Source organism: Paenibacillus sp. JNUCC 35, assembly GCF_058269095.1.
Genome location: NZ_CM177771.1, coordinates 5,057,438 through 5,115,108 on the forward strand (window position 1 = coordinate 5,057,438; position 57,671 = coordinate 5,115,108).

The following is a 57,671-nucleotide window of genomic DNA, read 5'->3' on the forward strand; positions in this document are numbered from 1 at the left end:
GCTTCCTCCTAATAAAATGAGCCGCGCCTGTATGATTCCCTCTCGGGAATCATACCAACCGCAGCAAACCGATATCCTCATGTTACCATAGCGTAAACCCGGTTAGCGAAGTTCTTGTGCGGACAACAGAAACCGCCTACCTCGTCAATTCACGATGGTTAGGCGGTATTCTTCGGTTATCTTGGTTTAAGAAAAAAATTACCGGTTCAAGAGGCTGCCGACATACCGCAGCAGCTCGTTCGCGCAAACCGGGCAGTAGCCGTGCCCGTCAATCAACTGCCGGGTCACTTCGTTGATTTTCTTCAGCTGTCTTTCGTCCGGCGTCTTGGTGGAAGTCGTAATTTTGACGATATCCTTCAGATCGGCGAACAGCTTCTTCTCAATCGCTTCGCGCAGCCGTTCATGCGTGCTGTAATCAAACTTCTTCCCTTTGCGGGAGTAAGACGAAATCCGGATCTGAATTTCTTCGCGGAACGCCTTCTTCGCATTTTCGGAAATGCCGATCTGCTCCTCGATCGAACGCATGAGACGCTCGTCGGGGTCCATCTCCTCCCCGGTCAGAGGGTCTTTGATTTTGCCCCAGTTGGAGTACGCCTCGATATTGTCGAGATAGTTATCGAACAGGGTTTTGGCCGACTCGTCGAACGAGTACACGAACGCTTTCTGCACTTCCTTCTTCGCGATATCGTCGTATTCTTTGCGGGCAACCGAAATAAAGTTGAGGTACCGCTCCCGTTCGTCCCGGGTGATGGACGGATGCTGGTCCAGTCCTTCTTTCAGCGCCCGCAGCACATCGAGTCCGTTGATGCACTGAAGATCGTGGCGGATGAGCGCGCTGGAAATCCGGTTGATGACATAGCGGGGATCAATGCCGCTCATTCCTTCTTCCAGATACTCGTTCTGCATCTCTTTCAGGTCCGCATCCTTGTAGCCTTCCACGGTTTCGCCGTCGTACATCCGCATTTTTTTCACGAGATCCATGCCCTGTTTCTTCGTTTCCTTAAGCCTTGTCAGAATGGAGAAAATAGCGGCGGCCCGCAGCGCGTGCGGCGCAATATGGATATGCGACATGTCGCTCTGCTTGATAAGCTTCGTGTAAATTTTCTCTTCGTCCGTTACCTTCAAATTATAAGGAATCGGCATGACAATCATCCGCGACTGGAGAGCCTCGTTCTTTTTGTTCGCGATAAACGCCTTGTACTCGGATTCGTTCGTATGCGCCACAATCAGCTCATCCGCCGAGATAAGCGCAAAGCGGCCCGCTTTGAAATTGCCCTCCTGCGTCAGGGACAGCAGATTCCAGAGAAATTTCTCGTCGCACTTCAGCATTTCCTGAAACTCCATTAGTCCGCGGTTCGCCTTGTTCAGTTCCCCGTCGAAACGGTAGGCGCGCGGGTCCGATTCGGAGCCGTACTCCGTGATCGTGGAAAAATCGATGCTCCCGGTCAAGTCCGCAATATCCTGGGACTTCGGATCGGACGGACTGAACGTGCCTATCCCCACCCGGTCGTCCTCGGAGATCAGCACCCGCTCGACCAGCACGTTCTCGATGTTGCCGCCGTATTCGGTTTTCAGCCTGAGCTGGCAGGACGGGCATAGGTTCCCTTCGATGCGGATACCCAGCTCAGCCTCTATTTCCGGCCTCAATTCACTTGGAATGAGGTGAAACGGATCTTCGTGCATCGGGCAGCCTTTAATCGCATAGACGGCTCCCCGGTCTGTCTTGGAGAACTGCTCCAAACCCCTTTTCAGCAGCGTTACGATCGTCGACTTGCCTCCACTTACCGGCCCCATCAGCAGCAAAATCCGTTTGCGGACATCCAGACGCCGTGCGGCGGAGTGGAAATATTCCTCCACCAGCTTTTCGACTGCGCGGTCGAGCCCAAAGATCTCCTGGTCGAAGAAGTTGTACCGGGCGTGCCCGTCGTTCTGTTCAATGCCGTGAGAAGCGATCATCTCATATACACGCGCATGGGCTGTCATCGCTAGACCCGGATTTTGCCGCACGAGCTCGAGATACTCCCGGAGCGTGCCCGACCATGCAAGCTGTTCCTTCTCGGTCCGGTGCTCCGTGATGCGTTTGAAAATATCCATGGGTACCTCCTCTCACTGCCATTGCCTCAAAAGAGCGGATAGCTCGTGATAGTGATTTTAGGGTACTACAATCCTATGCGGTCCAAGGACAATTCTTGCCACTAAATTTGTACAGGAACAAAGGAAAAACAAGCCTCACAACCGGTGGGAGATCGGTGGAAGTCTTTGCCGCCGGTACCCGTCCCGCACGTCTTTTTCATGCTATAATCAAGAAACCGGAAAAACCGTTTAAGAAGGAAGGGGGCGCATAAAACAGTGGCGATTCGGAGCGAAACGGAGCTGTACGGCCCGGTTAAAGCCTACTGGGAGAAGCTCGGCTACGACGTCCGGGGAGAAGTGCGGCACTGCGATCTCGTCGCCGTCCTGGAAGGCGAGCCGCCCGTCGTCGTCGAGCTCAAACGCAGCCTGACCGTCCCCCTGCTGATTCAGGGACTCCGGCGGCAGGACGTGACGCACCGCGTCTATATCGCGATCGAGCTTCCCGCCAAAGGACGTGTCCCCCACCGGATGACCTGGGCGGACATCCGCAAGCTGTGCGGCCGGCTCGGTCTCGGACTCATCACGGTGCAGTTCTACAAAACGAAGAAGCCCGCCGTCGAGGTGGTGTGCGAGCCGCCGGGCTTCGGCGACGCCGCTCCCGCGCGGAAGACGTCCGTGCGCAAACGCGCTGCGGAGCGCGTGCTCGGCGAGTTCCGCGAGCGCAGCGCCGACTACAACGTCGGCGGCAGCCGCGGGCTCAAGCTCGTCACGGCTTACCGCGAGAAGGCGCTGCACTGCGCCCTGCTGCTCCGCGAGCAGGGGCCGCTCTCTCCCCGCCGCCTGCGCGAGCTTACGGGCAACGCCAAGACGGCGGCCCTGCTCCAGCGCAACGTGTACGGCTGGTTCACGCGCGTCAGGCGCGGGCTGTACGGGCTGACGCGCTCGGGCGAAGAAGCGCTGGACACGTTCGCCCACGTGGCGGCGCACTTCGTGCCCCGCGAGGCGGAAGCCGGCAGCCTTGGCGGGCCGGAGGCGGGTGCGGGCGCTGCGGACGAGCGGGAAGCGGCTGCCGGGGCAGGACCGGCCACGCGCGTCCGACTGCCGGAGCCGCCCGAGCTGAACGAGCGGCCGGAGGCGGGAGTGGCCGCTACGGCAGAGCTTCAGGGCGTGCCGCGATCTGCGGACGTGCGTGACGCACAGGGCGTGTCGGTGCCTTCGGACCCGCTGGGCCTGCGGAACGAAGCGGGTCCGCGCGGCGCTGCCGGTCAGGCTGGCAAACCCGATCGGACGGACATATCCGGCTTGCAGGAAGTACCCGATCGGAGAAGGAAAAAGGCCCAAACAAAGAAAGGAGGCTCGACGTGAGCCTCCTTTCTTGTTGAATCCGTTTCTATGTCATCTTACTCGGGCTGGTACCCGGATTTCGTATCGATCGTTAAAGCGTTTGAGGCAGCATCCCACGAAACGTTAAAATCAAGCGCTTGAGCAAGATCCCGAAGTTTGAAATAATTGTTGCCATCGAGCGTGTAGGCTGTGAAGCGAGCCTCCTCCGAGTTTACAAGCAGTTTTGCCGTAGCCCGGGTCGCCTGCTTGACAGAATGTTGGCCGGTTGCGGCAAGTTCTCCACCCACTTCGGTGTAAGCTTTTGACGTAGTAAGGCGAATAACCTTGGCATCTTGATCCCAGCCGACTTCAAACCCTTTGTTCGTCCCGTTCAACAGCATGGCCAAATCGCGCAGCTTGAAAAAATTGTTCCCGCCGATGTTATAAGCCTCTGGGGAAACTTCCCGACCGTTTATAATTACTTTGGACGCGGAAGGCAAAGCGGATTGAGTTTGCGGCTCCTGAGTTTGGACATTCAGCGGATTCGGCATAAAATAAAAGCTTCCTTGTCCGCCGTCCGCTACGGTAGCAAAACCACCGCTAAAAGAGGAGCCCATCAAATCGTAGCTATGGGGCACAACGGCTTTTCCCGTTTGATCAATGTAGCCTAACATTTCATTTTCATCTTCGTTTTCGATGGACACCAAGGCAAGTCCCTCAGAAAAAACAGTATATACATCAATGAATTGCGGCCGGATGATCATCGTATCCTCTTTATTTACATACCCCCATTTGCCGTCGACTTGAACGGGCGCCAGATCACCTTCTTGGAAGGGGCGGGCTTCATCATAATGTGCTTGGATGACTTCTCTACCCGACAAATCGATGTATCCCCACTTTCCTTCATGTTTGACAGCTGCCAGGCCGCGGCTGTACGGAAAAGCTTCCTCAAACTTTGGCTTTTCGATTTCTATGCCGTTTTGGTCGATAACGCCCCACTTGTCCTTGATCTTGACCATAGCCCTTCCCTCACTAAAAACTGAAGCGGCTTCATATTGGAACGGAAATACCTCTTTGCCCGCTTTATTTATATAACCGTATTTTCCGTTTTTTTTCACGGGAGCAAGCCCGTTATGAAACGGGTTGGTATCCTCATAATCAAACGCGAACAATTCTTTCCCCGTATTATCCACATACCCCCATTTATCGTCTTTTACAACCTGTGCAACCCCCTCTTCAAATACTCTTCCCACGTCTGTATAGACTGGTTGCACAGCAAATTTACCGGTTTTATCCACATACCCCCATAATCCATTGGTTCGGACGGGAGCGAGCCCGTCATGAAATATTCCTGCATCCTCAAACTGGGCCTTGATCACGATTTTCCCGGACGTATCGATAAATCCGAAGGAATCGGTCTCTTCCCCGGCTTCCATATACCAGGCTAGTCCTTCCGATAGAACGCCTACCTCTGCATATGGCAGATAGTCAGGTTGTGGAACACTCCCGCTGCCTGAAGCTTCGTTTGCATTTGTAACGGCCATCATACTGAAAACTAAGGTAAAAACAAGTAAAAAACCGACAAGCTTTCTCATTCGAAAAATTCCCCCATAAACGTTTTACAAGCAGCAAATTTTACGACCGCTCTAGCAATTGGGTAAAATTTACTATCCCAGCATATACGAATCTACATTTTTTGAATAGAGGAGAAATTCATTGCATAAAAAAGGGCCTCTCTCCGAGAAGCCTTCCTATCCTTTTACGTTCATTCCATAAATACCTACAAACCATAAGCCTACAAAAACGACTATGCCAGCTATGGCCAATATCAGCAAAATATTGAGCAGCCGGATCGTCAGACCCCACGGGTTTTTCTCAGGACTCGGATTCGAATTCGGGCGGTCAATCACAACACTCACCTCATTAAATAAGTATTTATAGAAATATCATACAATTTTTCTAAATATTACGCACGATATATTTCAAAATTTGCCCGAATCATAGCGCTGACAAGGCTTCCGCATATTTCCATGCAGCCTGTCCCGCCATGCCAGCTGCAAAAAGAGCCTTCGCCCGGCTAGACGACCGGGGAAGGCTCTTATTCGTTTTACCGCTTGAGCGAAGCGATGATTACAATCGGCCTCATCCTAAAATTTATTAGTCTAAAGACTGCCTAATGGATTAGAGTAAGAACAGAAAAAGCAGCTCACAGAAGGAAAATTGCCTTTTGTGCTGTTCATTTACAGATTTATAGTAACTCCACAAAAATTTCCTAACGAATACGTAAGTACTTTACTTCTAAATGATATAAGTACACCTATGAAAGTTTATTTTTTATTTGATTTCTTTATTAAATATAAAACTGCAATTATTATTATAACAATAATCAATAAAAATATAATTCCGACTGGCGTTATCAAATACATCATAAAGTAACACCTTCTCTCCAATTTTCATTGTACATTTATATATTACCATATCAACCATATTCTTTCTACTCAAGACTTAAACATTTGTTTATTTCCATTATAAAATATATATACTAATATATGTAAATGATGTATAATAAATTAGAAAGAAAAATATATCATTTGGAGGGAATTGTTATGAAAAAAATTGGTTTTTTATCTTTAGCCTTTGTTATTGCTCTGTCTATTATGGTCACTGGTTCTGCTTTTGCTGAAGAAACAATCAATAACAAAGAAAAGGTTAAGGGCTTAGAAGTAATTCAAAGTTCTGAAAACATATTTAATAGAAATGGCGTTGAGGTTACAGTCACAAGAAAAGAATTGAAAGGAGGAAAAAAAGAACTAGAAAAATTAATAGAAGAAGCAAAAAGAGAGGGGCAATTTATAGTTTCGACTGATGAAATGCAGAACTCTTCTTTAATAACACCAATGGCACTTGGAAGTAGCGTAAAATATGGAGGAAACAACTGTGAAAACAATAGCTTTATCGGAGCTTGTGCATATGGAAATGCAACACTTAGCGTTAATTGGGCAGGATTTGCAGGATTCCAATCATCGGGTACAGTGATTCAACAAATCGTTGGGAAAGATGGTTATAATGTTACAGAAGCAGCAGGTCAGCCAAGGGTAAAAGCAGTAGCATATGGTCTCGTAGGCGGCAGTTCTATTGTTTATAATACATACAATTATAAAGCAACAGATTGGGGTTCCCTTAGTACATTCAATTTTAATGAATCAGAACCCGGCGTCATTGTTAGCGTTGGAATTAGTTTAGGCGCAGATTTTAAATATAAACTTAATGGTAATTGGAACAATACCACTGTTTGGTGTAATTTAACCCAACAATAAAATGTTTTTAGCCAAAACCAGTAGCACACGCTACTGGTTTTTTTCTATGATCTCGACCCGAATTTCCTCAAAAAAATTAAGGCCAGGGAGTTAATGACAACGCAGTACGTCATATCCCCTGGAACTCATGCGTGCAGCGCCTCCTAGCTCAAGCGGCAGAATGAATGCTTCTTTTGCGGGATCAACGCAGCAGCCCTGCGCTTGCCAGTAGACGCAAAGCATCTCTGCAGCACAACGTGCCGGTCCCTAGCGGTGGGACTTTGGCGTTTGAAGATGTTCTTTCAAAATCCGAAAGGCACACTGCTTATATGCTAAACGCTTATTTTTAAGCAAAGAAGCCGACTCCCCTATATGTTTAACCCATAAATACCAACAAACCATAAGCCTACAAAAACGACTATGCCAGCTATGGCCAATATCAGCAAAATATTGAGCAGCCGGATCGTCAGACCCCACGGGTTTTTCTCAGGATTCGGATTCGAATTCGGGCGGTCAATCACAACACTCACCTCATTAAATAAGTATTTATAGAAATATCATACATTTTTTTAAATATTACGCACGATAGATTTCAAAATTTGCCCGAATCATAGCGCTGACAAGGCTTCCCGCTTATTTCCACGCAGCCTGTCCCGCCATGCCAGCTGCAAAAAGAGCCTTCGCCCGGCTTAGACGACCGGGGAAGGCTCTTATTCGTTTTACCGCTTGAGCGAAGCGATCAGTTGGCCGGTGGACACGACCTTGGTGTAATCCGGCGGTGTTCCCGTATGGGTGTAGCCGTCCGGCCAGAACGTGGTCGAAGAAGGCGGCGTCGAGTTCGCGGAGGAAAGCACCGTCCACACACCCGCGCTGTTTCGGAAGCTGATGCCGCTGCACACCACCTGGTTATGGAGCGTATTCCAGTTCGGCAGAGGATTCGGAATCGTCGTAAACGACCGGTCGCAGGCCGCGACTACCAGCCGCGCACTCGTAAGCGAACCGAAAGAGCCCGTCGCGCCGGAAAAAGTTTTCACTACGGTGCCGTTTACTTTGAAGTCCAGCTTGTTCGAACTGTTGACGGACAGCTCGATGGGCACGGTGCTTCCGGCCGCAAGATTGAAGGCCCCGCCGTCGTTGGCGGCTCCCGTGTTCCAGAACCAGTGCCACTTGCCGTTTTGCGCTTCCGTATAGTTCGTGGACAGGCCGCACTCGTAATTCGTATTGGACCCGTAAACCCCCAGGTAAAAATTAATAAAACCGCCGGTCGTTCCGACCGATGCGCTGGAAGGCAGCTGGATATTCGTTTTCAGCCCGTAAACCGCATCGCTCTTGGTCCACCGTAAAATTTTCGCATACTCCGCCATAGATTGGTTCCTCCTCAGGTTCATTCTAAAGGTAGGAGCTAATCCGGGCGTCTCCCGCCGGACAGCCAGGCCTTGAAAAAAGGCACGGCTTTGCTCCTTCACTTAATAAGGCGAACGGAGTCCGGCTTTTACAACCTTCTTCTGAAATTTTTTTATCTAAAAAAAGAAATCGGCCGGATTGTCACACCGCGCCGCGCCGCGCCACGTCACGTCACGCCGAGCCCTCGCGTAATCCAAGTCGTCCAACGCCGCGGGCACTAAAAAAGACGAAGGGACCGGCCTCCTGTCCGACAGGTGCCGTCCTCCGCCTTTATCGTGCGGTCAGTTATTCTTCTTGCGGATCGCTTTGTTCATCCAGATAGCCGCCATGGCGCCTTCGCCCATCGCAACGGTAAGCTGCTCGGCGTGCACACCGATATCTCCGGCAACGTAGACGCCGGGGATATTCGTTTCTTTGCTGCGCGGATCGGCCAGCAGATGGCCGTTCTCCATCCGTTCCACGCCGAGCTGCGCGGCCAGACCGGAGTGGACGGCATTGCCGCCGAAGCCGAGAAATCCTCTCTCGGTGGACAGCGTCTCGCCGCCGGCCAGCTCCACGCCGCCGATCTTGCCGCCATCCTCCAGGATGGCGACAATCGGCCCGGCGACGGTGTCGATGCCGGCGCGCTCCAGCTTCTCCTGCAGGTCCGCGTTAACGGGGCTCCGTTCGTGATTCACGAACGTGAGCTTGTCCGTCCGCGGACGCAGGGTCAAGGCCATGCCGGCGCCGGGGTTGCCCGCGCCCAGCACAAGCGTGCGGCGGCCCGCCACCTCGTGGCCGTCGCAGTCCGGACATACGTACACCGTATGTCCGAGGCATTCCCGCAGCCCCGACAGCTCCGGGAAGCGATCCATCACACCGGTAGCCAGCAGCAGCGCGGCACCGGTGTATTCGGAGTCCGGCCCGGCCCCGGACTCATCGGGCAGCCCCTGCCCGCCGGGATCGTGTGCCGCCAGTGGATGCCGGCCGCCACGCTCGTCCGGCAGGAGCTTCCGCACACCGACGCGGAAGCCGGACTCCAGCGAGCCCGCAAGCCGGACGGCCAGTCCTTCGACAAACGCGACGCCCAGCGCCTCGGCCTGGCCCCGGCCCGTGCGTCGCAGCTCTTCGCCGGATATCCCGTCGGGGTAGCCGAGCACGTTATGGTAGTTGGCGCACAGAGTGGAGCGGCCGTATCCCGCGTCAATAACCAGGACGCGATGACCGTAGCGTCCAAGCTGGATGGCCGCCTGCAGGCCTGCAATTCCTCCGCCGACAATAATCGAATCGTAGGTCATAAGTCACCTTCTTTTATAGTAGAGAGACAAGTGAAACGACGTCAAACCTTCTCTTTACTATACCCTTCGCTTACAAAAAGCAATCGGTTCGATTACGCTCTCATCGGGTTCAAGTGATTTTTTTCCGACACCACACCGCCCGCATGAAGAGTACCGGGTGCCGTGCGTCGAACACCGCGCGCCCTTGATACGTCATGGTTTCTTTCCAGCCGGTCAGCGAAGCAAGGTTAGCACCGTCTTTACCGTGTTATCGGCGAACTGCCTATCCGGACGGGACTTCAGCATGACGGTAAGCCCGATCAGCGAAACCAGCAGAGCCTGGGCTGTTCCTCTTGCTTCCAGTGCCGCATCCAGCTCCCCCGCGCGCATGCCCCTTTCAATCGTTTCCTGGAAAATTACCGATAGGTACAGTTGATGCTCCCTGGTAAGAATCTCGAATTTCTCATCGTGGGGCGCCAGCTCCACCATCGTGTTAATACTGAAGCATCCCCGGTTCAGACTTCCCTCATATTCATCCCCTACGATCCCTTCGAACAAAGCTCGAAAGGCGTCTTTCACGGAAGTGCGGCTTTGCAGTTTGGCCCGGACGCGGGCGGCGTGAGCCTGTGTATAGCTGCGCAGAGCGGCCTCGAACAGCTCTTTCTTACTGCCGAAAGCGGCGTACATGCTCGGCCGCTGGATGCCCATTCTGGCCGTCAATTCGGTTAGCGAAGCGGCCTCGTATCCTTTTTCCCAAAACAACCGCATGGCCGCATCCAAGGCAGCATCCTCATCGAATTCTCTTTGCCGGACCATAGGAACACTCCTTAATATATCGTTCAGTATGTTATCATTTTAGTTTCCCTTCTGCTTCTTGTCAATAAATCAAGGGCTTCTGTTGTATACACTCCTAACATAGGTTGAAAATAGGGTTTCACTGCTCTGTTAAATTTGAGCTGCGTCTTCAAACGTCCCTTGACAGATGTGTTTTTTACTGGTAATTTAACAATCATTATGTACCATTCAGTATATTATAAACTTTGAAATTCACCCAAAGGAGTGAAATGAACATGGTTACCCCCTGCAAAATCGGCTCTCCCGCCGGACAAACGGATGGCGCATCCGATCCGAAAGCAGCGTCAGACGTTGCCGTTGTAGAAGCTTCAGTCCCGATGCCGGCTGCGGCTCACCATCAAAATCAGACGTCGGCATCGGCTTTGAAACCGGCATCGACCTCGGTATTTGCTTCGGCATCGTCACCAAAGTCGCCACCGAAATCGCAATCCCATTCCGCATCGCCTTCGGCTCCAGCCTCACTCCCCGTTCCGGCTTCGGCCCCGTCTTCCTTGTCCGCTTCGAAGGCGCTGCTTTTCTCCGCCGCATGTGGGCTTGCCGTGGCCAACATTTACTACGCGCAGCCTCTGCTCGACGCTCTTGCGTCCGAATTCGGGGTAGCTCCCGCTGCCGTGGGCCTTGTCGTTACCGTAACTCAGATTTGTTACGCTCTGGGCTTGCTGCTGCTCGTCCCCCTCGGAGATCTGCTGAACCGGCGGCGGCTAATCGTCGTACAAATGCTGCTCTCGGCGGGCGCTCTCCTGATCGTCGGCACCGCCCCGTCCGCTCCGGTACTGCTGGCCGGAATGGCCGCTGTCGGGCTTCTCGCCGTCGTGACTCAAGTGCTTGTCGCCTATGCCTCCACCCTTGTCTCCTCCGCTGAACGGGGGCGCGTCGTAGGCGTGGTGCAGAGCGGCATCGTAATTGGCATCCTGCTGGCGCGAACCTTCGCCGGCACCCTGACGGACCTGGCCGGCTGGAGATCGGTTTATCTCACCTCGGCACTGCTGATGTTCGTGACGGGCGCCGCCCTGTACCGGATTTTGCCGGATGTTCTTCACAAAAAGACGGAACTTTCTTATCCGCAGCTGCTCCGGTCGGTTTTCGCTTTGTTTATAGAAGAACGCCTGCTGCGGATACGCGCTGTCCTGGCTTTCCTGATCTTTACCGCGTTCAGCACCTTGTGGACCGCCCTTGTCCTCCCTCTCAGCGCGCCTCCGCTGTCGCTTTCCCATACGGCTGTCGGCGCATTCGGCCTTGCCGGAGCAGCCGGGGCTTTAGCCGCCGCCAGAGCGGGCAGGCTGGCCGACCGGGGTTTGGGACAGCGAACCACCGGATTGGCGCTGGTTCTGCTGCTAGCGTCCTGGGGCTTTATCGGATTCACGCCCCATTCACTGGCAGCCGCGGTCATCGGTGTCATCCTGCTCGATCTTGCCGTCCAGGCCGTCCATGTGACGAACCAGAGCCTGATCTTCACCGTACGCCCCGAGGCACGCAGCCGGTTAACTGCCGGTTATATGATCTTCTACTCGCTCGGCAGCGCTACCGGGGCGATTGCATCGACAAGTTTGTACGCCAGTGTCGGCTGGAGCGGAGTATGCCTTTTCGGCGCTGCCGTTAGCGGTCTGGCCCTTCTTTTTTGGGCCCTTACACGAGGTGCGTGATCCGGAATAAACAAAAGCGGTTCCTTTCCAAGTAGGGGAACCGCCTTTCTTCCGTTTCCTGGTTCTTCCTTTGTACCACACACAAAAAAACGCCTGCGATTCACATCGCAAGCGTTTCTTAAGCTTTTTCCTTACTGCGCGGTTTTCCCCTTAAGGTTGTCCCACGTTTTCTGGAAGTCGTCGAACATTTGATCTTTCGTTTTCTTGCCGGCTACATAAGCCTGCATCGTGGCTCCGAATTCCTGCATGGCGCCTTCCGGATACTTGGAGGAGTTCCAGCCCAGAACTTTGTTCTCTTTGCTGTACGTCATAATATCCGCGGCCAGGTCGCCGAGATCTTCGGCTTTGGCTTCGATGTTCGTGAAGGCCGGAATGAATTTGAAGTCATGGGTGATAAACGTTTTGCCGGCATCGGAAGAGACGAGCCAGTTCAAAAATTCTTTGGCTTCGGCTTTGACCTTGGAGTTCTTGTTGATGACCCAGTTGTTCGGAACGCCCACATAAAGCTTGTCCGTTTGAGCCGCGTCGTCGCTGATCGGCATCGGCAGAATGCCGATGTTCAGATCTTTGTTAATGCCGTCGATCTGAACTTGCGTCCAGTTGCCCTGCTGCATCATAGCGGCCTGGCCGTTCGCGAACATCGTGACCTGCGTGTTGTAGTCGGTCGTCAGCGGATTTTTGTTGCTGTATTTCAGGGTCAGATCCACCATTCTGGTCCACTGCTCGAAGACCGGGTTGCCCTTGAATTTCTCGGTTCCGGCGTTCAGGCCGGCGATAAATTTGTTGGAATCCGGCTGGTTGGCGAACGCGACGTTAAGCGTATGGTTGCCCAGCACCCACCATTCCTGGTAGCCGTTCGCGAACGGCGTGATGCCCGCCGCCTGAAGTTTCTTCGAGGCTTCGTCGAGCTGAGTCAGCGTTTTCGGCAGCTCGGTAATGCCGGCTTTCTTGAACAGGTCTTTGTTGTAAATGAAGCCGTAGCCTTCCAGTCCCATCGGCTGTCCGTAGATTTTGCCGTCCTTGGTCATCGGTTCTTTCGCAACCGGAACAAGGTCTTTTACCCAGGGCTGGTCGGAGAGATCTTCGAGATGCTCCATCCACGTGTTCATTTCTTGGAATCCGCCGTTATTGAAAATGTCCGGCGTATCGCCGCCAGCAAACTTCGCCTTAAGCGCCGCGCCGTAATCCGCGCCTCCGCCTACGGTCTGGATGTCCAGCTTCACGCCGGGATGCGTTTTTTCGTATTCGGCTTTGACTTTGTTCAGTGCTTCCGCGATTTCAACTTTAAATTGAAAGATTTTAATCGTTTTCGTTCCGCCTTCGGCCGCATTGCCGCCTTCCGCGGTTTTACCAGAATCGCCGCTTCCGCAGCCTGCGAGCACGGTGGACATCGCGAATACGGAAACGAGTGCGAGTGTAGAAAGCTTTTTCATGGTGAAACCTCCCTTTATGGTCTTGCTTCTTTCTCGATGACTTCTTCTTTATTATAGAGACCGGAAAAAGCCGTTAACACGTAGGCTGTTGATCTGTTGAGTGGAACAAATTGACCTCACACGCTTTGTCAGATCCGTATGTCAGCCTTTAACCGATCCGGCCGTAATGCCTTCGATAATATAGCGCTGCATGGCCAGGAAGAAAATGATAATCGGCGTAATGCCGAGCACGAGCGCCGGCAGAGCCAGATCCCACTGCTTCATATATTGGCCGAAGAACGAGAACGTGGCCAGCGGAATGGTCCGCAGGGATTGATTTTGCAGGACGAGCGACGGCAGCAGATAATCGTTCCACGTCCAGAGAGCGTTGAGAATGATGACGGTTACGAACATCGGCTTAAGCAGCGGCAGCACGATGCGCCAGAACACGCCGTAAGGGGACGTTCCGTCCACGACAGCCGACTCTTCGATCTCCAAAGGAATCGATTTCACGAATCCGTGGAAGAGGAAGATCGCCATCGGCGCCCCGAATCCCAGGTAGCAGATGATCAGGCCCCACAGGCTGTCCATCAAGCCTACGCCGGAGAGGACCTTCACGAGAGGAATCATGATCGACTGGAACGGGATGACCATCGCGGCCACGAACATGCCGAACAGGACTTGGTTGAGGCGGCTTTTATACCGCACCAGCCGGTACGACGCCATGGCGCTGATGAGCGCGATGCCGATGTTACTGATCACGGTAACGATCAGAGAGTTCCAGAAGACGGTCGGGAATTTGGTGATGCTCCAGGCCCGCTTGTAATTCTCGAAGTGAAACGATTCCGGCCAGCTGGCGGCATTGGAAAGCAGGTCGCCGAAGCTTTTCACGGAGTTCACGAGAAGGAAGTAAAACGGGACAAGGAACAGAAGAGCGATGACAAACGTTACGATTTCGGCGATAAACACACGCCCGGAGTAACGGTTTTGTGCTTCCATTTACGCTTCGACCTCCTTGCTTTTCGTGAATCGGACCTGCAGCCACGTGATGACCGCGACGACGATGAAGAACACCAGCGCCTTGGCTGTTCCGAGACCGTACCGGTTGTTCTGGAACGCTTCGCTGTAAATATTCATCGCGACGGATTCGGTCGAGCGGAAAGGCCCGCCTTTCGTCAGCGACAAATTGAGATCGAACATTTTGAACGTCCACGAGATGGCGAGGAACAGGCAGACGGTAACGGCCGACATGATGAGCGGAATCATAATGGAGCGCAGAACTTGTCCCTGCGTAGCTCCGTCGATCTGCGCCGCTTCGATCACATCTTTAGGCACGTTGCTGAAAGCCGCGATGTAAATGACCATCAAATACCCGGCTGTCTGCCAGACGAACACGATGACAATGCCCCAGAAGGCGGTGGTCGAATCTCCGAGCCACGGTAGGTTGAAGAAACCGATTCCCGTCATTTCACCGATAGCGGAGAACCCTTTTACGAAAATAAACTGCCAGATAAATCCGAGTAGAAGCCCGCCGATTACGTTCGGCATAAAGAAGATGGTTCTCAGGAAATTCCGGGTCTTAAGCGGTCTCGTCAGCAGATACGCCAGAACGAATCCGACCAGATTGGACAGTACGACGCCCACGATCGTAAACCGGACGGTAAACCAGAACGCACTCCAGAAATCTTGATCCTGGGTAAAGATTCTTTTAAAATTATCAAAGCCCACCCAACTGACTTCGCCGGATACCCCGTTCCAGTTTGTGAACGAGTAGTACATGCCGAGCAGGAAAGGGATGATAATGATCAGGGTAAAGAACAGGACCGCAGGTCCGAGAAAAAATAATTGCTGACCCCATTGCGATGAACGCTTATGCATCTGTCTTCCTCCTTTTTCTACGGAAGGTTGTGTATTTAGTATAGGGCGCTCCACCCGCTCCCCACTACCGCACGAGGTGAACCGTTAGGTGGAATATATTGATCTGAGGAGTCTGCCCGATGAACAAAAGCAGCATTCGTACACGCCTCATCCTGCTCATGCTGGCCGCAACCGTCATTCCGATCGTCATCTCCATGATCGTCACGTATTTCTACACCACCCGTTCGGTCGGAACGAAGCTGATTCAGGAGAACGCGAACCTGATTTACCAGGGCAAAACGAATGTACAGGCGTACATGGACACGCTGAACCGCAACTCGCTGTCGCTCTATACCGATCCGGGCATTCTTCTGATGCTCCGGCGGAATGTGCATGATTACACGAACGAAGCCCAGACCTATACCCTGCTGCAAAATATGACTCACTCCGCGGACGGCATTTACCAGATCTATTTCTATATGGCAAAAGCCCGCAGGTCTACGCTGCTCATCGGGGATATTCCGAAGCGCGGCTACGATACGGATAATTTCAGCGAGCCGTATACGACCGGCAACCCGTCTTCCGTCGTGGAGCCCACGCATATGAGTTCCATTTACGGCCTGGGGCAGAGTCCACCTTATTATGACCCCCGCCCCGTCATTACATTACACCGGGCCATCTTCAACGTCCCGACGACGGAATGGCTGGGGACTTTGTCGATCGATATCAAGCTGGAGGCGATTCAGGACATTGCCGATCAGCTTTTTAACAAGCAGCACGAACGTCTTTACCTGCTCGACCAGTCGGGCATGGTTGTTTATTCCGGGGACAGCGCTCTGATCGGCAAGCCCCTCTCCGATGCCTGGACGGCCCCGATTCTGGAGTCGAAGGAAACGCGCGGACAGCTGGAACTGAACAAGTCGGTTTATTTGTACGAAAAAATGGACACCCCTTACATGAAGTGGACGCTCGTAAAGGAAATCCCGCACAGCTATCTGTATGAAGGGGCGCGGAGCCTGACCCAGATCAATATCATCATCGCGGCGGTCTCCCTGCTGCTCGTCATTGCGGCCACTCTGTTCGTGACGATCCGCATTACCGCCCCGATCAAAAAACTGATCGGAACGATCAACCAGATCCAGGCCGGTAATCTGACGGCCCGCGTAGACGGCGAAGGGCAGGATGAAATCGGCATTCTGGTCCGCCGGTTCCGTACGATGATGGAGACGATCAACAACCTGATTCTGCGGGAGTACAGGCTGAACATCGCCAATAAAACGAATCAGTTGAAGGCGCTGCAGGCCCAGATCAACCCGCATTTCATGAACAATGCGCTGCAGTCCATCGGTACGTTGGCTCTCCAGCATAACGTCCCGCGCATCTACTCGCTGATCAACTCGCTGGGGAAAATGATGCGCTACAGCATGAACACGAACCAGGAAGCCGTCCCGCTCTCCATGGAAATCGGCCATGTGAAAGCGTATCTGGAACTCCAGAAGGAGCGGTTCGAGGGTAAATTCCGCACGGACTTCGAACTGGACGAAGCCGCTCTCGGCATCATGGTTCCGAAGATGATCGTTCAGCCGCTGGTTGAAAACTATTTCAAACACGGCTTCGATCCGAAGCTCGGCCCCGGCCACCTGACTGTGCGGGTCCGGCTCGAACCCGGCGGTGAGACGGGACCCGATGAGGTCCCGCTCAAACCGGACGGAGAAGCGGGGCCAGGCGGGATCGGCGCGGAGAGCGGACCCGCAGCCGACGACGCCGCTCTGAGAAACGCGCCGGCATCCCGGCCGGACGAAGATTCCGCTGCGGCCGACGCGTCGCCCGCTTCCGGCGGGCCCCGCGCAAGGCCCATCCTCTTCGTGGAAGTCGAGGACAACGGACGCGGCATCCCGGAGGACAAGCTGACGGAGCTGCAAGCCGGACTTGCCGTTATGCGCGAGGAGACCGGGATGGACGAAGAAGGCGGAATCGGGATCGGCAACGTGAGGACGAGACTGCGCCTTTACTTCGATCCGCAAGCTTCGCTGACACTTGAAAATACGGACCCGCATGGCGTCCGGATTACGATGCGCATTCCGCTCGGGGAGGATACCACAACATGATCGCATTACTCGTAGACGATGAGAAACATGTCCGCAATGCCTTGCGGATGCTGATCAAATGGGAAGAACACGGCATTTCGCAAATATTCGAGGCGGAGAACGGAGAAGAAGCCATTGAGGTGATCGGACGCGAAAAGCCCCAGATCATCATCACGGATATGATGATGCCGGTCAGGGGCGGCGTGGAGCTGCTCCAATGGCTGCAGGCCAACGACCCTTCCGCCAAATCAATCGTAATCAGCGGCCACGACGATTTCGCTCTCGTCCGCCATACGATCCAATACGGCGGAACCGACTATATCCTGAAGCCGATCGATCCGGATCAGGTCAACGAGGCGCTGGCCAAAGCGGTCGCCAGTTGGAACAAAGAAGAGAGTGAACGGTCCCGAAGCCTGGAGCGGAACATCGAGATGAACCGCATCAAGCCGGTCTACTGGGACCGGCAGTTGTCCGGGCTGCTCGACGAGCCCGCACAGAATCCGGGCGCCGTCCGGGATCTGCAGGCCGACTGGGGCCTTCCGGCGGGAACGGGCTCGTGCCGCATCGCCATTCTCAGCATGGTCACGATGGAGACGAAGCTGAAGAACAAATTCGGCCGCAACACGGACCTGCTCTTCTTCTCGCTGATCAACATCTGCAACGAGTTTCTGCATCGCCGCAGCCGCGGAGCCGCCTTCCGCTACTGGAGCTCCAACGAGATCGTGCTCCTGGTGTGGGGCGAGCCGGACAAGGTCCCCGCCCTTCTCGGAGACATCAACGAAGGCATCCTGACCGCCCTGCACAGCCGGCTCGATTTCGGGCTCAGCGGAGCGCACGCCTTCCCGGACGGCCTTCCGGCGGCTTACCGCGAAGCCCGCGACGCGCTGCGCCAGCGCAATCTGCTCAGCCGCGGCGGCTGGATTCACGAGGCTGTCCGGCCCGAAGGCCTCCAGCCCCGGCGGCTGCGCTTCAGCGATTTCGAGGAGGTGATCCGCACGGCGATCCGCAGCGGCAGCGCCGAAGAGATCTCCTCCGCCGTGCAGGCGTGGTTCGACGGCGTGCGGAGCCTGAGCGCCATTACGCTCGAGCAGATCGAGCAGTGGCGCCGCGAAGCGGACACCATGCGGGGCCGATGGATCGAGGACTTCTTCCCGGACGGTCCCGAAGAGCTGCTCGCGGAGCTGCGCTCGGAAACCGGGAACGGGGAGACCACCGTCCCGCTGAACGAACAGGGCACGCTCTCGCTTGCCGACTGGCAGCAGGAGCTGACGCATTCGTTCGTCCAGCTTTCGAAGCAACTGCTCAAAAGGCAGCACCGCGAGAAGAACGTCATCTACGACATCGCGAAATATTTGCAGACGCATTATCACGAGGAAATTTCCCTGCAGGATATCGCCGGCCGTTTTTTCCTCTCCCGTGAATATATTTCGCGCAAGTTCAAGCAGGAGTTCGGCACGAATCTGTCCGACTATCTGGGCGCCATCCGCATCGACAAAGCAAAGCTGCTCATGATGAATCCCAACCTGCGGATTTCCCAGGTCAGCGAAATGGTCGGGTACAGCGATGAGAAATATTTCAGCAAAGTGTTCAAAAAAGTGACCGGCTGCTCGCCGAATGAATACCGGAAAGCCAACCAGCCGATGATGTAATAACCTTGTTCACATTTTTGTCATTTTCTTTTGAACGGTGATTGGGTATAATTAGGCTAACGTATGTTTACTTGGAGGTGCGCTTGGATGTCTCATGCTTTCTGGATCATTATTGCAGTGCTTACCATGTTTATCGTGGCCATCTTCACATCTTCGTACAACGAGGATAAAACCAAAGGCCTGTAAGTTTCGCCCGTTATGCGGAAATAAACGAAAGCCCTGGATATGAAATGATCCCCACCCTAGCAAGCAGAATGAATTTCTTGTTCTGTCCGGCTGCGGTGGGGATTTTTTTATGGGAGCAGGGAGACATGGGAACGATATCGTTTCATGTACAAAGAGCGGAGGAAAGCGACATGAAAGAAATCATCACCGAGTCCATGAAAAGCCTTAAAGAGGCAATCGGATTTTCCGGTACAGCCCTTGCAAAAAACAAGGACGAGATCCTCGCTGCCTTCAGCAACGGCTATGCCAACCGTTCCGAAGGGATTCGTAACCGGGCAGATACCCGTTTTGGAATAGCATCCGGGTGCAAGTTGTTTACAGCCGTAGCAATCTGCCAACTAGTGGAGAAAGGTCAACTCTCTTACGATTCCAGGCTGCAGGACTGTCTCCCTTTAGAGTTCAAAAATTTTGATCGAAAAATTACGATTCATCATTTGTTAACTCATACTTCTGGAATAGCCGACTATTTCGATGAAGAGACTATGGATAATTTCGAAGACTTATGGACCCATTATCCCATGTACCGCGTCAGACGGCCTCAAGATTTCCTCCCCTTGTTTGCGGATAAGAAGATGAAGCATGAGGTCGGCCGTGTGTTCCATTACAACAACGGAGGCTATATTGTTTTGGGATTGGTTGTTGAACACCTCAGCGGACTCGCATTCAGCGACTATGTAGAGAAATTTATTTTTGCCAAAGCGGGCATGATGGATTCCGGATACTTCGAAGCGGATTGTTTGCCTGAACGTGCGGCAGCCGGCTATATCGATCACGAAGACGGAAGCTGGAAAACTAATGTATTTTCGCTTCCCGCCAAAGGCGGCTCGGACGGCGGCGCTTATGTAACGGCACCGGATATGACGAGATTCTGGGAGAGTTTAATGAATTATGAATTAATAAACGAGGAAACGACCGCTGCGCTGTTGCAGCCCCATGTGCATATAACCAACGATATTTACTATGGATACGGACTTCGAATGAAGCTTCGGCAGCAGGACGTAGAGAAGTATATTTTAATGGGGTATGATCCGGGCGTGAACTTCAGGTCTGTTTATTATCCCGAAGAGGCACGTTCTATCGTGGTTTGTTCCAACAAATCGGGCGGAGCTTTCGAAATCATTTCCGGCATTGAACAAGAATGTACCGGGCAAAAAAGGGGCTGATTTCTCAGCCCCTTTAGTCGATTCGGCCTGCATCAGAATCCGATCGCCAAGGCTTACGGATAACTGACCACCCGGTGCCGCGCAAAACCGAGATAACGGGTGCCCTGAAAATTCAGCTTCCCCATATCCCCCTCCACAAGTTGGCCGTATTCGGACCCGCTTACCCGAAACTCGATCCGGTCGCCGCTCTCTACCTCGAACGTGACGAAATAGGTCGTGTCCGTGGAATGGCTGTGCATGGATTCGTTCGAAGCCGAATGGTGGTGGGATACCTCCGTGCGCTTCGTGGCGACCCGCGCTTCTACCGTCAGTATCGGCTGCTTGTTGTTATGGTTCCACTGCAAAATACTCCTCACTAAGGTAAATCCGATAAAAGCCAGAATGGCGATGAAAAAGATAGGGAACAACACCGACATGAGACCGAACAGCCCCGGTCCGTTTCCAAATCCTATGCCGTCTATGTTCATCACGGCTCTCTCTCCTCTCTATTCCGCATCTGAAAGATCTGTCCTGATTTTACCATATCCCCTTGCTATTAGGGGGTCAAAAAAAAGACAGTGTCATAAAAAAACGCCGTCTCCCTAAGGAAACGGCGTTTTTTTAACTTCTGTGTTCGATCTTCTCGGTAAAAATAGGCAATAAGCCCTACTAGACTCTCGGTTGTTTCATTGCGTTCATTTCACCCAGACAATTGGAACAGATGTGACGCTCTTTAAATTCGTTAACATGATCCATCTCACCGCAGAATACGCATTTCGGGCGGTATCTCTCTAGGATGATATGGTCCCCTTGTACTAAAATTTCGACCGGATCGCCTTCGTTCATTTGGTATCTTTTACGCAGCGACTTAGGTAATACGATACGTCCAAGCTGATCCACTTTACGGACAACTCCAGCTGGTTTCATCATTGTGCCACTCACCTCATTTCACCGAAGTATAATCGGCTTTGCAATCTTTACCCATTTTTATTCGCCAAATTTCTGCTAATTCCTTCTAACTTCGTTATATTCTTTTTATTTGGGGATACAAAACGGAGAAGATTACAAGATTCCAAAGCACCAGAGCAAAAGAACCTTTGTCCGGCTCGCAAATTAGCCCGGATATGCCTATACGCCTAGTAAATTTTCCCGAAAAAATTGCCCGGCTTCCCTTTCCGCGAATACCGCACTGCTGCTTTAGGCTCATGCAATCCCGTAACGAATCCCGGGCTCTCTAGTTTTCAAGAATCCGAAATGAACCTTCCGGCCCACTTCTGCCTGTAACTAGATCCCGTTTATAAATATAGCAGACAAGTATAAAGGAGGGAAAAAAACTAGGGAAGCTAGTTTCCGTTCGTAAGTCCCTTCTTTTCGGAAAGAAGGGACGTGAAACCAGACATGGATGAATTCCTTATCCCGATTATGATTCTCACTTTTCTCGGCACTCTCTTGTTTATTTTCTGGCGCCCCGACATCAACGAAGCCATTCCCGCATCCGCCGGGGCCTTGATTATCCTGCTCTTCACGCTGGTCTTTCAGCATAGTGGAATGACTTACTGACTATTTATTATGAACCGAAACAAGTAATCCTTCATAAAATGAAATTGGTCATTTGACTAATTCATCAAAATGTGGGGGCTAAAAAATGTTAAGTTTTCATACAGAGCGACAGATGATTCCTCATCCAATTCTTTTGGAGGCAAGACAAATTGCTTCGAATCAAATTTTATTGACATATGATAAGCGAGCTGATTTAGCGTCAGCAACAAATGTTTCGAATTATTGGATTAGAAGTAATATGGGTCCTGTTGGTATCGCGAGCGTAGGAATGAAGGATGCACTAACAGCAGAGAACGCAATACGCCCCGATATGGCAATGATAACACCTGCTGACAATTCCATGATGAGATACGTCTTAGCATTTAGGGTAAATGCTATGTCTGGTATAATGTATACTGTACTCCCTTGTTTTGTTAACTTAGAAGGCATGACTGGATTTAGAGGAGAAAACTGGGCTCCTTTCAGCAGAAATATGTTTATTGGCATGTAATTTAGATGTTTGAACCGATACTTAAATTATCCGTCCTTTCATTCACCAAAAGATTTTGATCTGTAAACAAGATAAACATATCTTAATAGTCAGATTCACTAGAAGTATTTTTATGTACGACAAGGACAGTTCCAATTGTTATAAATACTGCAAGAATGATTATTATCTTAAGTTTCATCCCATTTGCTCCTTGTCATGATCTAGTTCTAATTTTTGCATGCTTACTTTTTATCAAAAAAATCCCAATCCACTTTGTATAAGAGGTTCACTCCGGAACTGGGCCCACCCATTTTTCCAAATAAAGCTTTACATTTGAAAATAATTTCGTTCAAAAAAAGAAGATAACCCCTTGTGAATCAAGGGGTTATCTTTTGTTCTAGCTGTATCCACGAACCTATAATTTGTCTCATGTAATGTATGAATGATCTCAAAACATGATAAACCCCTTTGTTTACCGGAGTCCCGGAAAATCGTTCTGGCGGAGCGCCTCGAACAGGACGATAGCCGCCGAATTCGACAAGTTGAGCGAGCGGACCGCATCCGACATCGGCATTCTCAAGGTCTGGCCGGGGTGGGCCTCCAGAATTTCGGGCGGGAGCCCCTTCGTCTCTCTGCCGAACACGAAAAAATCGCCGTCGCGGAATTCGAAATCCGTGTACCGCTTATCCGTTTTCGTGGTGGCAAAAAAGAACCGGCTTCCGGCATATTTCTCTTTGACCTCGTCAAAAGAATCGTGATATTCCAGTTTGACGGAATGCCAGTAGTCGAGCCCAGCCCGTTTCAGTGTTTTGTCGTCCGTTGAAAATCCGAGCGGCCGCACCAGATGCAGGTAAGTTCCCGTCGCTGCGCAGGTCCGGGAAATATTGCCCGTATTCGCCGGAATTTCCGGTTCAACCAATACGATGTGAAAAGCCATGCTGCACGTTCACCTCTTTCCTCTGCTAGTATACCACTTTCCGCTCCGCAATTTTAACACTCGTTTTACGTGTTCTTAATATGACCGTGATACATAGATGCGATAATAGAGCTAATAACCGAACCCAAAGGAGACCGATTCATGAAGAAAAAAGTGCTAGTCGTAGACGACGAACCTTCGATCTCCATGCTCATCGAGTTCAATCTGAAGCTCGTAGGCTTCGAAGTCCAGTGTGTATATGACGGTGAGGCCGTATTTGACGTCATCGGCCAGTTCCGTCCCGACATTATCGTTCTCGACCTGATGCTGCCCAAAATGGACGGCCTGCAGGTCTGCCGCAAGCTGCGCAGCCAGAACAATCTCGTTCCCATCATTATGCTCACCGCCATGCAAGATTTATCGGATAAAATCGCCGGACTGGATAACGGTGCCGACGATTACATGACCAAGCCTTTCAGTCCGCAGGAGCTGATTTCGCGCATTCAGGCGATCATCCGCCGCATCCAGACCCTCCCGGCCTCGGGCGAAGAAGCTCCGATCACGATCGGCCAGCTCAGCATCCGTCCCGATCAGCGCGAGGTAACCTGCGCGGGCAAGCCGGTTGATCTGACCCCCAAAGAATTCGAGCTGCTTGTGTTCCTTTGCAAGCACAGAGGCAAAGTACTGAGCCGCCAGCAGTTGCTGCACGGCGTCTGGGATTATCATTTCCTCGGCGATACCCGTATCGTCGATGTCCACATCTCACATCTCCGAGATAAAATCGAGGCCAACGCCCGGACACCCGAATATATTATGACCATCCGCAACGTCGGCTACAAATTGACCGAACCCGCCATTAAAGAGAGTTTTGCCTGAGGGCCTCCCGGAATACAAGCATACACAAGGAGTAAAAAGGAACGGCGGATGATTCCGCCGTTCCTTTTGTATGGCTTTACGGCCCAGGGATAATCGCTTCGCGGGCAGTCCGGGACAGAAGCGCGCGCGACTTTCAAACGCTTGTTCAAGTCCTGCAAAGCGGACGTTCAAGAACGTGCCGGATTCTCCGGCTCCCGTTCCGGTTCCTCGGGAAAGTCGCGCGCTGTCCTTGCAACGGTTTCAGAAGCTCCTGAAGAAATCCCCCGGATGATCTTCAGATAATTGCCGATCCCGGGATAAGCCGCAGCTTCCCGGTAGGAGCGTATTCCGGCAGCACAAAAACGAGGCCCTTTGCGGGGCCCCGTTTTCCGGTCATGATAAAGAAGGATGCCTGTTTGTAAACCATTACCCGTTGCGCTTGCTGAAATCGTTCATAAACTGGGCGAGTGCCTGGCACGACTCGTAAGGTACCGCATTGTAAGTCGAGGCTCTCAGACCGCCGACGCTGCGATGACCTTTGAGACCGACAAATCCGTTTGCCTGGGACTCCTTGACGAAAAGCTTTTCCAGCTCTTCCGATTGCAGACGGAACGTAATGTTCATTCTGGAACGGCTGTCCGCATCGACGCAGCCTTGATAGAAGCCGCCGCTGGCATCGATAGCGTTGTAGATCAGGTCGGTTTTGTCGCGGTTGATCTTCTCCAGCGCGGCAAGTCCGCCCTGACGTTTGATCCAGTGCAGCACCAGATTGATCATATACACCGAATAAGAAGGCGGTGTGTTGTAAAGCGAATCGTTCTTCACGTGGGTGTCGTAGCGGAACATGGTCGGAAGGTTCGCATTCGCGCGCTCCAGCATATCCTCCCGCAAAATAACGACCGTTACGCCCGAAGGACCTAGATTCTTCTGAGCCCCCGCGTAAATCAGGCCGAACTTCGAGACGTCGACCGGACGGCTGAGAATATCGCTGGACATATCCGCGATGAGCGGAATGCTGCCGGTGTCCGGGTAGCTTTGAACCTGCGAGCCTTCGATGGTTTCGTTCGACGTGACATGCAGATAAGCCGTCTGATCGGACAGGTTAAGCGCACCGAGATCCGGCATGCGCATGAACTTCTGATCTTTCGAGCTCGCCGCAACCGCGGTTTCCCCAAAAAGTTTCGCTTCCTTGATCGCTTTGTCCGCCCAAGCGCCGCTTTGAACGTAGGCCGCGGTTTGCCCGGCTTGCAGAAAATTCATGGGAATCATGGTGAATTGTGTGCTTGCTCCGCCTTGGAGGAAAAGCACTTTGTAGCCGTCCGGAATGCTGAACAATTCTTTAAGCAGGTTTTGCGTTTCGTTGTTCACCGCTTCGTACTCTGCGCTGCGGTGCGAAATTTCCATAATCGACATGCCGATGCCGCGGAAGTCGACAAATTCCTTCTGCGCCTGTTCCAGCACTTCCAACGGCAGAGCCGCCGGACCGGCGTTAAAATTGTAAGCACGGTTTCCCATTTTTCTCTCCACACCCTCTGCTTCATTTGATTTATCGCTATGATAGCAGTATTCGCCAGCACCATCAAGAGAAAGTTGTATGGATACGGGCCTTTCCGCCAAAATTAAAAGAAGCTTACGCAAAAGGAGCAAATCCGACATGACCGATCCGTTAGAGCGCCTGTTCGTCGCCGTTCCGCTGACCGGACCCGTCAGGGAGAATCTGAGCGGCTGGACCGAGAGGCTGAGAAATTCAGGAACCCCCTTCCACAAATGGGTTCATCCGGAGGACTTCCATATCACGCTGAAGTTTATCGGCGACACGCCCCGGTCTACCCTGCCCGCCCTCTCCCCTCTGCTCAAACAAGCGGCAGAGGCTCATTCTCCGCTGGAGCTTACCGCGGCGGGAGCGGGAACCTTCGGCCCGAAGGATGCCCCGCGCATCCTCTGGGCCGGCCTGCAGGGCGATCTGGACGCCCTGCAAAGGCTTCAGCGTGATGTGGAGGCGGCCTGCTCGTCGCTCGGCTTCGAGCCGGAGGACCGGCCCTACCGGCCCCACATCACGCTCGCCCGCCGCTATACAGGCGGGCGCAAATGGGCGCGTGAACTGCTGGACGCGCCGGGTGAGCCTCCTTCCGCCTCCTGGGCGGCGGAAGAGATCGTGGTGTACCGGACCCATATGGGCCGGTCACCGATGTATGAACGCGCAGGAGCTTTTGCTCTGCGCGGGTGAAGGAAGGGCCGCCGGGGACGTTACGGCGGCCTTTTTGCCGCGGCTGCGCGACCACGCGTCGACGTCGCTAGCCGGCTCCCTCGCCCGCTTCGCCCATGCGCAGCAGCCCCGCTCCCGCCCGTTCCGCGGGCGCATCCTGTGCTCCCACGCGCACGACATCGCTGTCCCGCTCCCTCGCCCGCTTCGTCCAGGCGCAGCAGCTCCGCTCCCGCCCGTTCCGCGGGCGCATCCTGCGCGCCCACGCGCACGACATCGCTGTCCCGCTCCCTTGCCCGCTTCGCCCATGCGCAGCAGCCCCGCTCTTCGGCATCCGCTCGCTCCCTTCCGTCCCGTATGAAAACCGCCGCCGGGAGACATCCTGACAGGGCGGCGCACGCGTTCCCAAAACTGTCGATTTTGCGCCTCCGAATTTATGTTACGCTCATTATATAGCAAGGACTAACGGACTACCCCGTGCCGATCCTTGAACCAAGGAGGCATTCGAATGAACTCAACTAACGACATCGCGGACAAAGCCCGCGCCTTCCTCTATACCTGTTACAGCGAATGGGGCCGCAGCGAACAGGAAGCCGAAGAACGATGGCTCGACGTTTGCGCCCAAATCGAAGAAACCGGCACTTACGTACATAGGCCGGAAGAACTGGAGTACGGCGCCAAATTAGCCTGGCGCAACAGCAACCGCTGCATCGGCCGTTTGTTCTGGAACACGCTGAGTGTATTTGACGGCCGTCATACCGGCACCTTCGAAGAAGTGCGCGACTCTCTGCTTACGCATATCCGTTTTGCCACGAATGACGGAAAAATCCGTCCGGCCATCACCGTACTCCCTCCCGCCGGGAAGGACGGCAATTGTCCCGTACGCATCTGGAACCACCAGCTCATCCGTTACGCCGGTTACGAGACGGAGAACGGACCGGTCGGCGATCCGAACTCCATCCCCTTCACACGAATTTGCCGGGAGCTGGGATGGGAAGGCGAAGGAACGCCCTTCGATCTGCTTCCGCTGGTCATCCAGATCGGCGACGATGCTCCCCGGTGGTTCGAGCTTCCCCGCGACCTCGTGCTGGAGGTTCCCCTCCGTCATCCCGAGCTGCCGGGTTTCGAGGATTTGCAGCTGAAATGGTACGCCGTGCCCATTATCGCCGACATGCGGCTGGAAATCGGCGGTATCTCTTATCCCGCCGCCCCTTTTAACGGCTGGTACATGGAAACCGAGATCGGTGCCCGCAACCTGGCTGACGAACAAAGATACAACCTGCTTCCGCGGACGGCTTCCCTCATGGGGCTGGATACCGGTTCGAATGCGACCTTCTGGAAGGACCGCGCATTGATTGAGCTGAATGCCGCCGTGTATCATTCTTACCGCAACGCCGGCGTATCCATTGTCGATCATCATACGGCAGCCCAGCAGTTTCAGCTATTCGAGCAGCAGGAAGCCCAGGCGGGAAGAGAAGTAACGGGAGACTGGACGTGGCTGATTCCCCCGGTATCTCCGGCGACTACGCCTATTTTTCACAGCAAGTATGAGAACATCTGGAAAACCCCGAACTTCTATTACCAGAACATGCCTTACGAGAAATAACTCCAATGAACCGGCCGATGTATTTATAATTAGGCCTCGTTTAAAACACCGGTCAGACATCAATAAACATCCGGATTTCTTTGAAATCGTCGGCTCCGGCATCCTGTTGAGTTCGCTTACGCAAAAGCCTGTGCTTCATGCATAGGCTTTTTTTGCTTGTCTTGGTCCATTCCCCTAACCCGCCCAAGAAAGGAGGAGAACGATGATGTGGAACTGGATGAAAAACCGTAAAACCGGCAGCCCCATGCCCGAGCCGCGGATAGCGGTACCGAGCCTTTATATAGAAGATATTTTGAGCGGCAAGCAGATTTCCACGGGAATCGAGGAAAATCTGAAGCTTTTTCAAAATGTTCTTCAATATAACGATGATCTGACCGTCCGCCGTTTCCACCTTTCAGACCATGGTCCGCATCAACCGGACCGGCATGCAGTTCAGATAGGAGGCGGTTTTATCCTAAAAATCGGCTTTTTGCATGATCTCGGAGGTTATTTTGCGGTATCGGGGCTGATGCTCCTCTGGATCGTCAAGCGGATGTATGCCGTAAGCGGCTGGTACAGGGAACAGACGTTAACGCTGTGGCTGGGGATCGTGCAGTTGGCGCTTGGCCTCCTGTCGCTGAACGTTCATTATTTCCTCAAACTGTCCATCTGGTAAATCCGCGGCAGTGTACAGGCACACCAACCCTCCCCTTCTAATAAAATGCTTGCAGGAGATTCGTTTGGAGAAGGGGATTATATATGGCCAAACAGGTTCCGTCCCGCAAAAAGCGGCAAGCATCACCACTTCCGGCTGGACTGTTCCGGGTGGATCCGCAATCCTCCGGGAGCAAAGCCCCGCCCCCCGGCGGCTCAACGGGACCGGAGGAAGCAATCTCCGCCTTGGATACCGCTGAAAGCCAGCAGCCCCGTTCCGCAGAGACCGGCTGTCTCGACGGGCTGACCGAAGATGAACTTCTTGAGGCACAAATCCATGCGAAAACGGGCCCCTCCAACCCGCTGATCGGCGTACTCGTCAAAACGCTTCAGCCCTCCTCACCCAACCTGTTCGGAGGAATCACGGCTTTTTGCAAAGAGCTGGATGAAGCGAGCAAGGAGCAGGGAGCCCGCGTTTTTTTCTTCTCCGTTGACGGCATAAAGCCGGGAAGCCCGCGAATAAACGGCTGGCACTATGCCTTCGGGAGCTGGAAAAAAGAAACTTTCCCGATGCCTTCCGTTATTTATAACCGGCTCACCTCGCGCATTCTGGAAAACCGGCCGAAGGTCCAGCAATTTTTCCGGGATGCCAAAGCAAACTACGGCGCCAAAGTGTTTAACGAGAAATATTTGAACAAAACGGAAGTGTTTCAGGCTTTAAAAGACGAAGCGGCGTGCAAAAGCTTTCTTCCCGAGTCGTATCTCTTCAAAAACTATGCCATGCTGCAGTCTATGTGCAAAAAGCACGCCACGGTCTTCCTCAAGCCCGTGCTGGGAAGCCTCGGCAAAGGCATCCTGCGCGTCTCCGCGCTGGGAGGGGAATCGTACAGCTGTGAAATCCCTACGCTGAACGGTACGAGCCGCAAAGTGTACCCGAGTCTGCTGAAGCTGTTCAACGCCCAGGCCGGGAAGCTGAAAACGAGCCGCTACCAGATCCAGCAGGGCCTCCAGCTCGTGCAGGTCGGGGGCCGTCCCGTCGATTTCCGCGCCCTCGTCCAGAAGGACCAGCGGGGAGAATGGGCGATCACGTCCGTCGTCGCCCGGATTGCGGGGGCCAATCACTTCGTCTCCAACCTGGCCCGCGGCGGATCGCTCAGCACGGTTATGGAGGCGCTCGCCCGCACCTCTCTGCCGGCCGCGGACCACAAGAAGATCTCGGCGCAGATTCGTAAAGCGGCCCTTGCCGTAGCGGAAGGCATACAGACGCATATTCCCGCCCTGTTCGGCGAGCTTGGGGTCGATCTCGCTGTCGATACCGACGGGCGGGTGTGGCTGCTGGAAGTCAATTCGAAGCCGTCGAAGAACGACAATACCGCGCTCGACGGGGGCAGTAAAATCAGGCCGTCCGTCCGCAGGGTCATCCGCTATTCCAAGTATTTGGCGATTCATTAATGTAAGCGCAAGAAAACCCGAGATAAACGGAGGATAGCGGAGAGAAAACAGAATGAAAGGCTTCTCATCCGCTCAGTAGTTCCTTTCCGGCTATTTCTAATAGTTTTCTAATTAAACGGCGCAAACCCAGACGAGGTCTGGGTTTGCGCTTTTTTATCCAATTAACCCCATCTTTGTGTGTGCTATACTGAGACACATCACGAGATGGAGGTACAAGACAATGAAAAAACAACTAGGAAAGAAACTCATCATCGCAAGTCTGAGCGCCGCAATCGCCCTCTCGGGAGGACTTACTGCTCTTCCTCAGCAATCGCACGCCGCCGTTTCTTCTTCCGCTTTCAAAACGAAAGCCGATAAGATCATCACACTGGGTAACAAATACCTCGGCAGACCTTACAAATTCGGAGCCAAGACAGGCAACACGAGCTCCTTCGACTGCTCTTCTTTCGTTCAATATGTATATCAGCAAAACGGCATCAAACTTGCCCGCGGCGCACGCGATCAGTCCAAAAACGGAACAAAGATCAAACGCAGCGAGCTTCAACCGGGAGATCTCGTTTTCTTCTCCACGACCAAAACAACGAAATATTCCGCAAGCTCCGTTAACCGCATCGGTCACGTCGGGATTTATGCCGGCAATAATAAAGTCCTGCACACCTTTGGAAAAGGGGGCGTCACATACAGCAACATGGGTTCCGGCTGGTGGGACAACCATTACGTGACCGCAGTAAGAGTCATCAAATAACTCACACAATCTTTTTACTAGCGGAGGATTCTTTCTATGAAAAAAATAGCCAAGCTTGTGCTGGGACTAAGTCTTCTTGCAGGAAGCAGTCTTAGCGCCGGCGCCGCCTTTGCAGAGACGGCACCAGCAATAACAACATCATCTACTATTATTACCACAGGCAATCCATATCTGAAACAACTTCCTTATTCCAGTCAAGGAAAAATTTATGGATCCGTGCCTAAAGGCACCAAATTGACTGTGCTCGAAAATACAAACAAGTACTTCGTCAAGGTGAACTATAACGGTCAAACCGGCTATATTTCCACCTTGTACTTAAAGGTTGTCGGCGGCGGAACTTCTACGGCTCCGGCTCCTTCTAAACCCGGAAATTCCGGTTCCAGCAGCGCAACCTGGAGCAAGCAGGCGGACAGCATTCTTTCGTTCGCCAAGTCTCTTCAGGGTAAAGTGCAATACGTTTACGCCAAGAATGACACGAAGAACCTTATCTTCGACTGCTCTTCGTTCACGAAGTATGTGTTTAACAAAGAAGGCATCAATCTGCCTTGGGGCGCAAGAGCTCAGTATAAGCTGGGAACGCCCGTCAACAAGAGCGAGCTGCGCAAAGGCGATCTCGTCTTCTTCTCCACGACGGCTACAGCGGGTAACAAAGACACTGTCAACAAAATCGGCCATGTGGGCATCTACATCGGCGACAACAAATTCATCCACAACGTGAATCCGAAGGATGACGTTGTCATCGGCGATCTCAACAACACTTGGCAGAAAAATCACTACGTCGCATCGGCCCGCATTCTCAAATAATGCGTCACGGCCTTCAAAACCGGGAGCTTGGCTCCCGGTTTTTTTGCGTATGCGGACTTCCAATCCCTACTCGTACATTCATTGTATGACAAAAGGTTCCGGACCGTTCCCCCGCCGGGGAAGGATAGGCGCCGCGCCCCCCGTTTCAAACTCACAAACCGCTCCCGCCGGCCATATGATAATACAGTTTAACAAGAAGGGACTGGGAATCGTAATGGCAAAGCCCGTAATCGGCATCCTCACCTGGCGGGAGGGGCATTCCTTCAAGGAACCCGGCTATTTTCGCTCGCTGGTGAGGGAAGGCCAGAAATTAGACGCCACCGTATTTATCTTCTCTCACAAAGATGCGTTCCCGGATAAAAAACAGGTCCGCGGCTATGTACCGGTCGGAAACGGAAGCTGGACCAGCCGTATCTTCCCCTGGCCGGACGTCGTCATCGACCGGTGCCGAACGGCACAGGAAGGCTACAGCGAATTCCGCAAACAAAAGCATTTTGTGTACGCCAATCATACGTTTACGAACAAAATGAGCGCGACCCGGCTTTTTTCGAACGAGGAAGCACTCAAGAAATGGATTCCGGCTACCGTCGATTATAACGCCGAAAACCTCGTGCGCATGTTCAAAAATCACCAGATTGTTTACATCAAACCCGGAAACGGAACCGGCGGCAAAAGCATCGTGAAGATTTCACGGGTGAATGGCGGCTACAGACTGCTCGGACGGACGAAAGGGTACGCGAAACGCAACGTCCTCTTCCGCAGCCTCACCTCGCTCACGAACTGGCTCAACCAGTGGGTCCGCCAGGAGAGGATACGCAAGGGCAGCTTTATGATCCAGCAGGGACTGGATCTGGATCTTCTGCCGGGCCACGTGTCCGACATGCGGCTGCTCATCCAGAAAAACGATAAGGGCAAGTGGGAAGTTACCGGCGAAGGCATGCGCATAGGCAGCGTTAACAATCCCACTTCGAACCTGCACGGAGGCGGCCGCGCGTCCTCCACCGAAGCCGTGCTTCACAAACGTTTCACGCCCGAGAAGACACGCGAGATCATCGCCGAGTGCCACGATCTGGCCCATGGGGTCGTCACCGTCATCGAGAAGCATTTCGGCAGAATGCTGGAATACGGGCTCGATATCGGAATCGATAAGCAGGGCAGCGTGTGGCTGATCGAAGTAAATCCGAAGCCGGGGCGCGAACTGTTTAAGAAGATGGGCCGCAACGATCTGTACCAGCAATCCATTCGCCGGCCGCTGCAGTACGCGCTCTATTTGAACGAACAAACACAGAAGCAGGAACAGAAGCAGGAGCAAAAGCAGGAACAGAAGCAGGAGCAGGAAAAATAACCTCCGGCCGCCTCGTCACCGGATCACAAATCCGACGGGGCGTTCCTTCACAATCGGTCTTGCGGTTAAAGCGTAAAAAAGGGGTGCAGGAGATTCTCCTGCACCCTTCCTGCACCTTTTTTATGCGTTTTTTCCGAGCGGCTCCGGTCCTGCTGTCTATACCTTGGTAAGAGGCCGTGATTTAAGGCTATTGTCGACGCTCCTTCCGCGGAGGATGATCCGGTTTGCTTTTTTGTACTTTAATATTTTCTGGTAGATGCTCTTGTCGTCCAGTTTTTTGAAAATAGACGCGTCCGGTTTGGTGTTCACTTCGAGTATCCAGGGCTTCAGCTCGCTGTCCAGCGCGATATCCACGCCGATCGCCGTTACTTTGGGATAGCCGGTCTCCATATATTCGGCGATTTCATGGCCAAGCCGGTTCAGCTTTGCCACGTAATCCGGCACTTGTTCCTTTTTCAGATACTCTTTCAAAAGCTTCGAAATTTCCGTAGGGGTTCCGCCGCGGTGATAATTGGTCACAATCTTATCCGGGTGGGCTACACGGCCGATAATACCTGTGTTTTCCCAATCGCCCCGCAAATTTTTCTGTACCATGATCCGGATGTCGAAAGGCCGGCCCTTGCTCGTCAGAAGATGAATGCCCCGCTGAACGAGATGCTTCGTGTCCCCGAAACATTTGGACATGGTGCGGTACAGCTCATCGTACGTTTCGAATTTCTTTTTCGTCTCATTGATCTGATACCGATACCGGCCCTTAGAGCTGTATTCCACCTTGAAAATGCCCCGGCCGCCCGTCCCGTTGTTCGGCTTGACGTACACCATCCGGTACCGTTTAAGAAAGTCGTACAGATGATCTTTCGTTGCCTGCGCCGTATCCGGCTGAAACTTTTTCAGCTCCGAGTGCCGATTCAGAAATTGGGTTTTACCCAGTTTGGTATTGGGCAGAACGTTTTGTGAATCCATGGCCAGCCTCCCGTTTTCTCCATATGCAAGTTGCCGTAAGCGAAATCCGGCAAGTAAACCGGCGATTTTGTTAGATCTATTCATCTGATTTCTATCATACGGCTGCAGAAGCCAAAACGTGCGAATTTCGGGCCGCTTGCATAACTTGGGCACCGACCACCCAGACCCTGCGGTTTCGCGGCGCATACGATATCACGTACTCCATTAAGAAGGAGGTCATGCGAAATGTCAGGAGTTGGCGGATACGGCGGCGGTTTTACAAGCACAGGTGCCATTCTGGTTCTGTTCATTCTGCTGGTTATCATCAGCAGATCCTTCCTGTACTAATTCAGCTCAAACCGGCTGAAGCTTGAACGACAAGAAAGACCGTTCCCCCTAGGGGGAACGGTCTTTCTTTCATTGAGTTGTACCGGGGAGGCGTATGCAGGAAGCAGTCTAAACGAACGAGAGCTTCTCGTACAAGCGCCCGACCGCACTGCGGGCGTCTCCGTTCAGCCAGTTCTCCACGACGGTATAATACACCGATCTGAAGTCGAGCTCCGCCTTCAAATCTCCCTTATCCAGCTTCGTGAGGCTCGGATAGGCCCCGTAAAGCCCGCCGCTCACTCCGCCTCCCAGCAGAAAAACCGGTCCCGCGGTACCGTGATCCGTCCCGCCGCTGCCGTTCTCCTTCATTCTCCGGCCGAATTCGGAGAACGCCATGACCATGACCTGGTCCTGGAGGCCGTGAGCTTCCAGGTCGCGGTAGAACGCGCCGAGCCCCCCGTCCAGAGTGGACAGCATAGCCGCATGGTGCGCCTTCTCGTTGGCATGGTCGTCGAACGGACCGAGCTGCGTGTAGAAGACCCGGGTGCCGGAGCCGGATGCCATGAGCTGCGCGGCAAGCTGCAAATCCTTGGCGAACGAGGTGTCCGGATAAGGCGCGCCTGCCGTATATCCCGGCCGCAGAGAGCCGATCGCTTCCACGCTGCGGTAAGCTTCAATCCCGCTGGAGCAGGCAACCCGCAAGGGAGCGGCCTGCTTGTTCAGGTTGTACATATCCAAGAAAGCCTTGTTCAGTCGGCCGCGGTCCGGATCGGGGGGCTTGCTGGTAAAGATTTTATAGGAATCCAGCGCGGACACAACGGGAAGCGAAATGGAGTCGTGACGGAGAGCACGCGTCTCCGTCTTCCCGAGCTGGACGGCCCGGAGCGGATTCGCCGTATCCAGGGACGAAAAAGCGTAGCGCCCCAGCCAGCCGTCGCTGATCCGCTTCTCCGGCTCCCCGGTATGCCAGATTTCCATGGAACGGAAATGGGAATGGTCTGGCTTCGGGTAGCCCACGCCCTGGACAATCGCGACCTTTCCGCGCTGGTACAGCCCGTGAAGCTGCGTGAGACTCGGGTGCAGGCCAAGCTGGCCGTTGATATCCAGCACCTCATGCTGCTGGAGACGAAGACGCGGCCTGGCGTCGTGATACGCTCCGATTCCGTACGGAATCAGCGTATTGAGGCCGTCGTTGCCGCCGGAAAGCTGGACCACGACAAGAACCCGGTCTTTCGCCCCCGCGGGTGGTCCGGGCTTGAGCATATTTTTACTGTCCGCATAAAGCAGGGGGCCGCCAAAGCCGATGGCCGCGATAAGAGCCGTCCCCTTGATCAGAAAATCTCTTCTCGTTAAATTCATATCCGTAATCCTCCGCTCACTTCATCTGCGCTTCCGGGCTGATGAGCAGAAGCTGCAGCAGGCTCCGTTTGCCGACGGCCGGTTTTTTCGAGCTCACGATCGTCTCCGCCGCATACTGCGTCAGCACATTCATCGTGTTCTTGCCGAGCGGAGCCAGCCCTGCGCCGCGTCTGCACCCCTCCACATAAGCTTCCGGACCGGTCTGCGCCCCTTGCGGAGCCAAAGACTGGAGCTGGTCTTCCGTGACGCGTTTGGCCACCTTCTCGGCGAACTGGTAGCGTGCGATCAAGCGGCTTGTCGCCAGCCAGGAAGCCCCGCTCTTCCAGCCGGAGACATCCGGCGGCGCGTACAGCTCCATGCCCATGAGCCCCATACTCGCACGGAAAACCGCCGTTAGGGGAAGCCCCAGGGTCCGCATCGTGCCCGCCACGTACTCCGCCGGATTTTTGACAAGAGACAGCCGGTAGGCTTCCTCGTAAAATTCGTCGGAAGCGAACAAATCGTACAGCACGTCCCCGATCGACGGCATCTTCGCGATATTGCGGGCGACCCGGTCTATCCAGGCATCGGAAGGATTTTCCGCGGCAAAATATTGGAGCAGTTTCGTCGCCAGAAACTTCGGGAGCGCCGTCTGCTTGAAAACGAGGCGCACCACATCGGCGGAATCGAAATATCCGGCTTCGCCCAGAAAAACCTTATGTCCGGCATCGTGCCGCGCTTCCTGATACTGAACGATATCGGTTGTCCGGTTATAGCTCCAACCCGTCAAAGACCTTGCCGCTTCCTTCACATCCTGTTCGGTATAGTTGCCGATGCCGAGTGTGAACAGCTCCATCATCTCGCGGGCGTAATTCTCGTTGGGACTCCCCTTCTGATTCGTATAAGAATCAAGATACAGCATCATGGCCGGGTCTTGGCCGATTTCTTCGGTCAGCTTGCGGAAGCTGCCCAGGGCGTGCTGCCGGAACAGGTCGTTCTGCCGCACCATGAGCTTGATATCGCTCACTTTATATTGGGACGAAGCAAAATGACCGTGCCAGAACAACGTCATTTTCTCCACCAGCGGAGTCGGCGAAGCAATCATCCGATACAGCCAGTACGTTTGCTGATCGCCCACTCCCGTGACAATCAGCGGCTTTTCGTCGGCCTTTACCTCCGAGAACACAAGGGCGGAAGCGGCTCCGTCGGCCAGAGGCTGGCCCGAGGTGAGCCTGCGAACCGTCTCTTCCCGGCCTAACTTCAGACATCTATCCACTTCTCCCGGCGTAGCGGAAAAAGAAGCTCTCCCCAGCAGATGGAGGACTTCCTTTTCGGTCCAGGGTTTCATGTTGTACACCACCTAATTCTTTTACTTCCTACTTACTATACAAACAAAATATGACATGGGATTTAGGAACATGCTAAGAGAATGTTAGGAAAACAAAAACTCCCGAAACATTTGGGAAATGTCCGGGAGTTTTGCCTGCTTTGAGCGAGGAGAAAAAGAGGGGTGATTAGCAGCCGAAGTACAGGGAATACTCGTGCGGGTGGATGCGGATCGCAACATCTTTCGCTTCGCCGCGTTTGATGTCGACATAGTTGTTGATGAAATCCTGCGTGAACACGTCGCCTTCCAGCAAGAAGTCGTGATCGGCTTGCAGAGCGTCGAGAGCTTCGTCCAGTGTACCCGGCACGCTGCGGATTTCGGACTTGTCTTCGTCGGACAGCTCGTAGATATTTTTATCCAGCGGACCGTAACCGAGCGCACGCGGATCGATTTTCTTCTTGATGCCGTCCAGACCGGCCATCAGCATAGCCGCGAAAGCCAGGTAAGGGTTAGCCGTGGAATCCGGCGTACGGAATTCGATGCGGCAGCCTTTCGGTGTTACGGCCGCAACCGGAATACGGACTGCTGCGGAACGGTTTCCTTTGGAGAACACCAGGTTAACCGGTGCTTCGTAACCCGGAACGAGACGTTTGAACGAGTTCGTGGACGGGTTCGTCAGAGCGAGCAGAGCCGGGGCATGGTACAGGATACCGCCGATGTAGTGCAGAGCCATTTCGCTCAGGCTGGCGTAGCCGTTTTTGTCGTAGAACAGAGGCGTGTCGCCGTCAAAAATACTTTGGTGAACGTGCATACCCGATCCGTTGTCGCCAAAGAGCGGCTTCGGCATGAAGGTTGCGACTTTTCCGTACTGTCTCGCCGTGTTGTGAACGATATATTTGTATTTCATGAGATTGTCGGCTGTTTTGGTCAGCGTATCGAAACGGAAGTTGATTTCCGCTTGACCGGCTGTCGCCACTTCGTGGTGATGACGCTCGATGCGAAGGCCCGCTTCTTGAAGCAGACGGCACATTTCGCTGCGGATGTCCTGCTGGGTATCGACCGGTTGAACCGGCACATAGCCGCCTTTAACGCCGATTTTGAAACCCAGGTTGCCGCCTTCTTCTTTGCGTCCGGTGTTCCATGCGCCTTCTTCGGAATCAACGGAGTAGTAAGAGGTATTCATGCCGCTTTCGTAACGGACGTCGTCGAAAATGAAAAACTCGGACTCGGGAGCAAAGTTCGCCGTCGTGCCTACGCCGGCTGTTTGTAGGAATTCTTCCGCCTTCTGTGCGATGCTGCGCGGATCGCGCTCGTAACGCTCACCGTCCGGCGTGTGGATGTTACACATCACGATCAGTGTCGGGTGAGCCGTGAAAGGATCGACATAAACCGACTCCGTATCAGGCATCATGACCATATCCGACTCTTCAATGCCGCGGAAACCATGAATGGAGGAACCGTCAAAGGCAACTCCGTTCTCGAAAGTTTCTTCCTCGACTTCGCAAGCCGGGAGAGAAATGTGGTGCGCCTTACCTAAAAGATCCACAAAACGAAAATCGATCCACTCAATGTTTTTTTCCTTGATGATGTTCAAAACGTCCTGTACTGACATGTATAAACCCTCCTAATTCCGTACATTCACAATGGTTTCCCTGTGTAATGTTCCAGTTTTCATTCGATCTTTTTTCATATTATATAGCGGCCGGAGAAATGTCGTCAATACTCATGTCAGGTATTTTTTTAAAGAATGTGAGGTAATGTTACATGAAAAACAAAAAAACCGGATTTCTCCGGTTTTCAAGCTGTTTCTGGGGGAATTTCGGGGATTTTGGGACAACCTGTCGGATTAGACAAGTACGGGGGTTTTGGCGGTATCGAATCTTTTGCCGCAAATCGGAGCCAGCTTCTCCAGATCTTGAAGCAGCTTGGCGAACTGGTCCGGGAACAGGGACTGGACGCCGTCTCCGGTCATCGAATTGTCCGGATCCGTATGCATTTCGATGATCAGGCCGTTCGCCCCGGCGGCCACGGAAGCCTTCGTCATCGGCTCGACCAGCTCGCGGCGCCCCGTTCCGTGACTCGGATCGGAGATGACCGGCAGATGGCTCAAGCTCTGAAGCACCGGAATCGCCGAAAGATCGAGCGTGTTGCGGGTATAAGTCTCGAATGTTCGGATTCCGCGTTCGCAGAGCATCACATTCGGATTGCCTCCCGCAAGGATGTACTCCGCCGCATTAAGGAATTCGTCGTACGTCGAGCTGAAGCCGCGCTTGAGCAGCACCGGCGTCTGGATCGAACCCAGCTTGCGCAGCAGATCGAAGTTCTGCATGTTGCGGGTGCCCACCTGCAGAATGTCGGCGTATTCCGCGCAGACATCCACGTATTCCGGCGTCATGACCTCCGTAATCGTCAGAAGACCGTGCTTGCGTCCGGCTTCCGCCATCATGACGAGCCCTTCCACGCCGACGCCCTGGAAGCTGTAAGGGCCCGTGCGCGGCTTGAAGGCGCCGCCCCGGAGCACTTGACCGCCCGCCGCCTTGACCAGGCGGGCGATTTCGTCGATCTGCTCGGGAGTCTCGACGGCGCATGGGCCGCCCATGACCACGAGCTGATCGCCGCCGATCTCCACATCCTTGATGCGGATGACCGTATCCGCCGGATGAAAGTCGCGGCTTGCCAGCTTGTAGGACTTCGAGATTTTGACCACCTGCTCGACTCCCTTCAGCTGGCGCAGCTGCTCGGCCAATACCGGATCGGCCTGCCCGATGATGCCGATAACCGTACGGTCTTCTCCGTGCGATACGTGCGCTTTTACTTCATGCTTCTCGATGATGTGTACGATTTCCTGAATACGCGCTTCTTCAACCTTATTTGAAAGAATGACGATCATTCCGCTCACGCTCCTGAATGTAGAATATTGGTTTGGTTGCCTTTTCACTTCAACGCTTGTTTGCTTTCAAGCTTTTTAGCTTCTACGCTTTTATCCGTTAAAGTAACTCGCTAAAATAATAATAACAGGCTTGACGATTATCCGTCAAGCCTGCATTTGTCTGTTTATCCTGTTAAGCCGCGAGGCCGTGCGTCAATCCGCGTCACCCGGAAGTCCGGAAGCCATAGCGTGCTGATGTTCCTTGCGCAGTCTGCGCCTGTCCTTGCGCCGGCTGGCATGGAGCCTCAGCAGAAGCATGATCGGGAAGTACATGATCAGGCCGAGAACGCCCCCGACGATCATTCCGCCTACGATCAGCTCCAGGCTTCCTTTCAGGACATTCGCAAGAAAAGCAGGAACGTGGTGGATCAGGTACTCCTTGAAGCCCGGAGGAACGACAAGGGAACCCACCGGTTTGTTAAAGAGGATCGCCATCGGCACGTAAATGATTTTACCGAACACGAACCCGATCAGCGCACCCGCAAAATTGCCCCGCAGCAGCCATACGAGGGGAAAAATAAGAAAAAAAGCCAGCCCGACCGTCGGAAGAGTGAACATCTCGACGGCCAGTCCGATGGAAAATCCGGTGGCGACCATTGAAGGCCCGCCCTTGGCGCGAAGCAGCAGAAGATATTTGTATTTAAACCAGCGACCCGTCTGTTTAAGATCAAACTTTTTCTTTCGGAGTGCCCCTTCACTATACTGCATGGTGCCTCATCCTATCCTGTAAATTAGGCCGGTTATTCGGCGGCAGCCTTTGTTTTGGCCATCGGGATCAATTTCTTCATATTCACGGTCCGTGTAACGCCCCATGTAGCCGGGTCAACCGGATCGAACTGCTCCAGATAAGCGATCGCTTCCTTAGTAATCGGAGTCGGCGTGGAAGCGCCGGAAGTGACGCCGACCGTACGGACACCCATCAGCCAATTCTTGTCGATTTCGGAAACGTCCGAAACCCGATATGCTTTGACGCCGGAGATTTCTTCCGACACCTGGGCCAGCCGGTTCGAATTGTTGCTTTTGGGGTCGCCGACCACGATAACTAGATCCGTCTCCTTCGCCTGCTCCGCAACCGCTTCCTGGCGGACCTGCGTCGCCAGACAAATCTCGTTGTGAATTTCAGCCGTCGGGAAACTCTCCAGCAGCTTCTTCATAATATGCTTGATGTCCCACTGGCTCATCGTCGTCTGATTGGTGATCAGAATTTTGGCCGAAGCGATATGGAGCTCCTCCGCGTCCGCCAGCGTCTCGATCAGATGGACGTGCTCGGGAGCGATACCGACGGCGCCTTCCGGCTCGGGATGGCCTTTCTTGCCGATATAAATAATCTCGTATCCTTCCGCCGTTTTCTCGCGGATCAGATCGTGTGTTTTCGTTACGTCCGGACAAGTTGCGTCAACGACCGTCAAGCCTTTCTCGCGTGCCTTGCGGCGGACTTCCGGCGAAACGCCGTGTGCCGTAAAAATAACGGTACCGCCCGTCACCTGCTCCAGAATTTCGAGCCGGTTGGGACCGTCCAGCGTAATAACCCCCTCGTCTTCGAAGAAACGGGTTACGTGCGAGTTATGAACAATCATACCGAGTATATAAATCGGCCGCGGCAGATCCAGATTCTTGGCGGTTTGCATTGCAAGCGCCATTGCATCCACCACGCCGTAACAATAGCCCCTTGGGGAAATTTTGACGACTTTCAACGAAAGCACCACCTTTTTTGTCGTTCGTACCTTCATTATAGCCGATCAGGAGACGGGAAGAAAGACAACGGGCAGCCAAATGATAAAGGTCGAGCCCTCTCCCTTGCGGGTTTTTACCTCAATGGAGCCCTTATGTTCGTCGATAATCCATTTCGCGATCGACAAGCCGAGTCCGGTGCCCGCCGTCTTTCCTCTGGAAACGTCCGCCCGGTAAAACCTGTCGAAAATATGCGGAACCTCTTCCTTGTCCATCCCGATCCCCGTGTCCGCAATACGCAGACCGATCTGATCCCCGGAGCGGAGCGCATCCAGCCGGACGCTGCCCTGCTCGGTGTATTTGAAGGCATTTTCGATAAAAATGAACAAAAGCTGCTGGACATAGTCTTTGTTGCCGACCACGACCACATCCGTCAGCGGGTCCAGGTCTCCCACTTCCCACTGCACCTGGCGCGGCAGAAACTGGGCGCGCCGGGCGACTTCCTCGACCAGCGGCCTCAGCTCAAGAGGCTGCCGCTGCATCTCGAAGCCGGCATCCGCCCGCGCCAGCGACAGCATGTCGTTGACGAGCCGGCTCATCCGGTGAGCTTCTCCGGCGATATCCTGCATCGCCTCGATGGACATCTCCATCTGCTCTTTGTCCTGGCCGCCGGCCTGTCCGCTTGTCAGCGTGCGGCTCCACATCTTCTCGAGCAGCTCCACATTGCCGCGAATCGTCGTCAGCGGCGTCCTCAGCTCGTGGGAAGCATCCGAGACGAACCGGCGCTGGGCGCGGTAAGCTTCCTCCAGCTCGCTGTATACGAGCTGGAGCCGGCCGAGCATGCCGTTGATCGTGACGGTGAGCCGACCGATCTCGTCTTCGGGCCCGTCGTACAGAATCCGCTTGTCGAGGTCCGTGCCCTTCTCGATCTGCTGCGTAGCCACGATGACCTGCTCAATCGGCCGCAGGGCCTTCCTCGCCAGGAACCAGCCGAGCGTTCCGGCGATCAGCACCGTCAGCATGGCGAGAATCGCCAGCGTATACTGGAGCAGGTTGAAAAAGTTCTCGTAGTAGTTGATGGTCGCTCCGACCTGAAGCACGCCCCGGGTCAGCTTATTCCCGGTTACCGGGTCGGTGATGTCGAACCCCCGGCTGACCAGAATAATCGGATAGGACTTGTCCATCACCTTCAAGTTCAGCCGCTCGACCACAAGCGAATCTTTGCCCCGCAGCTTCTGCTCCGCATTGTTTGTAATGGGCAGCGTCAGCTCCAGATTTTTAAGAACGGAAGACCGGTCGTGAATAACGGGGCCTTCCTTATCGTTCAAACTGGCAAGCTGAAGGAGCGTGTTTTCCGAAAACATGTCCACGTTGTCGAGCTCCAGCTTGATCGGAACCCTTCCCCGGATCGAGGGGGCGGCAAGCGGCTTGATCCGCTCGTACGTCTCCGTCCAAGTGCGGCCCAGTTGTTTTTCCAGATCGTTATAGATGTAAAAGGAAAGAAATAAATAGAGGCCGAAGCCGAACAGCAGCAGCGTAACCGACAAAATGCCGGAATACCACAGCGTCAGCCGGAGGCGGATAGACATCTAGCTCTCTCCTCTCAGCACATAACCGGCCCCGCGCACGGTTTGAATAATGCGCTTGTGGCCGTACTCCTCCGTTTTTTGCCGGAGCAGGGCAATGTACACTTCCAGCACATTCGATTCCCCGCTGTAATCGTAGCCCCATATTTTTTCCATGATGATGTCCCGGGAGAGAACCCGCTTCGGATTCTGCATAAACAGGTGCAGCAGGTCGAATTCCTTCGTCGTAAGCTCGATAAGCTGGCTCTCGCGGAACACCTCGCGCGTATCCATATCCAGCGTGACGTTGTCGTAGTGCAGCCGGTTCGTCGGCTGCTCGGCGCGTTCGTTCCGTCTGCGAAGCAGCACCCGCACGCGGGCCAGCAGCTCTTCCAGTGCGAATGGCTTGATGAGATAGTCGTCCGCTCCGAGATCAAGCCCCTTCACCCGGTCGGTGACTTCGTCTTTGGCTGTCAGCATGAGAATCGGCACGCCGCTTCCGCTTTCGCGGATTCGCCGGCAGACCTCCCACCCGTCCACGACGGGCATCATCACGTCCAGGATGACCAGATGGGGCTCCTGCTCGAGCATTTTTTTTAAGCCGTCGTTGCCGTTGTTGGCCGTTACGATCGTATAGCCCTCGAAGGCAAGGCTGCGCCGCAGCATGGACGTAATTTTCTCGTCGTCATCTATTACCAATATCGTTTCACGCATGAATGTTTTCACCCTTCTGTAGATGGATTCGGGCTGCAGGCAGCCTCGTGGGACGCTTTTACCCTCTATTGTATCAAATTCGGCGTTGGAGCAAAATCTCGGACGCTCTCCGCCCTTGAAGCACGACTAGCTGCCGAAAAAAAAGCAGAGAACGGCATCGCTGCCGTTCTCTGCTCCGCATGGTGCGGCAGTCCGACCGTTACTTCTTCTCGGTCGTATCCGCTGCGTTTTTGTCTCCGACGGTGACGTTGATTTCGACACGTTTGCCGTCACGCATCACGCCGATTTTGGCTTTGTCCCCCACTTTCAGGGCCTGGATCTTGGTCGTCACGTCCTGTGAATTCGTCACTTTCTGATCGTTCACGTCGACGATGACGTCATAGGGACGCATGCCTGCCTGGAAGGCCGGGCTCTTGCGCGTAACCTCGGCTACAATTGCGCCTTCGGCGTTTGGCAGCTTCAGCTCGCTGATCCATTCTTTATCCACGTTCTGAAGGCTCACGCCGATGAACGGAGCTTTCTCCTTCGGAATCGTCACGTTGTTCTTCAAGTTATCCAGAACGGTCGAGAAGGTGCTTTCCGAAATAGCGAACCCGATCCCCTGCGCCTGCGAGCTTACGGCCGTGTTGATCCCGATGACTTCGCCGTTCATATTGAGCAGCGGGCCGCCAGAGTTGCCGGGGTTAATGGACGCGTCCGTCTGCAGAAGATGCTTGTAGTTGCGCGTGCCCTGCTCATCCTGAATCGAGATCGGACGCTCCTTGGCGCTGAGCACGCCGACCGTTACCGTATGGTCGAATCCGTACGGGTTGCCGATCGCGACCACCCAGTCTCCTACGTTCAGGCTGTCCGCTTTACCGATCGGCAGAATCGGGAAGTCCTTGTCGCCTTCGATTTTCATCGCGGCCAGGTCAAGGTCGTAGCTGTTGCCCAGAAGCTTGGCGACGAACGGCTTGTCGTAGCCCTGAACGGTTACGCGGATTTCATCGGCTCCGTCGATTACATGCTCATTCGTCAGAATGTAGCCGCTTTTCTCGAAGATAAAGCCGGTTCCGCTGCCTGCCAGTTGAAGGGCGCCGTCGCTTTTGCCCGAACCGTTGTCCTGCTTCCCGGAGTCTCCCTGATCGCCGAAGAAGAACCGGTAGAAAGGATCGTTCATCTGGTTGCGCTGGGAGCTGCTTTTCGTCTTGACGTAAGATTCGATCTTAACGGTTGCCGGACTTGCCTGGGCGAAAATCTGGGCGATGTTGTCCGGACGGGCCGAGTCCAGCGAAACTTTGCTTGCGCTGCCCGCCGCTACCGTCTGAGAAGAATTAGGCTGCGCGCCCGGCAGGGTCATCGGCTGTTTGCCGGTGAACAGGTTCGTTTTGTCTGCCGCAAACATGAGCGTGCTCACGACGACCGCACCAGCCAGGAAAGCGGCAAATCCGCTGCGGAGGGACGAGCGCTTCTTGGCGGGTCCGCTGCCGTTCCAGCCTCCGCCCGGCTTAGAGGCGCCGTCTCTGCTGAAGGAGAAGGATCTTACCGGCTTCGGAGGCGTCACTTCCACAGGCGCCGAGCCTTCGCGGTTCGAGTAAGCCGTCGTGTCCGATTCGGTGTTGTGCGTTTCCTCGGTCATGCCCGTCTTGTGGGGACCGTAAGAGTAGTAGTAGGAAGGTTTCTCCTGCGCCGCCGCTTCCTCGCGCCCGGAGTCATATCCGGGTTCGTAGCCGGCCTCCCGTCTTTCCAGTTCACGCTCCCGGTCACGGTCGCGGTTTAAATCCGAATCGTTGCTGCGGTCAGGGCCGAATTCCTTTTTATAATCATCCATGGCAATTCCTCCATTTATAAAAGTTAGAAAAAAGAGTATAAAAAACGAAGGACGGTTGACATGAAGGCTTTTTTGTAATTCGTGTTGTTCACCGTCTCTGTACTTTTATAATGGACTTCCTTCCTTAAGCAAACCTTAAAATTCAATAAAATGGAGGTAAAAAAGCCGGCTCACCGGCCGGCATCGTGTCGATCTGGGTCCTTTTAACTAAAAACATGGAACGGGGCGCTCAGTGCAGCCATTTCCGCTCGACATCCCGCAGAAGTTTCTCCGCTTTTCCGATCCACTCGCTTTCGAGCTCGGCGTCCGGATCGAGCGGGGTCTGAAACTGGTTCACCAGCGCGGAAACCGTCATCATACGGGCTTCGGGATCGTTGCCTTCATTATAAACGTGCTTCAGCACGTAGGGCGCCCCGATTTTCACCATCGCATCGGTTTCGTCCGTATCGCCGTCCAGAGTCCCTTCCGTCACTTCAAAAGGGATACGCAGCCACACTTTGTGCGCCTCATCCAGATAACGGTCGAACGAACCGTGATCGTACTCCCAGTTCCCGCCTAATGTAAACTCGAACGTGTGCAAATAGTCCCGGACATTGTCGAACGCTTCTACCGTTTCCTGGAGTGAGGAATTCAAAGCTTTCACAAGGCAACCTCCTCTTCATCGCGCCGTTGAAAATGAACCCGCGCAGCAATAGGTTGCGTATTTCTGCCTTCTTTTATGAGCGGCTGGAAAAAGCGGAGCGGTGCAGGCACCGCAGTCCGGCCCGGACAGGAGAGCGGGGCCGCTGCCCGGCGGAACGGGCAAGATGGCTGGCCTCGTATTACGATCGGGACAGGCAAGGAGGCTGGGCCGCAGCCCGGCGGGCCGGCGGCCGCATAGTCCCCTCGGCCCGCCGGAAATCCTGCCGGGACAAGGCAAAACACCGGAACCGTCTCCGGTCCGGCGGTGCAGAAGTCCGCGTTAAGCCCCGGTACCGGCCCAGCCCTTGCGGTGAGCATAAATAGCCAGCTGGGTGCGATCGTCCAGTTCGCACTTCATGAGCAGGTTGCTCACGTGTGTCTTCACGGTCTTGATGCTGATATGCAGCGCCTCGGCGATTTCCTTGTTCGATTTGCCGTCCGAAATGAGAGAAAGCACCTCGCGCTCACGCGCCGTCAGCCCCTCGTCTTCCGTCTGCGCCGACCGCTGCCTAAGCCCGCGGGTCAGCGCCAGAGAGACCTCGGGGTTAAGAACCGGCATGCCGGCGGCGGCTCCCTTGACCGCATGGGCGAGCTGCTCCGAGGAGATGGTTTTGAGCACATAAGAGATCGCGCCCGCTTCAACCGCTTGGACGACCTTGTCTTCTTCCAGGAAACTGGTCAGCATGATGATTTTAATAGAAGGAAAACGCTGCGTAATTTCCCGGGTCGCCTCAATTCCGTTCATAACCGGCATGGTCAGATCCATGAGAATCACATCGGGAATACGTTCAGCGTCCAGCGCTCCGAGCTTGCGCAGCGCTTCTTCCCCGTTCGACGCTTCCTCCACGACGCTAAGCTCCTCATCGAGCATAATATACGTGCGCAGACCGACCCTCACCATATCGTGGTCGTCCACGACCATCACTTTTATTTGTTCTTTCACAACGAAGCTTCCCCTTTCGGCTCTTTCACAAATTTCGGTATCCGTACACGGACTGTCGTCCCGCTGCCCGATCCGCTGAGGACCTCGGCATCTCCGCCCAGCTTCTGCGCGCGTTCGCGCATCGTGGACAAGCCGTGGGAGGCGGACGAAATCGCGCTCCGCTCGAAGCCTTTTCCGTTGTCCGCCAGTTGGAGCACATATTGGCGCCCGGAGTCATGCAGCTGCAGCTCGATTTCCGTAGCGGAAGCATGCTTGACGACGTTGGCCATCCCCTCCTGGATAATCAGGAACAGCTGATGCTCGATCGCCTCGGAAATCGGCTGCTCCGTCTCTACATCCAGGCGGCCTTGAAGCTCATGGGCCCGGCAGTATTCCGGGAACCATTTCTCCAGCGCCTGCTCCAGCGTGCTGCCGTCCAGCTCGATCGGCCGCAGCTGGGAGATGAGCCCCCGCATCTGCTTCTGGGCATGGTGCGACATCTGGATCAGCTGCTCCATCAGCTGGCTGGCGACGTCGGGATTGTGTCCGATCACCTTCGGCAGAGAGGATGCCGACATGTGAATCGCGAAGAGCTCCTGGCTGACAGTATCGTGCAGATCCCGGGCCAGCCTCCGGCGCTCCTCGACTACCGCTGTCTCGACGGAGCCGCGCTCCATCACGGAGCGTTCCTCGCCCATTTCCTGCAGCAGCCGCGTCCGCTCTTCAAGCGCCCCCGCCATCTCGTTGAACGATTTGTAGACGGGATGGAAAGAATCGATGGGATCGATCTGTATCCGATCCTTCAAGTTGCCTTTCGCCAGCTGAAGCATGGCGATGTGCAGCACATCCACCTTGCGCTGGAAGGCGCGGGAGGCCACGAAACCGACCGCCTGCCCCAACAGCACGGCAAAAACGGCCAGGCCGAACTTCCACCCGCCGCCTGCCGTTTCCCAGGGCATATAGAGCTGCGAAAAGCCCAGGATGCCGAGGGTCAGAAGGCTGGAGGCCAGGAAATACAGCATGAGCTGCCATTTCATGCTCCACAGCTTTACCATGCGTCCGGCCTCCTAACCCATCTTCTTCACGACGATATCTCCGATGAACATCGATACGTGAAGATTGATTTTTTTGGCGCCTTCCTGGTAATAAGGCGTCCGGTAATTCATCGAGCGCATGATCCCATCCTCCCGCCGCTCCAGCACATTCATATCGCCGATAAGAGATGATGCGGTGACACTGATCTCGACGTCGAGATCGCTCGGGATGAATACCTTCACATCTCCGATAAATGCCGAGATGTTGATCCGCGTCTCTCCCATCGGGATACTCGCTTTTGTCAGATCCAGCGAGGTGTCGCCGATAAAGTGCGAGATGTTAAGAGGCGTCAATTCCCAGTAATCCTGTCCCAAGTACACATCCCCGATAAAACCCGACTTATTCTGGGGAGGGGCGTAGGAGTTCACATAGTGGTAGTCCGGCCCGGGTCGATAAGAACCTCCCCCCGGAGGCGGCGGTGGAGGCGGCGGTGCATAAGCGGATTCCCCACTTGCCTCACCGGCTTCCGGATAAACGCCATCGTTCTTCCAGTCGGATCTCCTGGCACGTCTCGCCTCGCGTCTGGAGATTTTCTCCTGCCATTTCCGCGCCTTCTCCTCCCACTTGTCCTCCAGTTTACGTTCCCAATCGCTTCCCCAATGCCCATGTCCATGCCCGTCCCGGCTTCCCCCGTATTCCGAATCGTGACGGTGGGAGCTTTTCCGGCCGAAAATCATTTTGATTCCGAAAATGATCAGCACAACCGGGATGAGAAACTGAAACATTTCTCCAAGAGAGTAAGGAGCCCATCCGAGATTACGGAGCTGGAAGATGCCTCCGATCAGAACCAGGATAAGCCCCCAGGCTCCGTCCTGCCTCCCCCTGTTAAAGAGCACGCTCATCAGTCCCGCGTATATCAGAATCAGCGGCCAAAAGGTCGAAATGAGCTCTCCGATGCTCAAGGTGATAAAACCGAGCTGTTTCAGAAAAAAAAGCAGGCCGAGCGCAATCAGGATAAAGCCTCCCGCCAATCTTCCCCATATAGAACCGTTCATGACTTATTCCCCCGTTGAATTTCGTTTTCCTGAATTAAGTGTACCTCTGTCCATCTTTTCTGAAAAGAGACAAAGGGTTGATTCCTTACTCGGTCCCGAGACCGAGAAAAAGCGCCTGCGGAAATCGCAGACGCTTCTTGTGCGGTACTTGCTTACTTACTTCTTGCGCGATATATGTGAATGTTTAGGCTTCAGGTGTATCGACAGGATTGTTTTTGAAAATTTCCTGTACGAGCTGGTTCCAGATCATCTGGGTCACTTTGCCTGTACCTTCTTTGACGACAAAGACATTGACTGTTTTCTTGCCCCATTCTTTGTAGATCTGGTCTTTCGTTTCGTAATAAAGGTCAATTTTTTTGCCTTTAATGGCCCCGCCCGTATCGGCTACAATTCCGTATCCGTAACCCGGTATATAAAGGACCGTTCCGATCGGGAACACTCTCGGGTCCGCCGCGATCGTCGACAGGGAATGCTCGTCCCGTTTGACCTTAATGCCGGATTTGGTAATGCCGTAATCCGGATGCCCCGGATTTTTGCCGGTCGATTCGATTCCCGAGTAATAGCCGGTCGCTACCACTTCTACCGCCTTGTACCGGGATAGATCCTGACTGGAATCGGGCATCAGCTTATAGCTGACTTTGCGTGACTGACCGGAAGCGGCTTGCGCGTCTGCGGTTCCGTTTTGAGACTGGACTGGCTTCTCGGGTGCTTCGGGTGTTTGGCGGGATGCCAATCCCGAAATCGCGGGAGCGATTTTTTTCTCGAGTGCCGCTGTATCTGTTAATCCTGTCAGACTTGTTTGATCTTGACCGCACAAGACAAGAGCGATGTTCAACATCATAACCATACTGAACCATTTGGTCGGATTGCTTGAATCAGGCAACATTTGTTCGATACCTCCCCCTACTATAAGAGTTTGTCCAATTTTAAAAGAGTTTAAACATTCTCCAATCTTTGCAAAGTAAGGTTTTCCCTGGAAGAAGAATTTTATGCACGCCATAATTCCTAGTTTTTTACAGGGTTTAACTTGCGGGGTGCCGGGTAAATAGGGTGGGAAATAAACTCCCATCACAACCTAATAAAGAAAGGCGGATGATCGAATGGACGTAAGGAATTGGGGCGAATGGAACTTTCTCATGATGAACGGAAATTCCATTTGGAGGCTCATTGGGGCCGTTCTTGTTCTGATCATTGGTTTATGGATAGCAGGCGCTGCTTCGAAAGCCGTCTATAAAGGACTTCTAAAGGCGAACGTGGATGCCCGCGGAAGAAAATTTTTCCCGCCGGACAGCTCCGTCAGCCGGATTGTGTCCAAGGTAGTCAAGTATTTCATTATTCTCGTCACACTTCTCGTCGTGCTTGAACTTCTGAATTTCACGAATGTGCTGAATCCGTTCGTCGGTTTCATCGCCATCATCACTTCTTACATACCTCACCTGCTGGCTGCGGCGCTGCTTGCGGCAGTCGCTCATATTCTCGGCTCTATGCTGAAAAGTGTGGTTTCCGGATTCTTCGGCTCTCATACGATTAAAAGCAAAATGCCGAACCTGGTGCATTACCGCGAAGTGGCCGGCAATATCGCCTATGCCATCGTGATCCTGCTCTTCGCGCCGAGCATTCTGTCCTCGCTTCAGATTCCGGCCATTTCCGTGCCGATCAGCGCGGTCATCAATATGGTCATCGGCTATCTGCCTCTGCTCGCAGGTGCGATTCTGCTTATCGTGCTGGGTCATTATGTGGCCAAGTTCGTGGCCAAGCTGGCTTCCACCCTCACGTCCTCGCTGAATCTTCAGCGCTGGATCGGAGCAGGCATGAACGTATCCCAATTCGTTTACAGCATCGTGTACTTCCTGATTCTGTTCCCAATCGCGGTACAAGCGCTTAACCTGCTGCAAATCGAATCCATCCGGGTTCCGGCTCAAGGCATTCTGAATCTCGTTATGGCCTGGATTCCGAAGATTCTCATTGCGGCGTTCCTGCTCTACATCGGCTACATTTTGGCCAAGATCGTCCGCAATCTTATCATTACGCTGCTTTCGCCGATGGATATCGACAGCAAGCTGAACAGCCTGATGCCGATGTTCCGCCGCAAAGCCGCCGATGCCGGCGCCGAAATGGGCGTGCCGGGCGGCGTAAATCCGGCCGCATCCGTTTCCGCTCTGCCTATCACGAAATGGATCGCGACTCTGATCGCCGTCTTCGTATTCGGTTTCTTCCTCGTCGAATCCACGAACGTGCTGGATCTGGAATTTATCTCCGCCACATTCGCCGCTCTGATGGTGATGCTGCCGAAATTTATTCTGATCGTCATCATCGTTCTGATCGGCATTATCCTGGCCGGTTTCGCTGAGCGCATGATTCGTCCCGGCAACCCGCTCAAAGGGTTTGTCCAGCCGGTTATCATCGTCCTGGCCGTCGTCATCGGTCTGACGGAAATCGGACTGGGTTCGGTCATTATCACATCCGGTTACATGGTCGTCATGGTCGCTCTCGGCGCCGCCTTTATTATCTCCGTCGGTATCGGCAGCATTCCGGCTGTCAAACGCTTCTGGGATAAGAAACAGAACAGCAAGGACCACGATAACATTTCCATGTAAGACGCAAAAAAAGCAAAAATCACCCTTCCGGATCGTTCCGGCAGGGTGATTTTTTTGCTGCCTGTTCTAGGTCGGCGAGCCAGTTGCCCGCCGATGCGCTCCCGCTAATTCCGCACGGTCAGCAGCACGCCGATTCCCGAAGGATCGGTCACGAGCCATCCGTCTTCCCGGGATACGGCGTCCACGCTTCCTTCCCGGAGGCGTGCCAGAACCCGCTCCAGCTCGCCGTTATCGGGAAGCACGACGGTAAACCAGCGGATTCCGGCGGCATTGGCGGGTGCGGGCGGCGCCCCTGCGCCTGCCCACGTGTTCAGCCCGATGTGGTGGTGGTAGCCTCCTGCCGCCACGAAGAGAGCCGCCGGTCCGAAGCGGAGCGTGATCTCAAATCCGAGCAGGCCGCAGTAGAACGCCTCCGCCGCCCGCAAATCGCTCACATGGAAATGAACGTGACCGATTTGAGTTCCCGCAGGCATTCCGCTCCACGGCTCCTCACCGGCAAGCTCCAGCAGGTTTTCCCAGTCCACCGGATCGGTCGCCATCACGTAATGGCCGTTCGCATCCTTCCGCCACGTCTCCCGGGGGCGGTCGGCATAAATTTCAATGCCGTTGCCGTCCGGATCGTCCAGATAGAGCGCCTCGCTCACGAGATGATCCCCCTGGCCGACCTCAATCCCGCTGCGGATCAGGCTGCGCAGCGCGAATCCCAGCTCTTTGCGGCCGGGCAGCAGAATGGCGAAGTGATACAGACCCGCATAGCCGCGCTTCGGCGCTTTAGCGGCACCGGGTATCTCTTCCAGAATAACAAGCGGCTTCTTGCCGTCAGCCGTCAGTTCGGCGAAAGCTCCGTCCCGTTTCAGCAGTTTAAGTCCGATCACGTCCTGGTAAAACGGAAGAGACCGGGCAAGACTGCCGACTTTAATATGCACATATCCGATTTCAGTTCGGGGGTCGATAACAGGCGTCATAACAGTCACCCTTCTTTCAATATTAGTTAGAAAACGCAGCGAACGAGACAAAATATATTTAGTTACTTTTTGTAAGTAATTATAGTTTAATTACTCGATAATGTCCAATGACAAAAAAACAGGGAGCCCTCTATTGAGGTTCCCCCTGTTTTTGCGGTTTTATAAACGCTATTTTCAGAAAACCGGCGCTGCGGCCGTATGGCTCCAAAGCGCTATAGCAGCCGCCTGCTTATCTGGACTTGTTCGCGACATCCTCTTGAATGAGGCCGACCACATGCGCCAGGCTGTGAACGCCCAGGTCGCCTTCGCCGCGTTTGCGGACGGACAAAGTGCCGGAGTTCATTTCGTTCTCGCCTACAACGAGCATGTACGGCGTCTTCTCCAGCTGTGCTTCGCGGATTTTGTAGCCGAGCTTCTCGTTGCGGTTGTCCGCTTCCGCGCGGATTCCGGCCGCAAGCAGCTTCTCCGTCACGTCATTGGCATACGCCTCGTAAGACGGCGATACCGGAATGACTTTGGCCTGCACCGGCATCAGCCAGGTCGGCAGGGCTCCGGCGTAGTTTTCCAGCAGGAACGCCGTCATCCGTTCCATCGTGGAAACGATGCCGCGATGGATAACGACCGGACGGTGCTTCTGGCCGTCTTCGCCGATATATTCAAGTTCGAAACGCTCCGGCAGCAGGAAGTCCAGCTGAACGGTGGAGAGCGTTTCTTCTTTCTTCAGCGCCGTACGAATCTGAACGTCCAGCTTCGGACCGTAGAAAGCCGCTTCCCCTTCCGCTTCGTAGAACGGCAGGTTCATTTCTTCCACAACCTCGCGGAGCATGCGCTGAGACATTTCCCACATCTCGTCGTTCGGGAAATATTTCTCCGTATCCTTCGGATCCCGGTAGGACAGACGGAAACGGTAATCCTTGATGCCGAAATCCTCGTACACATGACGGATCAGGTTGATGACGCGGGCGAACTCTTCCTTGATCTGATCGGGACGGCAGAAAATATGCGCGTCGTTCAGCGTCATCGCGCGTACGCGGTGCAGCCCGGTCAGTGCGCCGGACATCTCGTAGCGGTGCATCGTACCGAGCTCCGCAATACGGACCGGCAGCTCACGATAGCTGCGCATGTCGCTCTTGTACACCATCATGTGGTGCGGGCAGTTCATCGGACGGAGAACGAGTTCCTCGTTGTCCATAACCATTGTCGGGAACATGTCCTCTTGGTAGTGATCCCAGTGGCCGCTTGTTTTGTACAGCTCCACGTTAGCCAGTACCGGTGTATAGACGTGCTGATAGCCCAGGCGCTCTTCCAGATCGACAATGTAGCGCTCCATAATGCGGCGTACTTTGGCTCCGGCAGGAAGCCAGATCGGCAGTCCTTGGCCGACTTCTTTGGAGAACGTGAACATTTTCAGCTCGCGGCCCAACTTGCGGTGGTCGCGCTTCTTCGCTTCTTCAAGCAGATGGAGATGCTCGTCCAATTCCGCTTTCTTAGGGAATGCCGTTCCGTAGATGCGCTGAAGCATCTTGTTTTTGGAATCCCCGCGCCAGTATGCACCGGCAACGCTCAGCAGCTTGAAGGCCTTGATTTTGCCGGTGGAAGGCAGATGCGGTCCGCGGCAGAGGTCGAAAAACTCGCCCTGATCGTAAATGGTCAGCACGGAGTCTTCCGGCAGGTCGCGGATCAGCTCCAGCTTAAGCGGATCGCCGAGCTCCTCGAAAATCGCGATCGCTTCTTCGCGGCTGACCACACGGCGGACGATCGGCAGGTTTTCCTGAACGATCTTGGCCATTTCTTTCTCGATCTTCGTCAGATCTTCCGGCGTCAGCGGATTTTCGATATCGATATCGTAGTAGAATCCGTCTTCGATGACAGGTCCGATGCCGAGCTTCACGGCCCGCTCCCCATACAAGCGTTTGATCGCCTGGGCCATCAAGTGGGCGGTGCTGTGGCGCAGCACTTCGACTCCTTCTTCGGAATCAAGCGTTACGATTTTAAGCTCGGCATCCTCTTCGATCGGAGCGTTCAAATCGACCTGGCGGCCGTTCACTACGCCGATCACCGCATTTTTTCTGAGGCCGGTGGAAATGGATTCCGCTACCTGTTCAACCGTTGTACCCGGGGCGTATTCTTTCACGGAACCGTCCGGAAAAGTTAGTTTAATCATGATTCGTCAGCTCCCTAGCTCTATAAATTTCAAAAAAAGAGCGCAAAAAAGCACACACATCCCGAAAGGGACGAGTGCGCTCGACTCGTGGTTCCACCCTCATTCGATTCACCGCTTAGGTTTAAGCGGACGAATCCTCATTCAGCATCCGGTAACGGGAATGAATCGGCCAAGCTTACTTCCGGACCGGACGTCCTGCGTCCGCTCTTGTTCGGTTTCCGCTTTGCGGCTCTCGAAGGGGTAAACATGCCGTACATCTGCAGGGGATTTCAGCCGGGTCCCCATTCTCTGGCAGCAGTGTTACAAGCTGTTCGTATCTTCGGTCAAAGCCTTTGATTCCCTCATTATAAGCCTGCCGCGGAATCAGGTCAAGGGGGACGGAGACCCGCTGTCCGAGTTTCCCGCCAGCTTCGTGCGGCATATTCCGCAGTAGGAGCAGATAGTGGCGCGGGACTCGAAAATCTGCATAATCGTGCGGATAACGGGCAGATCCGGTTCCCGCGTGTGAATATAAATCGTCGCCGGCGATACCGAAATCAGCGTCGAGACGATCATATCTTCGAAGCTGATATCCTTCTCGATCATTTCCAGTGTAAAGGACGCTTCCATCTTACTGGTGTCGATCGGCTGCATATGTTCATCCAGAATCGTAAATTCGGCGCCTTCCTTATGTATCAAATGAGCTGCTGCCGTCTTCGTTTCCTGGATATAGACGAAATACTGGAGCAGAGAAATAAATTCCTGATACTGCTGGTCCATTACATATTCGTCGATGGCGTACTCGACGACCTCTTTCAGCTCGTCCATGTATTCCTGCAGCCGAAACGTAATGAAACCGGGCAAGTTTACGGACTGCCCTTCCTGCAGCAGAGCTTTCAAAGGCTCGCTGATCTTGCCCGACCGGAGCTTCATGCCGTCGATTGGCCCCCAGTCCAGGTAATCGTCCAGGCCGTATTCGCCCGCGGCGCTTCCTCCCTCTTCCTCTCCGTTCAGGAATTGGCGGCAGTAACGGCCGATTTTAGCCGCTTCTTCAGGATCTTTATAATGAAAGGTATTCACCAGCAGCTTCCGGATCAGCCTCTCTTCTTCACCCTCCACGATTTGTTCGGCGGCGGCCGCAGCCGCGGCTTCGATAACGGATTCGGGCTTCGGCTGATGCTTTTTACCGCCTATCGTTCCCTCTATCCGCAGCATCGTGCACTGTTCCAACGTGTCACGGACGACCCGGACCGGGTTTCCTTCCTGATTCAGAAGCGCTAGGCGGCTTTCTATCCGGCTTTGCAGCGCAGAAATATCAAATACGGCGGAATTGTTGAATACAAACTGTACGAAAGACATGGGCTCACTCCTTCCTGACGCTGAATTCCTTCTAAAAGTATATGGTCGGCCGGAGGCGGATATACAACCAACTCTTGACATGTCCAATGGCCGTTCAATTCGGGAAAATAAGGCCGATCTTAAACATTCCTTAAGAAATTCAGCGCGGTTTTGTTAAGAACAATCTCCTATAATAATCCCTATGAAAGCTTGTTGATGGAGGTGCCGCTCCCCGAATAACGGAATTGCCAACCCCTTGTTCCTGTGCTAACGTCACAATAGCTTGTTTTATACGAATGGAATAAAGGGAAAGCAGGGTCCGGTTACGCGGCGGCATCCGTTTTCCGGCATATAAAGGAGCGCAGGTTATGGGAAAAGAGACGATTCTGGTCGTGGACAATGAAAAAGAGATCGTGGAACTCATCCGTATTTATTTAACCAACGAGGGGTATGAAACGGTTTCGGCCGGGGACGGCCTGGAAGCCTTGGATGTGCTGAAAAGCCGGGAGGTCGATCTGATTATCCTCGACATTATGATGCCCCGTATGGATGGTGTCCAGGCGTGTCTGGAAATCCGGAAGGAGAAAAACATGCCCATCCTGATGCTCTCCGCAAAAAGCGAGGATATGGACAAAATCCTCGGATTAACCGCCGGGGCGGACGATTATTTAACGAAACCGTTTAATCCGCTCGAGTTGATGGCACGGGTGAAATCCCAACTGCGCCGGTATAAAAGATTAAACGCCCCCATGCCATCCGAAACGCTTTCAAACCGTATCGAGCTGGACGATCTGATCATTGATACGGCTACGCACGAAGTACATGTCGAGGGGCGGCCGGTCAAACTGACTCCCCGGGAATTTTCAATCCTGGAGCTGCTGGGGCGCAACCGGGGAATCGTGTTCAGTACGGAGCGCATTTATGAAACGGTCTGGAACACCCCGTACTTCGAATCGGATAACACCGTGATGGTGCACATCCGCAAAATCCGGGAAAAAGTGGAGACCAACCCGAGGCAGCCGAAATACATCAAAACCGTTTGGGGGGTAGGCTACAAAATTGAAACCTAATCGAAGCCGGATGTTCGGGAAGATATGGGGGCTACTGGTGCGCGGCATCGTTCGTCCCGTTATTTTGTGCAAGCAGAATGTAATGCGCAGCATACGAATGCAGCTTATTCTGGCGTTCGCTCTATGTATAGGGGTCGCGGCCGCGGCCGGGGGCCTGGTGTCCGAGCTTACTAAATCTTGGCGGACGGCAAGCAGCATCTCTTATATTCAGGACAAAGAGATTACGGAGAACCAGGTTCACCGCCTTGTGGAACGCATCGAACAGATTCAAAAGTACGGCGGCGACGCCGACAGGTATCCTGCCGCTAAAAAGGAGTCGGTCCAGAAGGAGTCGCCGGTCTCCGAACCGGAAGTCCAAGACCCGAAGGAGACCGGAGGTACCCGTACCGGTACGGGTATCGGCTCCGGACCGGATCATCAGGCGGACTCCGG

At 53.9% G+C, this 57,671-nt stretch carries 52 protein-coding genes (1 of these 52 cut by a window edge); 20 read left to right on the top strand and 32 right to left on the bottom strand.

All coding sequences use genetic code 11. The annotated features are described in order from the left end of the window. Positions 1 to 198 precede the first annotated feature (198 nt). Positions 199 to 2,094 carry a PrkA family serine protein kinase gene (locus AC2TF6_RS22840; protein ID WP_491308636.1) on the bottom strand — a complete coding sequence of 632 codons (1,896 nt, stop codon included), beginning with the start codon at positions 2,092 to 2,094 and terminating at the stop codon, positions 199 to 201. A gap of 255 nt (positions 2,095 to 2,349) precedes the next feature. Here AC2TF6_RS22840 and AC2TF6_RS22845 point away from each other — a divergent pair, with 255 nt between their 5' ends. Continuing rightward, on the top strand, positions 2,350 to 3,438 hold the full coding sequence (locus AC2TF6_RS22845) for a DUF2161 family putative PD-(D/E)XK-type phosphodiesterase (protein ID WP_491308637.1): 1,089 nt from the start codon (positions 2,350 to 2,352) through the stop codon (positions 3,436 to 3,438). A 35-nt stretch (positions 3,439 to 3,473) separates the two neighbouring features. On the opposite strand, the gene AC2TF6_RS22850 is transcribed toward AC2TF6_RS22845, so the two are convergent. Beyond that, on the bottom strand, positions 3,474 to 4,991 hold the full coding sequence (locus AC2TF6_RS22850) for a WG repeat-containing protein (protein ID WP_491308638.1): 1,518 nt from the start codon (positions 4,989 to 4,991) through the stop codon (positions 3,474 to 3,476). A gap of 1,011 nt (positions 4,992 to 6,002) precedes the next feature. Between AC2TF6_RS22850 and AC2TF6_RS22855 the strand changes: the two genes are divergently transcribed. Then, a complete protein-coding gene (locus tag AC2TF6_RS22855) occupies positions 6,003 to 6,713 on the top strand; it encodes a hypothetical protein (protein WP_491308639.1) in 711 nt (236 codons plus the stop codon). 698 nt (positions 6,714 to 7,411) lie between these two features. Here AC2TF6_RS22855 and AC2TF6_RS22860 read toward each other — a convergent pair. The 4 genes from AC2TF6_RS22860 to AC2TF6_RS22875 form a co-directional block, all read right to left on the bottom strand. Continuing rightward, entirely contained in the window at positions 7,412 to 8,056 is a 645-nt protein-coding gene (locus tag AC2TF6_RS22860; RefSeq protein WP_491308640.1) for a hypothetical protein, read from the bottom strand. Positions 8,057 to 8,377: 321 nt separating this feature from the next. Continuing rightward, entirely contained in the window at positions 8,378 to 9,373 is a 996-nt protein-coding gene (locus AC2TF6_RS22865) for an NAD(P)/FAD-dependent oxidoreductase (protein WP_491308641.1), read from the bottom strand. Between the two features lie 213 nt (positions 9,374 to 9,586). Continuing rightward, positions 9,587 to 10,168: a TetR/AcrR family transcriptional regulator gene (locus AC2TF6_RS22870; protein ID WP_491308642.1), complete on the bottom strand. Its 582-nt coding sequence runs from the start codon at positions 10,166 to 10,168 to the stop codon at positions 9,587 to 9,589. 382 nt (positions 10,169 to 10,550) lie between these two features. Further along, a complete protein-coding gene (locus tag AC2TF6_RS22875; protein ID WP_491311739.1) occupies positions 10,551 to 10,757 on the bottom strand; it encodes a hypothetical protein in 207 nt (68 codons plus the stop codon). Here AC2TF6_RS22875 and AC2TF6_RS22880 point away from each other — a divergent pair. Further along, positions 10,699 to 11,850 (top strand): MFS transporter, encoded by a 1,152-nt coding sequence (locus AC2TF6_RS22880; RefSeq protein WP_491311708.1) that lies wholly within the window; start codon positions 10,699 to 10,701, stop codon positions 11,848 to 11,850. The two genes, AC2TF6_RS22875 and AC2TF6_RS22880, sit on opposite strands and share 59 nt — an antisense overlap. A 131-nt stretch (positions 11,851 to 11,981) precedes the next feature. On the opposite strand, the gene AC2TF6_RS22885 is transcribed toward AC2TF6_RS22880, so the two are convergent. The 3 genes from AC2TF6_RS22885 to AC2TF6_RS22895 all read right to left on the bottom strand — a co-directional run bounded on the left by AC2TF6_RS22885 (position 11,982) and on the right by AC2TF6_RS22895 (position 15,140). Beyond that, entirely contained in the window at positions 11,982 to 13,283 is a 1,302-nt protein-coding gene (locus AC2TF6_RS22885; protein ID WP_491308643.1) for an ABC transporter substrate-binding protein, read from the bottom strand. A 141-nt stretch (positions 13,284 to 13,424) separates the two neighbouring features. Further along, a complete protein-coding gene (locus AC2TF6_RS22890) occupies positions 13,425 to 14,261 on the bottom strand; it encodes a carbohydrate ABC transporter permease (RefSeq protein WP_491308644.1) in 837 nt (278 codons plus the stop codon). Continuing rightward, on the bottom strand, positions 14,262 to 15,140 hold the full coding sequence (locus AC2TF6_RS22895; RefSeq protein ID WP_009676154.1) for a carbohydrate ABC transporter permease: 879 nt from the start codon (positions 15,138 to 15,140) through the stop codon (positions 14,262 to 14,264). A gap of 119 nt (positions 15,141 to 15,259) precedes the next feature. On the opposite strand from AC2TF6_RS22895, the gene AC2TF6_RS22900 reads away from it, so the two are divergent. The 3 genes from AC2TF6_RS22900 (at position 15,260) to AC2TF6_RS22910 (ending at position 20,243) form a co-directional block, all read left to right on the top strand. Continuing rightward, positions 15,260 to 17,227 carry a cache domain-containing sensor histidine kinase gene (locus AC2TF6_RS22900; RefSeq protein ID WP_491308645.1) on the top strand — a complete coding sequence of 656 codons (1,968 nt, stop codon included), beginning with the start codon at positions 15,260 to 15,262 and terminating at the stop codon, positions 17,225 to 17,227. Beyond that, entirely contained in the window at positions 17,224 to 18,855 is a 1,632-nt protein-coding gene (locus AC2TF6_RS22905; protein ID WP_491308646.1) for a response regulator, read from the top strand. Before AC2TF6_RS22900 ends, AC2TF6_RS22905 begins: the two co-directional genes overlap by 4 nt. A 356-nt stretch (positions 18,856 to 19,211) precedes the next feature. Next, a complete protein-coding gene (locus tag AC2TF6_RS22910) occupies positions 19,212 to 20,243 on the top strand; it encodes a serine hydrolase domain-containing protein (RefSeq protein ID WP_491308647.1) in 1,032 nt (343 codons plus the stop codon). A gap of 53 nt (positions 20,244 to 20,296) precedes the next feature. Here AC2TF6_RS22910 and AC2TF6_RS22915 read toward each other — a convergent pair whose 3' ends face one another. Continuing rightward, positions 20,297 to 20,713 carry a DUF2500 domain-containing protein gene (locus AC2TF6_RS22915; RefSeq protein WP_491308648.1) on the bottom strand — a complete coding sequence of 139 codons (417 nt, stop codon included), beginning with the start codon at positions 20,711 to 20,713 and terminating at the stop codon, positions 20,297 to 20,299. Positions 20,714 to 20,891: 178 nt separating this feature from the next. Continuing rightward, positions 20,892 to 21,149, bottom strand: a complete 258-nt coding sequence (locus AC2TF6_RS22920; RefSeq protein ID WP_170318711.1) for an AbrB/MazE/SpoVT family DNA-binding domain-containing protein — start codon at positions 21,147 to 21,149, stop codon at positions 20,892 to 20,894. Between the two features lie 459 nt (positions 21,150 to 21,608). Between AC2TF6_RS22920 and AC2TF6_RS22925 the strand changes: the two genes are divergently transcribed. Then, the gene (locus AC2TF6_RS22925) at positions 21,609 to 21,782 is read left to right on the top strand and encodes a hypothetical protein (protein WP_491308649.1); all 174 of its coding nucleotides are present in this window, start codon (positions 21,609 to 21,611) and stop codon (positions 21,780 to 21,782) included. 85 nt (positions 21,783 to 21,867) lie between these two features. Beyond that, positions 21,868 to 22,272, top strand: coding sequence for a hypothetical protein (locus AC2TF6_RS22930; protein ID WP_491308650.1), 405 nt, complete (start codon positions 21,868 to 21,870; stop codon positions 22,270 to 22,272). Between the two features lie 451 nt (positions 22,273 to 22,723). Here the strand turns inward: AC2TF6_RS22930 and trmL are convergent, their stop codons facing one another. Then, a complete protein-coding gene (trmL, locus tag AC2TF6_RS22935; protein ID WP_491308651.1) occupies positions 22,724 to 23,188 on the bottom strand; it encodes a tRNA (uridine(34)/cytosine(34)/5-carboxymethylaminomethyluridine(34)-2'-O)-methyltransferase TrmL in 465 nt (154 codons plus the stop codon). Positions 23,189 to 23,329: 141 nt separating this feature from the next. Here trmL and AC2TF6_RS22940 point away from each other — a divergent pair, with 141 nt between their 5' ends. Next, on the top strand, positions 23,330 to 24,043 hold the full coding sequence (locus AC2TF6_RS22940) for a response regulator transcription factor (protein WP_009676211.1): 714 nt from the start codon (positions 23,330 to 23,332) through the stop codon (positions 24,041 to 24,043). Positions 24,044 to 24,448: 405 nt separating this feature from the next. Here AC2TF6_RS22940 and serC read toward each other — a convergent pair whose 3' ends face one another. After that, positions 24,449 to 25,537, bottom strand: a complete 1,089-nt coding sequence (serC, locus tag AC2TF6_RS22945; RefSeq protein ID WP_405080143.1) for a 3-phosphoserine/phosphohydroxythreonine transaminase — start codon at positions 25,535 to 25,537, stop codon at positions 24,449 to 24,451. A gap of 139 nt (positions 25,538 to 25,676) precedes the next feature. On the opposite strand from serC, the gene thpR reads away from it, so the two are divergent. Further along, positions 25,677 to 26,249, top strand: coding sequence for an RNA 2',3'-cyclic phosphodiesterase (gene thpR, locus AC2TF6_RS22950; protein ID WP_491308652.1), 573 nt, complete (start codon positions 25,677 to 25,679; stop codon positions 26,247 to 26,249). 67 nt (positions 26,250 to 26,316) lie between these two features. On the opposite strand, the gene AC2TF6_RS22955 is transcribed toward thpR, so the two are convergent. After that, complete coding sequence (locus tag AC2TF6_RS22955) at positions 26,317 to 26,502, bottom strand: hypothetical protein (protein ID WP_491308653.1); 186 nt, start codon at positions 26,500 to 26,502, stop codon at positions 26,317 to 26,319. A 231-nt stretch (positions 26,503 to 26,733) separates the two neighbouring features. Here AC2TF6_RS22955 and AC2TF6_RS22960 point away from each other — a divergent pair, with 231 nt between their 5' ends. From AC2TF6_RS22960 to AC2TF6_RS22985, 6 genes are all read left to right on the top strand, one after another. After that, positions 26,734 to 27,831, top strand: a complete 1,098-nt coding sequence (locus AC2TF6_RS22960; RefSeq protein ID WP_491308654.1) for a nitric oxide synthase oxygenase — start codon at positions 26,734 to 26,736, stop codon at positions 27,829 to 27,831. Positions 27,832 to 28,033: 202 nt separating this feature from the next. Further along, complete coding sequence (locus AC2TF6_RS22965; RefSeq protein ID WP_491308655.1) at positions 28,034 to 28,486, top strand: hypothetical protein; 453 nt, start codon at positions 28,034 to 28,036, stop codon at positions 28,484 to 28,486. 224 nt (positions 28,487 to 28,710) lie between these two features. Beyond that, a complete protein-coding gene (locus tag AC2TF6_RS22970) occupies positions 28,711 to 29,916 on the top strand; it encodes a YheC/YheD family endospore coat-associated protein (protein WP_491308656.1) in 1,206 nt (401 codons plus the stop codon). Positions 29,917 to 30,136: 220 nt separating this feature from the next. After that, positions 30,137 to 30,661 carry a C40 family peptidase gene (locus AC2TF6_RS22975; protein WP_491308657.1) on the top strand — a complete coding sequence of 175 codons (525 nt, stop codon included), beginning with the start codon at positions 30,137 to 30,139 and terminating at the stop codon, positions 30,659 to 30,661. Positions 30,662 to 30,697: 36 nt separating this feature from the next. Continuing rightward, on the top strand, positions 30,698 to 31,465 hold the full coding sequence (locus AC2TF6_RS22980; RefSeq protein ID WP_491308658.1) for a C40 family peptidase: 768 nt from the start codon (positions 30,698 to 30,700) through the stop codon (positions 31,463 to 31,465). A 214-nt stretch (positions 31,466 to 31,679) separates the two neighbouring features. Beyond that, a complete protein-coding gene (locus AC2TF6_RS22985; protein WP_491308659.1) occupies positions 31,680 to 32,810 on the top strand; it encodes a YheC/YheD family endospore coat-associated protein in 1,131 nt (376 codons plus the stop codon). Positions 32,811 to 32,966: 156 nt separating this feature from the next. Here the strand turns inward: AC2TF6_RS22985 and AC2TF6_RS22990 are convergent, their stop codons facing one another. Further along, positions 32,967 to 33,773: a YheC/YheD family protein gene (locus tag AC2TF6_RS22990; protein ID WP_491308660.1), complete on the bottom strand. Its 807-nt coding sequence runs from the start codon at positions 33,771 to 33,773 to the stop codon at positions 32,967 to 32,969. A gap of 225 nt (positions 33,774 to 33,998) precedes the next feature. Here AC2TF6_RS22990 and AC2TF6_RS22995 point away from each other — a divergent pair, with 225 nt between their 5' ends. After that, positions 33,999 to 34,100 (top strand): hypothetical protein, encoded by a 102-nt coding sequence (locus tag AC2TF6_RS22995; protein ID WP_016423864.1) that lies wholly within the window; start codon positions 33,999 to 34,001, stop codon positions 34,098 to 34,100. 108 nt (positions 34,101 to 34,208) lie between these two features. On the opposite strand, the gene AC2TF6_RS23000 is transcribed toward AC2TF6_RS22995, so the two are convergent. The 14 genes from AC2TF6_RS23000 to AC2TF6_RS23065 form a co-directional block, all read right to left on the bottom strand. Next, positions 34,209 to 35,438 carry a DUF1501 domain-containing protein gene (locus tag AC2TF6_RS23000; RefSeq protein ID WP_491308661.1) on the bottom strand — a complete coding sequence of 410 codons (1,230 nt, stop codon included), beginning with the start codon at positions 35,436 to 35,438 and terminating at the stop codon, positions 34,209 to 34,211. Between the two features lie 16 nt (positions 35,439 to 35,454). Then, complete coding sequence (locus tag AC2TF6_RS23005) at positions 35,455 to 36,765, bottom strand: DUF1800 domain-containing protein (protein WP_491308662.1); 1,311 nt, start codon at positions 36,763 to 36,765, stop codon at positions 35,455 to 35,457. Between the two features lie 166 nt (positions 36,766 to 36,931). Then, positions 36,932 to 38,356 carry a type I glutamate--ammonia ligase gene (gene glnA / locus AC2TF6_RS23010; RefSeq protein WP_218229098.1) on the bottom strand — a complete coding sequence of 475 codons (1,425 nt, stop codon included), beginning with the start codon at positions 38,354 to 38,356 and terminating at the stop codon, positions 36,932 to 36,934. A 234-nt stretch (positions 38,357 to 38,590) separates the two neighbouring features. Further along, on the bottom strand, positions 38,591 to 39,634 hold the full coding sequence (aroF, locus tag AC2TF6_RS23015) for a 3-deoxy-7-phosphoheptulonate synthase (protein WP_491308663.1): 1,044 nt from the start codon (positions 39,632 to 39,634) through the stop codon (positions 38,591 to 38,593). Between the two features lie 192 nt (positions 39,635 to 39,826). Beyond that, positions 39,827 to 40,381 (bottom strand): DUF2062 domain-containing protein, encoded by a 555-nt coding sequence (locus tag AC2TF6_RS23020; protein ID WP_009676104.1) that lies wholly within the window; start codon positions 40,379 to 40,381, stop codon positions 39,827 to 39,829. A gap of 32 nt (positions 40,382 to 40,413) precedes the next feature. Further along, positions 40,414 to 41,367 carry a 4-hydroxy-3-methylbut-2-enyl diphosphate reductase gene (locus AC2TF6_RS23025; protein WP_491308664.1) on the bottom strand — a complete coding sequence of 318 codons (954 nt, stop codon included), beginning with the start codon at positions 41,365 to 41,367 and terminating at the stop codon, positions 40,414 to 40,416. A 45-nt stretch (positions 41,368 to 41,412) separates the two neighbouring features. Further along, positions 41,413 to 42,933: a sensor histidine kinase gene (locus AC2TF6_RS23030; RefSeq protein WP_491308665.1), complete on the bottom strand. Its 1,521-nt coding sequence runs from the start codon at positions 42,931 to 42,933 to the stop codon at positions 41,413 to 41,415. Further along, positions 42,934 to 43,623: a response regulator transcription factor gene (locus AC2TF6_RS23035; protein WP_491308666.1), complete on the bottom strand. Its 690-nt coding sequence runs from the start codon at positions 43,621 to 43,623 to the stop codon at positions 42,934 to 42,936. Positions 43,624 to 43,822: 199 nt separating this feature from the next. Further along, complete coding sequence (locus tag AC2TF6_RS23040; protein WP_491308667.1) at positions 43,823 to 45,433, bottom strand: S1C family serine protease; 1,611 nt, start codon at positions 45,431 to 45,433, stop codon at positions 43,823 to 43,825. 229 nt (positions 45,434 to 45,662) lie between these two features. Continuing rightward, positions 45,663 to 46,076, bottom strand: a complete 414-nt coding sequence (locus AC2TF6_RS23045; protein ID WP_491308668.1) for a YugN family protein — start codon at positions 46,074 to 46,076, stop codon at positions 45,663 to 45,665. Between the two features lie 318 nt (positions 46,077 to 46,394). Next, the gene (locus AC2TF6_RS23050) at positions 46,395 to 47,057 is read right to left on the bottom strand and encodes a response regulator (RefSeq protein ID WP_218229095.1); all 663 of its coding nucleotides are present in this window, start codon (positions 47,055 to 47,057) and stop codon (positions 46,395 to 46,397) included. Continuing rightward, positions 47,054 to 48,091 (bottom strand): HAMP domain-containing sensor histidine kinase, encoded by a 1,038-nt coding sequence (locus AC2TF6_RS23055; RefSeq protein WP_491308669.1) that lies wholly within the window; start codon positions 48,089 to 48,091, stop codon positions 47,054 to 47,056. Before AC2TF6_RS23055 ends, AC2TF6_RS23050 begins: the two co-directional genes overlap by 4 nt. 12 nt (positions 48,092 to 48,103) lie before the next feature. Next, positions 48,104 to 49,126 (bottom strand): cell wall-active antibiotics response protein LiaF, encoded by a 1,023-nt coding sequence (liaF, locus tag AC2TF6_RS23060; RefSeq protein ID WP_491308670.1) that lies wholly within the window; start codon positions 49,124 to 49,126, stop codon positions 48,104 to 48,106. Positions 49,127 to 49,310: 184 nt separating this feature from the next. Further along, positions 49,311 to 50,012, bottom strand: coding sequence for a 3D domain-containing protein (locus AC2TF6_RS23065; RefSeq protein WP_454235321.1), 702 nt, complete (start codon positions 50,010 to 50,012; stop codon positions 49,311 to 49,313). 214 nt (positions 50,013 to 50,226) lie between these two features. Here AC2TF6_RS23065 and AC2TF6_RS23070 point away from each other — a divergent pair, with 214 nt between their 5' ends. After that, positions 50,227 to 51,723: a mechanosensitive ion channel gene (locus tag AC2TF6_RS23070; RefSeq protein WP_218229093.1), complete on the top strand. Its 1,497-nt coding sequence runs from the start codon at positions 50,227 to 50,229 to the stop codon at positions 51,721 to 51,723. A 104-nt stretch (positions 51,724 to 51,827) separates the two neighbouring features. Here the strand turns inward: AC2TF6_RS23070 and AC2TF6_RS23075 are convergent, their stop codons facing one another. From AC2TF6_RS23075 to ytxC, 3 genes are all read right to left on the bottom strand, one after another. Next, complete coding sequence (locus AC2TF6_RS23075) at positions 51,828 to 52,688, bottom strand: VOC family protein (RefSeq protein WP_491308671.1); 861 nt, start codon at positions 52,686 to 52,688, stop codon at positions 51,828 to 51,830. Positions 52,689 to 52,917: 229 nt separating this feature from the next. After that, the gene (thrS, locus tag AC2TF6_RS23080) at positions 52,918 to 54,852 is read right to left on the bottom strand and encodes a threonine--tRNA ligase (RefSeq protein ID WP_491308672.1); all 1,935 of its coding nucleotides are present in this window, start codon (positions 54,850 to 54,852) and stop codon (positions 52,918 to 52,920) included. A gap of 363 nt (positions 54,853 to 55,215) precedes the next feature. Beyond that, positions 55,216 to 56,190, bottom strand: a complete 975-nt coding sequence (ytxC, locus tag AC2TF6_RS23085; protein ID WP_491308673.1) for a sporulation protein YtxC — start codon at positions 56,188 to 56,190, stop codon at positions 55,216 to 55,218. A gap of 347 nt (positions 56,191 to 56,537) precedes the next feature. Here ytxC and AC2TF6_RS23090 point away from each other — a divergent pair, with 347 nt between their 5' ends. After that, complete coding sequence (locus AC2TF6_RS23090) at positions 56,538 to 57,239, top strand: response regulator transcription factor (protein WP_009676132.1); 702 nt, start codon at positions 56,538 to 56,540, stop codon at positions 57,237 to 57,239. Then, positions 57,229 to 57,671, top strand: the 5' end (the start) of a protein-coding gene (locus AC2TF6_RS23095) for a sensor histidine kinase (protein ID WP_491308674.1). It continues 1,405 nt past the right edge of the window; only the first 443 of its 1,848 coding nucleotides appear in the window; it begins with the start codon at positions 57,229 to 57,231; its stop codon lies beyond the right edge, outside the window. Before AC2TF6_RS23090 ends, AC2TF6_RS23095 begins: the two co-directional genes overlap by 11 nt.

Coding starts and splice junctions, on each gene's coding strand:
- AC2TF6_RS22840 (WP_491308636.1), bottom strand. CDS start 2,094: ATGGATATTTTCAAACGCATCACGGAGCACCGGACCGAGAAGGAACAG.
- AC2TF6_RS22850 (WP_491308638.1), bottom strand. CDS start 4,991: ATGAGAAAGCTTGTCGGTTTTTTACTTGTTTTTACCTTAGTTTTCAGT.
- AC2TF6_RS22855 (WP_491308639.1), top strand. CDS start 6,003: ATGAAAAAAATTGGTTTTTTATCTTTAGCCTTTGTTATTGCTCTGTCT.
- AC2TF6_RS22860 (WP_491308640.1), bottom strand. CDS start 8,056: ATGGCGGAGTATGCGAAAATTTTACGGTGGACCAAGAGCGATGCGGTT.
- AC2TF6_RS22865 (WP_491308641.1), bottom strand. CDS start 9,373: ATGACCTACGATTCGATTATTGTCGGCGGAGGAATTGCAGGCCTGCAG.
- AC2TF6_RS22870 (WP_491308642.1), bottom strand. CDS start 10,168: ATGGTCCGGCAAAGAGAATTCGATGAGGATGCTGCCTTGGATGCGGCC.
- AC2TF6_RS22875 (WP_491311739.1), bottom strand. CDS start 10,757: ATGTTGGCCACGGCAAGCCCACATGCGGCGGAGAAAAGCAGCGCCTTC.
- AC2TF6_RS22885 (WP_491308643.1), bottom strand. CDS start 13,283: ATGAAAAAGCTTTCTACACTCGCACTCGTTTCCGTATTCGCGATGTCC.
- AC2TF6_RS22890 (WP_491308644.1), bottom strand. CDS start 14,261: ATGGAAGCACAAAACCGTTACTCCGGGCGTGTGTTTATCGCCGAAATC.
- AC2TF6_RS22895 (WP_009676154.1), bottom strand. CDS start 15,140: ATGCATAAGCGTTCATCGCAATGGGGTCAGCAATTATTTTTTCTCGGA.
- AC2TF6_RS22900 (WP_491308645.1), top strand. CDS start 15,260: ATGAACAAAAGCAGCATTCGTACACGCCTCATCCTGCTCATGCTGGCC.
- AC2TF6_RS22905 (WP_491308646.1), top strand. CDS start 17,224: ATGATCGCATTACTCGTAGACGATGAGAAACATGTCCGCAATGCCTTG.
- AC2TF6_RS22910 (WP_491308647.1), top strand. CDS start 19,212: ATGAAAGAAATCATCACCGAGTCCATGAAAAGCCTTAAAGAGGCAATC.
- AC2TF6_RS22920 (WP_170318711.1), bottom strand. CDS start 21,149: ATGAAACCAGCTGGAGTTGTCCGTAAAGTGGATCAGCTTGGACGTATC.
- AC2TF6_RS22930 (WP_491308650.1), top strand. CDS start 21,868: ATGTTAAGTTTTCATACAGAGCGACAGATGATTCCTCATCCAATTCTT.
- trmL (WP_491308651.1), bottom strand. CDS start 23,188: ATGGCTTTTCACATCGTATTGGTTGAACCGGAAATTCCGGCGAATACG.
- AC2TF6_RS22940 (WP_009676211.1), top strand. CDS start 23,330: ATGAAGAAAAAAGTGCTAGTCGTAGACGACGAACCTTCGATCTCCATG.
- serC (WP_405080143.1), bottom strand. CDS start 25,537: ATGGGAAACCGTGCTTACAATTTTAACGCCGGTCCGGCGGCTCTGCCG.
- thpR (WP_491308652.1), top strand. CDS start 25,677: ATGACCGATCCGTTAGAGCGCCTGTTCGTCGCCGTTCCGCTGACCGGA.
- AC2TF6_RS22955 (WP_491308653.1), bottom strand. CDS start 26,502: ATGTCGTGCGCGTGGGCGCGCAGGATGCGCCCGCGGAACGGGCGGGAG.
- AC2TF6_RS22960 (WP_491308654.1), top strand. CDS start 26,734: ATGAACTCAACTAACGACATCGCGGACAAAGCCCGCGCCTTCCTCTAT.
- AC2TF6_RS22965 (WP_491308655.1), top strand. CDS start 28,034: ATGATGTGGAACTGGATGAAAAACCGTAAAACCGGCAGCCCCATGCCC.
- AC2TF6_RS22975 (WP_491308657.1), top strand. CDS start 30,137: ATGAAAAAACAACTAGGAAAGAAACTCATCATCGCAAGTCTGAGCGCC.
- AC2TF6_RS22980 (WP_491308658.1), top strand. CDS start 30,698: ATGAAAAAAATAGCCAAGCTTGTGCTGGGACTAAGTCTTCTTGCAGGA.
- AC2TF6_RS22985 (WP_491308659.1), top strand. CDS start 31,680: ATGGCAAAGCCCGTAATCGGCATCCTCACCTGGCGGGAGGGGCATTCC.
- AC2TF6_RS22990 (WP_491308660.1), bottom strand. CDS start 33,773: ATGGATTCACAAAACGTTCTGCCCAATACCAAACTGGGTAAAACCCAA.
- AC2TF6_RS22995 (WP_016423864.1), top strand. CDS start 33,999: ATGTCAGGAGTTGGCGGATACGGCGGCGGTTTTACAAGCACAGGTGCC.
- AC2TF6_RS23000 (WP_491308661.1), bottom strand. CDS start 35,438: ATGAATTTAACGAGAAGAGATTTTCTGATCAAGGGGACGGCTCTTATC.
- AC2TF6_RS23005 (WP_491308662.1), bottom strand. CDS start 36,765: ATGAAACCCTGGACCGAAAAGGAAGTCCTCCATCTGCTGGGGAGAGCT.
- glnA (WP_218229098.1), bottom strand. CDS start 38,356: ATGTCAGTACAGGACGTTTTGAACATCATCAAGGAAAAAAACATTGAG.
- aroF (WP_491308663.1), bottom strand. CDS start 39,634: ATGATCGTCATTCTTTCAAATAAGGTTGAAGAAGCGCGTATTCAGGAA.
- AC2TF6_RS23020 (WP_009676104.1), bottom strand. CDS start 40,381: ATGCAGTATAGTGAAGGGGCACTCCGAAAGAAAAAGTTTGATCTTAAA.
- AC2TF6_RS23030 (WP_491308665.1), bottom strand. CDS start 42,933: ATGTCTATCCGCCTCCGGCTGACGCTGTGGTATTCCGGCATTTTGTCG.
- AC2TF6_RS23035 (WP_491308666.1), bottom strand. CDS start 43,623: ATGCGTGAAACGATATTGGTAATAGATGACGACGAGAAAATTACGTCC.
- AC2TF6_RS23040 (WP_491308667.1), bottom strand. CDS start 45,433: ATGGATGATTATAAAAAGGAATTCGGCCCTGACCGCAGCAACGATTCG.
- AC2TF6_RS23055 (WP_491308669.1), bottom strand. CDS start 48,091: ATGGTAAAGCTGTGGAGCATGAAATGGCAGCTCATGCTGTATTTCCTG.
- liaF (WP_491308670.1), bottom strand. CDS start 49,126: ATGAACGGTTCTATATGGGGAAGATTGGCGGGAGGCTTTATCCTGATT.
- AC2TF6_RS23065 (WP_454235321.1), bottom strand. CDS start 50,012: ATGTTGCCTGATTCAAGCAATCCGACCAAATGGTTCAGTATGGTTATG.
- AC2TF6_RS23070 (WP_218229093.1), top strand. CDS start 50,227: ATGGACGTAAGGAATTGGGGCGAATGGAACTTTCTCATGATGAACGGA.
- AC2TF6_RS23075 (WP_491308671.1), bottom strand. CDS start 52,688: ATGACGCCTGTTATCGACCCCCGAACTGAAATCGGATATGTGCATATT.
- thrS (WP_491308672.1), bottom strand. CDS start 54,852: ATGATTAAACTAACTTTTCCGGACGGTTCCGTGAAAGAATACGCCCCG.
- ytxC (WP_491308673.1), bottom strand. CDS start 56,190: ATGTCTTTCGTACAGTTTGTATTCAACAATTCCGCCGTATTTGATATT.
- AC2TF6_RS23090 (WP_009676132.1), top strand. CDS start 56,538: ATGGGAAAAGAGACGATTCTGGTCGTGGACAATGAAAAAGAGATCGTG.